Below are 55,513 nucleotides of genomic sequence, written 5' to 3' on the forward strand. Positions count from 1 at the left end.
GGGTCCACGGTGAGCCGGTGCAGGACCAGTCCGTCGCCGAGCGCCATCACGGTCTTGGTCGCGGTCGTCGGATGGGGCATGCCGATGCCGACCAGCAACGCCTCCGTCCAGCGCTCGAATTCGAGTCGCTGCCGCCGCAGCGGTGCGCCGAGCTCGGGGTCGCCGCCCAGTTCGAGCCACAGCGAGTACCTCGCCCGGGTTCGCGCGGCGTACGGGCCGGTCTCGAGCTCCAGGACGCGGCAGAGACCCTCGACGAACTCGCCGGGCGTGCTCGGGGCCGCCGCGGCCGAGTTCGACGCGTCGAACTCGGCGCGCTCCTGCTCGGCGAGGTGGTCGACGCACCCCGCGAGGAGCGCCCTGCGGGTGCGGAACCAGTTCGAGGTGCTGCCCGGCGGCAGCCCGGCCGCGGAATCGACCCGGGCGTGGGTGAGCGCGCGCACCCCCTCGGTGCCGAGCAGTTCGAGCGCCGCATCGAGCGCGCGATCTCGGGTCGTGGGCATGGTCACCTCGCTCGATCGGGTCTACTATGAACATAGTCCTACTACGAACGTAGTATCGCCCGACGAAGGAGTCGTCATGGACACACGCACAGACCTCGGGCTCGCACTCCGGCGCGAGCTTCCCGGCACCCCCGAGGAGGTGTTCGACGCGTACACGAGCGCCGAGGCGCAGCGGCGCTGGCTCTCGGCCCTCGGCCCCGACGACGGCGCCGTGCAGACCACGGTCGACCTCCGGGTCGGCGGCCGGTGGGAGGCATGGTTCCGCCCGAACCCGCAGCTCCTCGTGCACGACGTGCAGACCTACCGCGAGATCGAGCGTCCGCACCGCCTGGTCACCGACCTCGTGAGCGAGTCGAGCATGGGCGGTGAGCCCATGCCGACCCTCGAGTCGCACGTCGTGGTGACCTTCGCACCGACCGGCACGGGCACGCTCGTGTCGGTGGAGCAGACCGGGTTCCCGACGACCGAGCTGCGCGACTTCTTCGAGTCCACCGCCTGGCCCGCCGGGCTCGACCGCCTCGCCGCGTCCCTCGCGAACGACTGAGCCCGGCACCCCGGGCGGGCCGCGGAGGAGTGCAGAGGGAGCCGCGCTCCCCGCGGCCCACCGGAGGCGGCACGACGTCACATCGCGCGCGTACCGTCGCTCATCATCGGCGAGATGAGCCCGAAGAGGTTGCCGTCGGGGTCGGTGAGCGCCCCGGTGCGCCCGACGCCCTCGGTGTCTTCGAGCGGCACCGCCTCGGTCGCGCCGAGCTCGAGCGCACGCGCGAACGTCGCGTCGACGTCGTCGACGCCGACCACGATGTTGCACCCGTTGACCGGCGCCCCGCCGGCCGGCGGCGGCCCCTGGCGCTGCGTCAGCCCGCCGTTGATGCCGAGCCCGGGCGACGCCTCGGTGTTGCCGATCGACCCCTCGCCCGTCTGGATCATCCAGTAGGGATAGTCGCCGAACTGGGTGAACTGCCACCCGAGGAGTTGGGTGTAGAAATCGACGAGCCGCTGCGGCTCGCTCGCGTGGATCTCGAAGTGCACGACCAGGTTCGCCATCTCGGCTCCGTTCGCTCGTCGCCGGTTCGCCGCATCGCGACCGGTCACGCGGCACAGGCTACGCCGGGCCGACGACATCCTCCACCGGTTCGCCCGCACGGCGGCGGTGGTAGTGCCGATACGCCTTGTCGCGGTTGCCGCACATCTCCATCGAGCACCAGCGCCGGGCGTGGTTGCGGCTCGTGTCGACGAAGAGCCAGCCGCAGCTCGGGCACTCCTTCACACGCCCGAGGCGGTCGCCCGTGAGCTCCTCGACGGCCGACTCGGCGAACCGCGCCTCGAGGGCCGGCACGCTCCAGCGACCGGGCCAGTCGCGGCGCACGGATGCCGCGTCGACGACGTACCCGTATCGCTCGAGTCCGCGCGCGTGCGCCCCGGTGACGACTCGCACGGCCGCGGGGTCGGCCGGAGCGCCGGCCGCGATCGAGCCGAAGACCGCGGCGATCGCCGAGCGGAGCACGGCGAGGCGGGCGCGCCCGGTCTCGTCGAGCGGTTCGTCGAGCGGCATGCCGAGCGAGTCGGCCCACGCCGAGGCGACCTCGGGATCGGCGAGCCAATCGGTGGTCGAGTCGCGACCCGGGATCGAGTTCACGAGCTCGAGGGCGAGCGCATTGGCGACGTGTTCGAACTCCACCCACCCATTGTCTCACCGGTGAACAGGGATTGACAGGTTATATTTCGACGACGTAGCCTCACCGGTATCAAGGGTTTTACCGGTGAGGTGGCGATGGGCAGGACATTCGGATGGCTCTGGTTCGGCGCAGGGGCCGCCAACCTGGGCGACGGCGTCATGCTCACCGCGCTCCCGCTCATCGCACTCGCCGCAGGGGCATCGCCCGGCGAGATCGCGCTCGTCGCGACCGTCGCGACCGTCGCGTGGCCCCTGTTCGGCCTGCACGCGGGCTCGATCGTCGACCGCGTGCCCGCGCCGCGCGTGCTCCTCGCCGTGAACGCCGCGCGCGTCGTCGCGTTCACCGGTCTGGCCGCCCTCGCCGCGATCGACGGGCCGGTCGTCGCCGCGGTGACCGCGGCCGCCCTCGTGTACGGGCTCGCCGAGACGCTCGTCGACACCGCGCTCGTGGCCGCCGTGCCGAAGGTCGTTCCGGCCGCCGCGCTCACCCCGGCGAACGCCCGGCTCGAGGCCACGGTGAACATCGCCAACCAGCTCGTCGGTCCGCCCCTGGCCGGCTGGCTCGTCGCCGTCTCGTCGACCGCGTCGGCCGCGACGGGCAGCGCCCTCTACGCACTCGCCGGCCTCGCCGCCGTCGGGCTCTCGTCGGGGTGGCGACGACGCCATGCCGCCGGAGCGGCGTCGCGGGCATCGGCGGCATCGCCGCCGCCGTCGGCCTCACCCGGCGGGTCGGGCGCGCCGGAGACGGCGACGGCCGGCCGGGTGCGCGAGGGCCTCGCCTTCCTCTGGCGGCATCCGCTGCAGCGCTCGCTCACCGTGCTCACGGCGGTCATGAACCTCGTCTGGGGCATGTGGCTCGCCGTGTTCGTCGTGCACGCCGTCACCCCTGGTCCGCTCGGGCTCTCCCCCGCCGGCTACGGATGGCTGCTCACGGCGATGGCCGCCGGCGGCATCGGGGCGTCGCTCGTGACGAGCGCACTGCAACGCCGTCTCGGCAGCGGCGCCGTGCTCTTCATCGACTGCCTCGGCACGATCGCGCTCGTCGCGCCGTCGGCATTCGGCGCACCGCTCTGGGTCGTCGCCGCGGGCGCGGTGCTCGCCGGCGCCGGGTCGAGCGTGTGGCGCATCATCGTGGCCGTGATCCGCCAGCAGACGACCCCGGCGGGCCTGATCGGCCGGGTCTACGCGGCGTCGCGCGTGATCAGCTGGGGCGCGCTGCCGCTCGGCTCGGCCGTCGCGGGCGTCGGCGCGGGCCTCGTGGGCGTGCAGGGCGTGCTGCTGGGGGCGTCCACAGTCGCCGTCGTCGCCGCGATCGGGTTCGCGGTGGTCTGGCGCGTCCGACTCGGCGAGGCGTTCGGCACGGCGGCCGACCGACCGTGACCGCGGGGGGGGGTTCCATTCGTCGGTGCGAAGGCGAACAATGGGGCACGGTGCAGACGCGCCCGCGCCCGCACCGTCCGACGAGTCGCGGCGGCCCCGTCGCCCGGCCGAGGGAGCGAAGGAGCGAACCCATGGGCATCATCGCCGCAGACCTGTTCGTCACCCTCGACGGGGTCTACCAGGCCCCCGGCGGGCCCGAGGAGGACGAGGAGCACGGGTTCCCGTACGGCGGCTGGCAGGCGCCCTACCTCGACGACGAGAACGGCGCCGACATCATGGCCGGCATCGACCGGCTCGACGCGCTGCTGCTCGGGCGCAAGACCTACGACATCTTCGCCGCGTACTGGCCGCAGCAGTCGGGCCCGATCGCCGAGAAGTTCAACGCGGTGCCGAAGTTCGTCGTCTCGCGCACGCTCGGCGACGCCGGCTGGGCCGGCACCACCGTGCTGCGCGACGCCGCGGCCGAGCTGCCCGCCGTGAAGGAGCGATTCGACGAGATCCACATGATCGGCAGCGGCGACCTGCTGCAGACGCTGCTCGACGACGACCTGGTCGACCGGCTGACCCTGTTCGTCTACCCGATCGCCTTCGGCACCGGCAAGCGGATGTTCCGCGACGGCGTGAAGCCGGCGTCGTTCGCGCTCGTCCAGCCCGCCCGCTCGTACTCGAGCGGGGCGATCGGGCTCGTCTACGACCGGGTCGGGGTGCCGGTGACCGGCATCTCGATGGAGTGACGGGGTCGGGAGCGCCGGCGCGGAGGGAGGCAGGACGTGAGCACCCGTGACGACGGCTTCGCACTCCTCGGTGAGTTCGCGCCCGAGCTGCTCGCCGAGCCCGGCGTGGCGTTCGGCCGGATGTTCGGCTCGGAGGGACTCTCGGTCCGCGGCAAGTTCTTCGCCTTCGTCTCCTCGCACGGCGACCTCGTCGTGAAGCTCGACGCCGACCGCATCGCGGCGTCCGAGCTCGACAACATGGTCATGCGCGGTCGCCCGATGCGGGAATGGGCGGTCGTCCCCGCAGCCGAGGGCGTCGACCGCTGGCGCGAGGTCGCCCGGGAGGCGTACGCGTTCGTCGACTCGATCACGCCGCGCTGACCCGGCGCTACGCCGTCAGCCGCCCGGGTGGAGCGGCAGCAGCCAGGGCACGAGCGTGATCGCCACGACCATCACGATGAGCGCGAACGGCGCGCCGATCCGCAGGAAGTCCGCGAAGCGGTACCGCCCCGGCCCGAGCACGAGCGTGTTGACGGGTGACGACACCGGGGTCATGAACGCGGCCGAGGCCGCGAGCATGACGACCATCGCGAACGGGTAGGGCGAGGCATCCAGCACGTCGGCGGTCGCGATCGCGACCGGGCCCATCAGCACGGCCGTCGCCGTGTTCGACACGAACAGCCCGATCACCGCCGTCGTGACGAACAGGCCGGCGAGCAGCAGGGTCGGGCTCCCCTGCCCCAACGTCGAGGTCAGCGCCGTCACCGCGAGGTCGATGCCGCCCGTGCGCTCGAGCGCGAGCGCGAAGGGGAGCATGCCGACGATCAGCAGCAGCGTCGGCCAGTGGATCGAGCGGTACGCGCTCGGCATGTCGATGCAGCCGAACAGTCCCATCATCAGGCACGCGATGAGGGCGGCGATCACGTTCGGCACGATGCCGGTGACCATGAGCACGACCATGACGACGACGCTCAGCAGGGCGAACGGCGCGCGGTTCGCGGCGGGCGCCTGCTCGCGCACCTCGGCGGGGAGCTCGAGGGCGACGAAGTCGGCGCTCCGCGCCGTCAGTCGCTGGACGTCGTCCCACGCTCCGACGACGAGCAGGGTGTCGCCGAGGCGCACGCGCTCCGCAGCGAGCGACCCGGCCAGGGCTTCGCCGCCGCGGCGAAGGCCGATCACGTCGACCCGGTACAGCTCGCGGGTGCGGAGCCCGCCGATCGTGCGACCGAGTGCAGCCGAGTCCGGCGGCGGCATCACCTCGCCGAGCCCCACCTCGCGGGATCGCTCGGCGAGGAAGCCCTCACCGTCGGGCAGCAGGCGGAGGCGCAGGCGTCGCAGTCGCTCGGCGAGATCGCCGCGCCGTTCGAAGACGTCGACGAGCAGCACGTCGCCCTTGGCGAGCTGCGTCGCCGGCGCACCGGCCGTGACCTCGAGGGTGCGCTGAAGCCATCGCGTGCGCTCGACCGCGATGATGCGCATGCCGTGCGGGAGCAGCTCGACCTCGCCGAGGCGCTGCCCGACGAGGGGCGAGCCACGGCCGACCTTCACGCGCCGATCGCGGTCGGCGAGCAGGTAGTCGCCGATGAGGTGACCGTAGGTGCGGTCGGCCCGCCCGCCGTCGTCGGCGGGGTCGGCGCCGAGGAAGCGGCGCGCGACGAGCATGTAGCCGATGCCGAGCGCGAGCACCACGAGCCCGAACGGGGTGATCGAGAAGAACTCGAACCCCGCCTCGCCCGCGCGCACGAGCTCGGCATCGATCACGAGGTTGGGCGCGGTCGCGATCAGGGTCAGCATGCCGCTGATCAGCGCGGCGAAGCTCAGCGGCATCATGAGCTGGCGCGGCGAGACGCCGAGTCGTGCCGCGATGCTCAGCACGACGGGGATGAAGATCGCGACGACCCCGGTCGAGCTCATGAACGCGCCGAGCAGCGCGACGGTGAGCATGAGCAGCACGATGAGCCGGGCGCTGCTCGTGCCGGCCCTCGCCGACAGCCAGTCGCCGAGTCGGTACGTGAGCCCGGTCCGCGAGAGTCCCTCGCCGATCACGAAGAGCGCGGCGATGAGCACGACGTTCGGGTCGGAGAACCCCGACAGCGTCTCGGGCACGGTCAGCACGCCGGTGAGCGGGAGGGCCACCAGGAGTCCCACCGCGACGACGTCCATGCGCGGGCGATTGATCGCGAACATCACGATCGATGCGACGAGCAGGAGGAGCACGACCAGCAGCTGCCAGCTCACGGTGCCACAGTATCGGGCGACGCGCTTCACGGGCAGGTGCCGAGGCCGCGGGCCGGGGCGATCGCCCCGCCCTCACTCGCGCAGGAGCCCCCGCAGCGTCTGGATCGTGTCGGCCTCGCCCGGGCCCTTGTCGTCGCGATACCGCTTGACGCGCGCGAAGCGCAGGGCGATGCCGCCGGGGTACCGGCTCGACCGCTGCACCCCGTCGATCGCGATCTCGACGACGGTGATCGGCTCGACGAAGACGGTGTTCGCGGTGCGGCGCACCTCGATCTCGGGGAAGCGCTCGGTCTGCCAGCGCAGCAGCTCGTCAGTGAGCCCCTTGAAGGTCTTGCCGACCATGACGAAGCCGCCGGGCTCGCCGAACTCGCCCAGCGGGTCGAGGGCGCCGAGGTGCAGGTTCGAGAGCAGGCCGGTGCGCCGGCCCGAGCCCCACTCGCAGGCGAGCACGACGAGGTCGTAGGTGAGCACCGGCTTCACCTTGACCCAGCTCGCGCCGCGCCGGCCCGCCGCGTAGGGCGACTCGATCGCCTTCACGACCACCCCCTCGTGCCCCGCGGCGAGCGCCTCGCGCGAGACCCGCTCGGCGGCGTCGGCGTCGGCCGTCACCACGCCGGGGATGCGATGGCCGGGGGCGATGCGCTCGAGCACGGCGAGCCGCTCCGCGAGGGGCTCGTCGATCAGGTCTCGCCCGTCGACGTGCAGCACGTCGAAGAACCAGGGGTGCAGCACGGCCTCCCGCGCGGTCTCGGCGCCGAAGCGCGACATCGTCTCCTGGAACGGGCGCGGTGCGCCGTCCTCACCGAGCGACAGCGTCTCGCCGTCGAGGATGACCCGCTCGACGGGCAGCGCGCGCACGAGCTCGACGACCTCGGGCACCCGGTGCGTGATGTCGGCGAGGTTGCGCGTGAAGACCCGCACCTCGTCGCCGGCGCGGTGCACCTGGATGCGTGCCCCGTCGAGCTTGTACTCGACGGAGGCCTCGCCGGTCTGCTCGAGCGCCGCGGTCGGCGTTCCGGCGGTCGCGGCGAGCATGGGCTGCACGGGGCGGCCGACGACGAGGCCGACGGCGTCGAGCTCGCCCTCGGCGCCGGTGAGTGCGACGCGGGCGGTCTGGCCGAGGTCGCCCGAGAGCATCGCGGCGCGGCGCACCACGGCGGCGGGGCGATCGGCCGCGCGGGCGATCGCGTCGGCGAGCACGCCCTCGAGGGCGCCCGTGCGCACCTCGCCGAGCAGCACCCCCGCGATCAGGTGCTGCTCGCCGTCGGTCGCGCGGGCGAGGAGCTCGCGCAGTTCGCTCGCCCGCTCGCCCGAGGAACCGGTGCCCGCCGCGGCGGCGAGCCGGTCGAGCGTCGTGTCGAGCTCGGCGACGGTGATCGAGGGCGTCTCGGCCGCGGCGGTGGCCTCGATCGCGGCCGACAGGCCGCGCCACCCCACGCCCACGCGCCCCTGCCGCGGCTTGCCGACGAGGAACCCGACGGCCGGCGCGATCTCGTCGGGCTCGAGCCGGCGCAGCAGCTCGGCCAGCGCCTCCACCTTCGCGAGGCGGGAGCGGGTGGCGGCCACGGCCGCGGAGGTGGTGACGAGCTCGTCGATCAGCACCCGCCCAGTCTCGCACCGACCTCGGACATGGAGGAGCCGCCGAACCCGGCGAGCGGGCGACCGCCCAGCGGACGAACGTACCCTTGAGGGATGACCACGCACCTCGCCGCCGACGACTGGCGCGCCCGCGCCGAGGCGCACGCCGAACGGGCCGACGCCCTCACGGCCGGTCATCGCGCGCGCACGGCCGCGCGCGAGAAGCATCCCATCGAGGACTTCCTCTTCACGTACTACTCGTACTCGCCGAGCCTGCTGCGCCGCTGGCACCCCGGCGCCGGCGTCGAGCTCGAGGACGCCGCGGCGACCCCGCGCGCCGAGTGGCGCTGGTACGCACCCGGCGAGGAGCGCGGATCGCTCGTCGTCGATCGCGCCGCCATGACCGCCGAGAAGGGTGCGATGCTCGCCCTCGTCGAGCGCATGCTCCGCCGCACGGCGTCGCGACCCGGCGCGTTCGGATGCTTCGGGCTGCACGAGTGGGCGATGGTCTACCGCCAGGGCGAGCACCGCCATCCGGTGCCGCTGCGGCTCGGTCAGGCGGCGACCGACGAGGTGGTCGAGGCGCACGAGCTGCGCTGCACCCACATCGACGCGTTCCGGTTCTTCACGCCCGAGGCGACGCCGCGCAACCGCTTCGCGCCGACCCGCGAGTCGCAGCCCGAGCTCGAGCAGCCCGGCTGCCTGCACGCCGGCATGGACGTCTACAAGTGGGCGGTCAAGCTGGGCCCGCTCGCCCCGGGCGAGCTGCTGCTCGACGCCTTCGAGCTCGCCCGGGACATCCGCTACCTCGACATGCAGGCCTCGCCGTACGACATGGAGCCGTGGGGCGGCGAGCCCGTGCGCATCGAGACGGCCGAGGGCAAGGCCGAGTACGTGCGCCGGCAGCGCGGTTTCGCCGAGCGCGCGAACGGGCTCCGGCGCGAGCTGCTCGACGCGGCGTTCCCTGGGGTGCCGTCGGCAGCATCTCGGCCCTCGCCGCTCCCGACGGTCTGACGGGCGCTCACGTCAGGTCGAGCGCCGCGCAGACGTCGAGGAGCAGTCCGGTCTGGAGCGCGTTCCACTCCGCGGTGTCGGGGTCGGGCCAGGTCGAGAACTTCACGATCACCGAATCGGTCGCGGGGTCGAGCCAGAGGTTCTGACCGTGGATGCCGATGCCGCTCACGTTGCCGCGCGCGTTCCCCATGCACCACCATTGCGCGGTGTAGGAGCCGTCGGGGAACGCGCCCGTGAATCCCTCGTACGTCATCGCGTCGCGGTCGCCCCCGGCGAGGATGCCTCGCGCCCACGCTTCGGAGACGACCCGGCCGCCGGGCGCCACGCCGCCGTCGAGCACGAGCCGGCCGACGCGTGCGAGGTCGCGCGCCGTGCACGAGATGCCGCCGTTGGCGAAGCCGAAGCCCGAGCGGTCGACCGTGATCGTCGCATCGCGGTCGGCCCCGAGCTTCGACCACACGAGGTCCGAGACGACGTCGTGGTAGCGGCTGCCGGTGACGCGCTCGACGACCCAGGCGAGCACGTCGGTGTTGGCCGAGCAGTACTGGAACTCGCCCACTGCGCCGCTGCCGCGGAGCGTGGTGAGGAAGGCGTAGGTGTCGACGGGGTCGTCGGGCCTGCGCACCCGCCAGCCGGCCGAACGGTCGTGGGTCTGCACCTCCGCGGCCGGATCGACGTAGTTCTCGTCGTAGTCGATCGCGATCTGCATGTCGAGCACGTGGCGCACGGTCGGCCCGTCGTAGACCGAGCCCGCGAGCTCGGGCACGTAGTCGGTGACGGGCCTCGCCGGATCGATGCGGCCGGCGTCGACGAGTGCGCCGACGGTGAGACCGCAGATCGACTTGGAGACGCTCATGAGGAGGTGCCGCTGTTCGGGTGCGAAGCCGGGCCTGCAGTACTGGGCGACGACCTCGTCGCCTCGGAGCACGAGGAACGCGTCGGTGTACGTGGACTCGAGGCGGCGCTCGAGGTCGGGCATCGCGGCGGCGAACGCGTCGAGCCGCAGGGTCGCCGTGGCGCCCGCGCGGGCGCCGGGCGGGGTGCGCGAGATCGTCGCGGTCGGCACGAGTTCGCCGAGCTCGCCGAACGCCCACCGGTTGCCCGGCGCCTCCTGCCACGTGTCGAGCGTCGGCACACCTGCCGGTGCGCCCGGTGAGCGCGGCGGGTGGGGGCCGGTCGCGGCGGGGTCGTGCGGATCGATCGGCAGGGACGCGTCGCTCATGGCGGCCATCATGCCGCGGGCTCGGTGGTCGGAGCGGCGGGGCTCGCCGCCGGAGGCGCCGGAGCCGCCGTAGCCGCGGGAGCAACCCTGCCGGCACGCGTGCCGGGCTCGGCGGGCGTCTCGTCGAACCGGCCGAGAACGGTCCTCGAGAGGCCGAGGTAGACGAGGGCGGAGACGATGATGCCGGCCGGCACCGAGAGGTCGATCCAGCCCATCGCCTCGGAGATCGGTCCGGTCCAGACATCCGTCGAGAGGCAGACGGCGGCCGCCACGCCGCCGACGAGGACCGCGGCCATGCCGGGGATGCTCCATCCCGCCGTGTACCAGTACCTGCCGCCGCGCGCCTCGTCGAACAAGTCGATCGCGTCGTAGCGGTTGCGGCGCAGGACGATGTCGGTCGCGAAGACCGCGATGGCCGGGCCCGAGACGACCACGAGGAACTGCAGCATGAGGTTGACCGCGTCGAGGAGGCTCGTCGACATCACGAGGTAGAGCGTGAGCGCGGTGCCGATGACGCCGACGACGATCGCCGACGGGATGCGCCGGATCGGCACCCCGACCGACTGCAGCGCCATGCTCGAGGTGTAGGTGGTCATGCCGTTGAGGGCGACCGTGTTCACCATGACGCCGAGCACGAGCAGCGGTCCGAGCCAGCTCGGCAGCAGTCCGAGGATCGCCGACTCGATGCCCGCGTCGACGGCCGCGCCGTCGAGCCCGGTGACGATGAGGGCGCCGACGACGGTGAAGAAGATGCTCGGCAGCGCGCCGCCGAGTGCCGTCGCCGCGATGATGTGCGAGGGCTTCGTCTCGCGCGGAAGGTAGCGGGCGATGTCGGGGCTGTTGATGTACGAGAGCGGCGTCGAGGCGATGATCGTGAAGCCGATCGTGACGGCCGACCAGAGCGGCACGCCCGAGAGCGCCTCGGGCGCCCGGTACCCCCAGTCGACGGTCGGGAGCGCGAACGCCGTCACGGCGAGGAAGATCACGAGCAGGCCGATCGAGATCGCCGTGTAGCTCCTGATGATGAGCGCGTGGCCGTAGACCGCGACGAGCACGGTGATCGCCGAGACGACGAGCGTCACGACGACGGGACCGAGCACCGGGTCGGCGAATCCCCATCGGGCGAGCAGGTCGGCACCCATGAACGACGAGGCGAGCCAGTTGAGCGCGAGGAAGACGGCCGAGATGAACCACCCCGTGAAGGCGACGACGACCTTGTTGCCGATGACGCCGTAGAGGGCGCGGCTGATGACCGAGCCCGAGGTTCCGGCGGCGGGGCCGGCGATCGCGATCAGGCCCGGGAGGACCCACAGGAGGTTCGCCGCGACGATGACGGCGACGGCCTGCCAGATCTCGAGGCCCAGCAGGATCATGGTCGCCCCGATCGTGAGATTCAGCACGCTCACATTGGGCGCCGCCCACACGCCGAAGAGGTCGCGGGCGCGGCCGTGTCGCTCACTCGGGGCGACGTGTTCGATGCCGCGGGTCTCGGGGTGGGTGGGGGCATCGACGAAGTCCTGCGACGCTGCGGGAGTCTGGGATGACACGGGGATCCTCTCGGCGGACGGGGGGCGTCGTCGCGGAGGTGCCGATCGCGACGCTGCTATTGGTCACCTGACCAATGGGCTATTGGTCGCTCATCCAATAACATGATGGGCATGATGTCAAGCGCGCCCGACTCCCGAGCCCGCAAGCCGCCCGCCGAGCGGCGCGCCGAGATCGTGCGCACCGCCGCAGACATCGCCCTGGAGGGCGGCCTCGAGGGAATCACCCTGCGCGCGGTCGCCGACCGGCTCCACGTCCGGCCCGGCCTGATCAGCCACTACTTCCCCGTCGCCGACGATCTCGTGATCGCGGCGTTCGTGCACGCCGTCTCCGACGAGCGCGAGGCGCTCGTTCCCGAGGGCGGCGAGCCGCTCGAGCGTATGGCCCGCCTCGTCGCACGTGTCGAGAGCGACGATGCGCGGCCGATCTCCCGCCTCTGGCTCAATGCACGGCACCTCAGCAGGTTCCGCCCGGCGCTCGACGACGCGCTCGAGGAGCAGGAGTCGATCGACCGCGACCGACTCACCGCGCTCATCGACGACGGCATCGCCGCCGGTGCGTTCGCCCCCGACGACGCGTTCAGCGCGTGCGTGCGGATCTTCATCGCGATCGACGGCTTCGGCGCCTACGCGAACAACACCGGCGCATTCGCCTCCGACGCGTACTGGCGTTTCGTCACCGACACGAGCGAGTGGGCGCTGGGCCTCGAGCCCGGCCGCCTCCGCGCGGCGATCGACGCGCTCGGAACGGCCGACGCGCTCGGGCAGGTCGACGCGCTCGAGGGCTGAGTCCGACGGCACGGGGCGGCCGCAGCACGGTCGGCGAGCCTCGGCGGCCGACCGTGCGAACGGGCGCTCAGGGCACCTGGTAGCCGGCCGCGCGGAAGAGCTCGTACCACTCGGGACGCGTGAGGGGCACCGCCGAACCCAGCGCCGCCCCGGCGACGCGCTCGGCGTTCGTCGTGCCGAGCACGACCTGCATGTTCGCGGGATGCCGCGTGATCCACGCGGTGGCGATCGCGATCGGCGGCACGTCGTACTGCGCCGCGAGGCGGTCGACGACCGCGTTCAGCTCGGGGTACTCGGGCGAGCCGAGGAAGACGCCGTTGAAGAAGCCCGCCTGGAGCGGCGACCAGGCCTGGATCGTGATGCCGTGCAGGCGGCAGTAGTCGACGACGCCCCCGTCGAGCATGGTCGACTGCGAGAGCCCCTGCATGTTCGCCGCGACGCCCTGGGCGATGATCGGCGCGTGCGTGATCGAGAGCTGCAGCTGGTTGGCGACGATCGGCTGGCGCACCGACGACTTCAGCAGCTCGATCTGCCCCGGCGTGTGGTTCGAGACGCCGAAGGCGCGCACCTTGCCCGCGGCCTCGAGCTCGTCGAACGCGCGGGCGACCTCGTCGGGCTCGACGAGCGCATCGGGGCGGTGCAGCAGCAGGATGTCGAGGTAGTCGGTCTGCAGTGCGCGCAGCGAGCCCTCGACCGACTCGATGAGGTGCTCGTACGAGAAGTCGAAGTACGGCCCGTCCTTCACGATGCCGGCCTTCGACTGCAGGGTGACCTGCTCGCGCTCGGAGGGCGTGAGCTGCATCGCCTCGGCGAAGCGCCGCTCGCAGGCGTGCAGCGTCTCGCCGTAGATGTCGGCGTGGTCGAAGAAGTCGATGCCCGAGTCGCGCGCCGTGGCGATGAGCCCGCGCACCTCCTCGTCGCTCATCTGCTCGATGCGCATGAGTCCGAGCACGACGTTGGGCGCCGCGTTGCCGGCGAGGTCGATGGTCTTCACGAGGCTCCTTCGGGCGCCCGACGCCTTCGGGCGCGCCCACCCACCCTAGCGAGGGCGGGTGACGCGTCAGCTCGCGCGCGCCACGAGCCACTCGTCGAAGCTCTGCCGGCCGATCACCGCCCCGGGGCCGGGCAGCACCGCGCCGCGCCGCATCTCGGCCATGCCGCGCATCGGCAGCGAGACGGGCAGCACGGGCCCGCGCCGTCCCTCGGTCCGCACGAGGCGGCGGACCATCTCTGCGAGCTGCTCCTCGCGCGGGCCCGCGAGCTCCCCGGCGCGCCCCGCGGCGGGGCCTTCGGCGAGCGCCACGAGGTGTTCTCCCACCTCGCGGGCCGCGATCGGCTGCGTCCGCATCCGCGGCGCGAGCTGCACCCCCGCGATGCGCAGGCGCCCGGCCATCTGGCCCGCGAACTCGTGGAACTGGGTCGCCCGCAGGATGGTCCACGGCACCGGGCCCTGCTCGACGACGCGCTCCTGCGCGAGCTTCGCCTCGTAGTAGCCGTACGGCACGTCGTCGATGCCGACGATGGAGAGCAGCACGTGGTGCCGCACGCCGGCCCGCTCCTCGGCCGCGAGCAGCGTGCGCGACGTGGTGGTGAAGAACCGCTCGGCGACCTCGCGGTCGATCGACGCGACGTTGGCCGTGTCGATGACCGCGTCGACCCCCGCGAGCGCCGCGTCGAGCCCGTCGCCCGACACCAGGTCGACCCCGGCCGACCGGGCCAGGACGACGACCTCGTGTCCGCGTTCGCGGGCGACGTCCACGACGTGGCGTCCGACGGTGCCGGTTCCTCCGGCGACGGCGATCCTCACGGTGCTGCTCCTCTCCCGGGTGCGGCCCGGTGCCGCCGGCGAGTCATCCGCTCGCCCCCTCACCGTGACGACGACGCAGCCCGCCCGAATGTGACGCGAGATCGGGAGACTGCCGGACGGAACGCGAACGCCCGGCTGCGATCAGCAGCCGGGCGTCCGTCGTCTCCGAAGGGACGAGGAGGTCAGTCGAGGGTGTCGACCGCCTTCGCGCGCCGCGAGCGGCGCACCGCGATCACGGCCGCGCCGCCCGCGAGGAGCACGAGGCCGATGACGAGCGGAGCGGTGATCTGGGCACCGGTGCTCGCGAGCGACGAGCCCTCGCCGGCACCCGCCTCGCCGGCGCCGCCCTGCCCGTCACCGGGCTGCTCGCCCGGCTCGCCGCCCGGCTCGCCGGCGGCCACGACCTCGACCGGCGCCCAGCCGATGAGGCTGCCGTCGGCCGCCTGGACGACGAGCCTGTGCTCGCCCTCGGCGATGTCGGCGGGGGCGACGAGCTCGAGCTCGCCCGCCTCGTCGGCGGTCGCCTCGCCGAGCAGCGTCGGCTCGGAGTGCAGCCACGCGCGCACCTCGGTGCCCGCGCGCTCGGCGCCGATGCCCGCGGTGAACGGCTCGCCCGCGACGATCGTCGCCGGCACGGTGATGCCGCCCCGGTTGGCCTCGGTCAGCTCGGCGTCGTCGGTCGGCTGGGGCTCGATGACCGGCAGCTCGGCACCGGCCTCCGTGACCCACTTGCGACCGTCGTCGGCCTTGCTGACCGTGAACTCGTCGTAGACCGCGCCGACCGGGAGGTCGGTCGTCGCGTTCGCCGTCTTCTCCGCGAGGTAGGAGCGGTAGACGAGGCGGTCCTTCGAGACGTCGATCACCTGGTAGGTCGTGACGCCGGCGCCGCGGAGCACCTGGGTGGCGTCGTTGTTCGTCCAGACGTTCTTCTCGTCGCTCTCGAGGTCGTAGTGCTTGGCTCCCGAGTTCGAGACGATGTACACGGGCCCGACGGTGACGCCGGGCGTCTCGGTGACGTCGTCGTTGTTGTATCCGCGGGCGTAGGTGTGGTCGTGGCCCATCATGACGAGGTCGATGTCGTGCTCCTGGAACACCGGCACCCAGTACTTGCGGAGCACGGGCTCGTCACGACCGGCGGACGTCGAGTACACCGGCTGGTGGAACGTGACGACGTTCCACTTCGACGGGCTCTCCTCGAGCACGTGGTCGAGCCATGCGGCCTGGAACTGCGTCCACAGCTCGGCGACCTTCGCCTGCGGGCACTCGGTGCCCGAGCAGGCCGGCAGCACGTCGGGCGTCAGGAACGTGGTGTCCCTGGTGGCGTTGACCGTGATGAACCGGACGTCCTGGTAGTCCGTGAAGTACACCGTCTCGGTCGCGAAGGCGGCCCAGTGGGCGAAGTACGCCGCGTACTGCTTCGCCACGTCGCCGTCGCCGACGGCGAGGTCGGCGAGCGCGCCGACCGTCTCGACCGTGGGGTTGTTGTGCGGGTACTCGAAGTTCGCCTTCCACGACTTCATGAGCTTGTCGCCCGAGTACTCGTGGTTGCCGGGAGCGGCCATGACGTTCTTCGTCGCGGCCGACGCGCCCATGCCCGCGAACCAGTTGACCCACTCGGTCTCGTTGCTCGCGGTGTTGATGAGGTCGCCGGCGTGCACCGAGCCGATGGCGTCGGGGGCGGTGGCCTCGGCCTGCCGCACGACCGACGGCCAGGTGGAGTCGAGGCCGATCTGCGCGTCGCCGTAGTACACGAACTGGAAGTCGCGGTCGGACGGGTCGGCGGTCGAGAACTCGAACCACCCGCTCCACGCGCCCTCGAGGCCCACCCGGTAGGCGTAGCGGGTCGCCGGGGCGAGGCCGTCGACGGTCGCCGAGAAGTGCTGCTTGGGGTTCGCGTTCACCACGCCGGCCGCGTACGCGTCGACGGTGCGCACCTCGCCCCCGGCGGCGGTGCGGATCTGCACCTGGCCGCTCGCGTGGGTGGCGTCGCCCGCGAGCCACGAGAACGACTGCGAGGTCGTCGGCGTGGCCGTCGGGGTGAGGATGACCCGCGACGGCGGCGCAGGCACGGTCTCACCCGGGTCGACGATCGGCATGAGCCGGATCGATCGCACGTCGAGGTAGATGTCCGAGCTCGTCTCGCGGTCCTGGTAGAGCGCGATCGCCACCGTGTTGGTGCCGTCGACGAGCACCTCGGGCCCGGCGGTGAAGCTGCTCGCGACGGGGTCGCCGTTGCTGTCGCCGGCGTACTCGACGTTCTTCGTGCCGGAGACCCGGCCGTCGACGAACCCGCCGACCTTGGTGCCGTTGATCCACACCTGGGCGGCGTCGTCGTGCACGAGGTCGCCGACGACCGAGCCGACCTCGGTCGCGCCGCCCGCGGGCAGCTCGAAGGTCGTGCGGAAGAAGTACGTCGGCACCGTCGGCGCCGCCGTGCCGTCGAGGTAGTGCGCGAGCAGCGTCTTCGGGGTGTACGGGCCGACGGCGGCGAGCTTGCCGTTCTTCGCGCCGAAGCTGCCGGTCGCGCCCTTCCAGCCGGCGTCGTCGAACCCGCCGGCCGTCCAGGCGCGGAGCGGCTCCCCCTCGGCGACGGGGTCGCTGCCGTCGTCGAGGTAGTGCCACTGCGTGTCGGGGCCGACCACCTGGGTGGGCTCGGCGTCCTGCGCCGCGGCGGCCTGTGCGGGCAGCGCGAACGCCGCGGCGACGAGGGCCAGCAGCACCGCTCCGGCGGCCGCTCGCCTCCCCCGTCGTCCGGTCGGTGTCGTCTCGGTCGTCATCTCGTTCCTTCGTGCCGGGGCGTGCGCGCCGATCACCCCTTCCGGGGCGGTGCGCTGGGGTCGCCGCCATCGAATCGAGCGGGGATGTCGCAGGGCTTGCGTGCCGGCGACGCCCGGGTGAACCCGGGGTGGACGGGGGCACTCCGATCGCCCGTCGCCGCGCCCCGGGGATGAGAGGCTTGGCGCATGACCCGCGACGACACGCCGGAGGCCGCGACGCTCGAGGCCGAGCGCCCGAGGCTGCTCGGGCTCGGCTACCGCCTGCTCGGCTCGGTCGCCGATGCGGAGGACGCCGTCCAGGAGGGCTACGCGCGCTGGTATCGGATGCCGCCGGCCGAGCGCCGGGAGATCGAGAACCCCGGGGCGTGGCTGATGCGGGTCACGAGCCGGATCTGCCTCGACCTGCTCGGTTCCGCGCGGTCCCGGCGCGAGTCGTACGTCGGCGAGTGGCTGCCCGAACCGCTGCCGACCGCCGACGTCGCGCGCTTCGCCGTGCGGGCGGCCGACGATCCGCTCGATCGCGCGATGCTCGACGAGTCGGTGTCGACGGCGCTCCTCGTCGTGCTCGAGGCCCTCACCCCGGCCGAGCGCGTCGCGTTCGTGCTGCACGAGGTGTTCGCCGTGCCGTTCGCCGAGATCGCCGAGGTCGTGGGGCGCACGCCCGACGCCTGCCGCCGGCTCGCCTCCTCGGCGCGGCGCCATGTGCGCGAGGGGCGCGCGGGCACGGTGAGCCGGGAACGCCACGACGAGGTCGTGCGCGCCTTCGTCGCCGCCGCCGGAAGCGGACGGCTCGACGCGCTCGTGGCCCTGCTCGACCCCGACGTCGTGCTGGTCGCCGACGGCGGCGGCCTCGCCTCGGCGGCGCGTCGCCCGGTGCTCGGGCCCGATCACGTGGCGCGCTACGTCGCGGGGATCCTCGAGCGCCGGGGCCCTGCGCTCGAGTGGTCGGTGCACGAGACCGCCGACGGCCTCGTGCTCGTGTTCGGGGAGGGCGGCGAGATCGACTCCGTCGCGTCGGTCGCCGTGCGCGGCGACCGCATCTCGCAGGTTTGGATCATGCGCAACCCCGAGAAGCTCCGGCGCTGGAACGCGCCGGCGACCGGTCGCGCCTGAATCGCGCCGACCGACCCGGCCCGCCGTATCCTGAGCCGATGGAACTCGCATTCGCCGGTGAGCTGTGGTTCTGGCGGGGGCCGGCGCCGTGGCACTTCGTCTCCGTGCCCGAAGCGGAGTGCGAGGTCATCGCCGAGGTCGCGCCGCTCGTCAGCTACGGCTGGGGCATGGTGCCCGCGACGGTGCGGATCGGGCGCAGCGAGTGGCCGACCGCCCTGTGGCCGAAGGACGGCGGCTACATCGTGCCGGTGAAGAGCTGGGTGCGGAGGGCGGAATCGCTCGACCTCGGCGACACCGTCGAGCTGCGCCTCGACCTCGGGACGATCTGACGCGGGGCGCTCGGCCCGCTCAGTCGGCGCGGAAGGCGAGACCCCTGGCCGCGAGCTCCTCGCCGAGGATGCGCGTCGCCTTCGGCCCGACGCCGTGGATGGCGAGCAGCTCGCGCTCGCTGGACCGGGCGAGCTGCGCGAGAGTGCGGTAGCCGTGGGCCGCGAGTTCGCGCGTCGCCACCCGGCCGATGGTGCGCGGGAACTCGGTCGCCTCGGCCGGGGTCTCGCTCATGCCACCAGTGTGCCCTGCGGCGCGGGCCGATCGGGACCGGCGCCCCGGTCGCCCGCGTCGTCAGCCGCCGCCGCGTTGTCAGCCGCCGCCGCGTCGTCCGCCGCCGCAGGTGCGCTCGGCATCTCCTCGCGCACGAGCTCGACGAGACGGCCGAGGTAGTCGCCGACCGCGCGCAGCTCGTCGTCGTCCGCGACCCAGAACATCGCGCGGGCCACATCGTCGACGATCGACTCGGGGTCGTCCTCGTGCTCGGCGACGAGGCTCCGCGAGCTGTGGCGTTCGGCATCGAGCAGGCATCGGGCGGCCCGGAGCCGGGCCCAACGCTCGCGCCGCGCGCGCCGCGCGGACGCCTCGGCGTCGTCGCCCTCGCCGGTGAAGTCGAGTTCGGCCTCGAGCGCCGCACGCAGGATGCGGGCGGCGTCCGCGAGGGCGGCGACCTCCGACTCGTCGAGGCCCGAGCGCTGCACGACGCGATGCTGCACGGCCGGCGCGGCCAGTTCTTCGGGGCGGCGCACGCCCGCCCATTCGAGCGGCAGGCGCGGCGTCCTGAAGCGGTCGATCTGCCAGCCGTCCTGCATGTCGAACAGCACCGCGTCGCGCATCGCCGGCTCACGCCCGAGCGGGATGAGCTCGGGGTCGGTGATCGCGAGGTCGCGGTACTCCTCGACCCAGCAGACGCCGCTCAGCCGTTCGACGATGTCGGCGAGCTCGGCGTCGAGCTCGGCCCGCCCCGCGGCGATCCGGCGACTCTGATAGCAGGCGACCGAGTACTTCACCTCGACCTCCGGCGAGTCCATCGCCGCCCTCCGCCACGCCTCCGCCGTCGCGCGGCGGTCGCGGAACCGCTCGTCCGGCTCGCCTCCGCGAAGCCCCTCGAGGTCGTCGAGCAGCAGCAGCAGCCCCAGTCCCGCCCGCTGCTCCATCCGCTCGAGCACCTCCTCCGCGGCGGCCCGCTCGCGCGCGGGGATCTCGTCGAGGACCGCCACGAACTCCGCCACGATGCCGACCGCCCGTTCGGTGCACGCGAGCCGCTCGCTGTCGCTCGCGAGCGCCGCGTCGCCCGACATGAGCCAGTTGCGCACCGTCATCGTGTAGTACGTGAGCAGTCGCAGCAGGAGCAGCTGCGGCTGGGGATGCGTGCTGACCCGCCGCCAGCGGCGGCGCGCCTCGTCGGTGTCGCGCTTCGGCTCCCAGTCGAGCACGTGCCAGGGGCGGACCCTCGCGTCGTGGACCGCGTCGACCGTGCGCCCCGCGAGCACGGCGGCGACGTGGATCATCGGCTCGAGGCGGTCGAGCAGGTCGTGGAGGCTCTGCGGGTCGGTGGCGGTGCGATAGCGCTCGTACACGTCCTCGAACTCGACGAGGATGCTCCGCGGATCGGCCTGGATGGCCCGGGCGATGTACTGCTCGCGCAGGTCGTCGTCCGCGGTGCGGCGGGCGATGCCGATGAGCCCGAGGCCGAGCCACTCGCGCGTGTTGTAGAAGCCGATGATGTCGGGGTAGCACTCGGCCACGGTCGTCGCGGCGAACGCCGCGGAGAGCACCAGCAGCTCGCCCGGATGCTCGCGGTCCGCCGGCTCGGCGGGCAGGTCGAGCGGGGCGTCCTCGACGATGCGCCCGTTGCGGCGCAGCCGCGCGACGCCCGATACGGCGTCGAAGACGGTGACCTCGAGGCGCCAGGGCGTGAGGTTCAGCAGCATCGACATCGCGCCGCCGACGAGGGCGACGGCCCAGTTCTCGGTGCGGTCGGCGATCGTGACGAGTTCGTTGAGGTCGGAGCCGTCGGGCCGCTCGACGCGGCCGCTCGGGTTGTCGGCGTTGAGCTCGCGCATGCGCACCGCGACCTCGGTGGCCCAGGCGTCGTTCGTCGACCCGCCCGAGCCGACCACGACGATCTTCAGCCACGGCGTGGTCGCCATGCCGAAGGCGAGCACGAGCACGCCGGCGACGGCGAGGAGCCCGACCCCGAGCCAGACGAGCGGCAGCCACGGTCCGGCCGCGCTCGTCGCGGCGCCGGCCGCCACGAACCCGGCGGCGGCGATCGCGGTGATGAGGCCGCCGATCCACTTCGCGTTCATGCTCGAGCGGCGTGTGACCGAGGAGCGCGTCCACTGCGGCAGGGCGGAGAGCAGGCGCGCGGCGACGATGCAGACGAGCCAGGCGACCGCCCAGACGACGCCGAAGTCGACGAAGGGGGCGAGGATCCCCGATTGGAATGCGCCCCAGTCGGAGGTGTCGGCCACCTCGGCGAGCGCGCCGCCGTCGATCGCGTTCACGGTCCCTCCCGACGGGCCGTGCAGCCGGGGACGGCGCAGTCGACCCGCCGGAATGATAGAACCTCAGCTTCCCCCGCGTCCTCAGGGGTGGCACCGATGCGCGATCGCGACGGCTATTCGGCGGCGTCCCGCCCGAGCTCTCGCCTGCGCCGCTCGAGTTCGGCCCGCTTCTCGTAGTACTCGATCTCGCGGTCGAGGTCGGCGAGCTGCTCCTCGGTCGTGCGGCCGTCGGGCGAGCGCGGCGGCACGAGCGCCTGCGAGTCGGCGGGCGCGGCCTGCGCACCGGCGGCCCCGGCGAACCGGGGTCGGGGGCGGGGTGCCGACGAGTGGTCGCGGCCGAGCGTGAACCACAGCACGGTGCCGATGAGCGGCAGCAGCACGACGAGCAGGATCCAGCCGAACTTCGGCAGGTGCTTCACCTCGGACTCGTCGCGCATGATGATGTCGACGAGCGCGTACACCAGGGCGGCGAGCGTCAGGATGGTGAACACGAACGGCATGCGCGCCAGCCTATGGCCCCGCCCGCGCATGGGTCGAGCGCCTTCGGCGAGCGATCAGCGGGTCGCCCGGAGGTGCACCCGCTCGCCCTGCGCGCTGAGGAGGTTCAGGATCTCGGCGGGCTCGAGCGAGGCGCTCGCCGTGCCGTGGGGCATGCGGGTGTCGAACTCCGCGGCCTCGCCCGGCTCGAGCACGATCTCCTCGTCGCCGAGGGCGAGCCGCACCCGGCCGCTCAGCACGTAGATCCAGTCGTAGCCCTCGTGCACCCGCTGCTCGACCGGCGCGTCAGGTGCGTGCCCGGGCAGCACCATCTTGAAGGCGTGCAGGTCGGGGTTGCTGCGGGTGAGCGGGATGATCGCCGTGCCGTCGCGGTAGAACGGCTTCGGCTGCACTCGCGGGTCGGCGATCTGCGGTGCGCCGACGAGGTCGTCGAGACTCGCCCGGTACACCGCGGCGAGCCGGATGAGCAGGTCGAGCGTCGGGCGCCGGCCGCCCGACTCGAGCCGGGACAGGGTGCTCGCCGAGATGCCGGTCTCCTCCGACAGTTCGGCGAGCGTCAGCCCCCGGCGGGTGCGGAGTTCGCGCAGCCGCGCGGCGACGCCGTCGAGCATGCGGTCGATGGGCGGCACGGGAGCGTCGTCGGACACGGGGACTCCTTGCTGTTTCAGCAAACTTGATTGCCATTCCATCATGAACGATCGAAGATCGGAACATGCAGCAGACCACCTGGGACGTCATCATCGTCGGCGGCGGCAGCGCCGGCCTCAGCGCCGCGCTCATGCTCGGACGCTCCCGCCGCCGGGTCCTCGTGCTCGACGAGGGCCGGCCGCGCAACCGCTTCGCGGGCCACATGCACGGCGTGCTCGGCCGCGATCACAGCTCACCGCTCGCCCTCCTCGACGACGGGCGCGCCGAGCTCGGCCGCTACGACGGCGTGACGGTGCGGTCGGGCGTCGCGGTCGGCGCCCGGGCGGCCGACGACGTCCCGTCCGACGCGCACGCCCCCGCCTTCACGCTCGATCTCGCCGACGGCGAGCGGCTGCACGCCAGGCGGCTCCTCGTCGCGAGCGGCCTGACCGACGTCCTGCCGGACGTTCCCGGCCTCGCCGAGCAGTGGGGCCGAGGGGCGTTCGTCTGCCCGTACTGCGACGGCTGGGAGGCGCGCGACCGGCGCGTCGCCCTGCTCGCCACGAGTGCCGCGCAGGTGCACCAGGCCCAGCTCATGCGGCAGCTCTCCGACCGGGTCACGGTCTTCGCGCACGGCGCGGGGCTGCCCGAGGAGGCGCGCGCCGGCCTCCTCGCGCGCGGCATCGGCATCGAGGACCGCGCCGTGGCCGCGGTGGTCTCCGACGAGGCGGGAGCGCTCCGCGGCATCCGCCTCGATGACGGCACGGAGGTCGCGACCGACGCGATCTTCGCGGGCCCGGCGCCCGAACCGAACGACCCGGTGCTGCGCTCGCTCGCGGCCGACCGGGCCGCGCACCCGATGGGCGGCGAGTTCGCCGTCGTCGACGCGATGGGCCGCACGAGCGTGCCGGGCGTGTGGGCGGCGGGCAACGTCACCGACCCGCGATCCTCGGTGCCCTACGCGATGGCGGCGGGCAGCATGGCGGGTGCGGCGATCAACGCCGATCTCGTCGAGGAGGAGGTGCGCGCGGCGCTCGCGGCGCCGTCGGGACGCGGGGTGTGACCCGTCGCGTCATCCACGGCGGGCGTTCACCTTCAGCACCTAGGCTGAGGTGATGCTGGTCATCAGCTACAACCTCCGCAAGCACCGCGCGATCTCCGAACTCGCGGCGCTCGATGAGCGCTACTCCCCCGACGTGTTCTGCCTCCAGGAGTGCGACACGACCGACCTCGCCGAAGAGGTCGGGCGGCTGCGGCTCGCGCACTCGACGACGGGCAACCGGCTCGGTCTCGCGCTCTACTACCGGCCCGACCGGTTCACGCCGCGCGACATCCGCGCGTTCGCGCTCAAGAAGTCGCTGCACGACCGCGTGCTGCGCCCGGCGCACGAGCGCCTGCTCGGTGCCCGGCTCGTCGACCTCCAGCACGACCGCGAGGTGATCGTCGCATCGTTCCATGCGGCGCCGCTGACCGCGCTCAACTCGCTGCGACGGCACCAGATCCACTCGGCGCTCGGCTCGCTGCAGCTCATGGGCCCCCACCTGCCGACCCTCATGGTCGGCGACTACAACTACCCCGTCTTCAAGGACAACCTGGCCGAGAAGGTCCGCAACGCGGGCTACGAGCTCACCCTCAGCGACAGCCGCACGTACACGCGGTACAAGTACTTCCGCGGGCACTTCGACTTCGCGACGTCGGCCGACTTCGAGATCCGCCGCGTCGAGACGCTTCCCCGCGGGTCGAGCGACCACCTGCCGATCATCATCGACGCGCAGTACGTCGGCACGCACGCCGACGACGAGATCGACGTCGTCATCTGAGGAGGCGGTTTCAGGCGCCCGCGTCGCCGCCGCCGTTCCCGCCGCCGCCGTCACCGATCGCGCCGGCGGGCTCGGGGCGACCGGCCCGCTGGATCAGCTCGGGGTCGCCGGGCGAGCACGCCGCGCGCACCCGGTTGCGGCTGCGCGCCGCACGCGGACCGTCGACGAGCGAGACCATGATCGCGGCGACGAGCAGCCCGCCCGCAGCGAGGACGCAGGCGTCCACGTCGATCCACGGGACCGAGTGGTCGACGCCGAAGAGCGGGATGCCGGTGAACGCGAGCATGAGGGGCGGGGCGGCGAACGCCGCGAGCAGCCGCGCGAACCCGACCGCAGCGGGGTCGCCGAGGAGCAGCCGCTCGAGGCGCTCCACCGGCGTGCGGCGCGGCGCTCCGTCGGCGACCCAGCGGGCGGCGGCGCCGCGACGCCGTGCGGCGAGCACGAGCCAGGCGAGCCCGCATGCGGCGAGCGTTGCCGTCGTCACCAGCACTCCGATGCCGCTCGCGAGGCTGAGCCCGTCGATCGACTGCTCGACGGGCTGCTCGTAGCTCACCGGATCGCACGTGCGGCACTGCTGCCGGGCGTAGACCGAGAGCATCCAGGCCGCGCACGCGACGGCGAACGGGATCGCCGCGAACCCGGTCAGCCGCCGGAGGCGCCGGTCGACCGCGGGATCGAGGATCGCCGGTCCGTCGTCGGGCCGGGCGCGCTCGCGCCGTGCCCGTTCGGCGTCGAGGGCGCGCGACACGTCGCCCTGCGGGCCCCGCGCGGCGGCGAGGCGCTCGTTCCAGCGCCGGTCGACGGCCTTCCACGCCGGCCGGGCGAGCAGCCAGACGGCCGTCGCGACGAGGCCGCCGAGCAGCACGAACCACGTCACCGGATCGCCGGCGCCGCCCGAGTCGGTCGTCGCGACGCCGAGCATCAGGAGCGAGGCGCAGAGGCCGACGATGCCGAGTGCGAGCCCGACCCGTCCGAACAGCACGCCCGGCGAGGTGCGCACGCGCCGGCGGATGAGCGACGGCGGCACCGCCTCGGGGTCGTCACGGCGCTGTCGTGCGAGCGCACGCGGCCAGAGCAGCCGCTCGACGCCGCCGGCGATGCCGAGCAGCGCGGCCGCCGCCGGGACGACGACGAAGACCGAGCCGAAAGAGCCGCGCATCGCGGCATCCAGCTCGAGCTCGCGGCTCAGCGCGCCGAGCGCCTCCTCGCCGACGATGCCGATCACCAGCCCGAGCAGGAACACCGCGACGACGCCGAGGAGCAGGCCGATGCACGCGTCGCCGACCGCGCGCGGCAGGCCCGCGAGGCCGGGCAGCGGGTCGGCGAAGTGGAGCGCGGTCCTGGGCACGGCCGGCCGGCCGGTCGACGGGGCGCCGCCGCGATGCCAGGCGGGTTCGGACACGTGGGGGCCTCCGGGATCGCACGGTGTTGGGCGGGCGGATGCCCGGCGCGTGCCCTGCCGACTCTAGTGCGAGCCCGCCACCCGTCCGTGCGGTCATCCGTCGCCGCTCCGCGCTCGACCCCCGCCCCGATCCGGGGGTTCACCCGATAACCGCCGTGCGGGGCGGCTCGTAGCGTGCGGCCATGCCCTCCATCACCGATCCCGTCGCCGCTCCGGCCGGCTCCCCCGCCAGTGCCTCCGCCGCCACCGCCATCGTCACGCCGCCCGCGCCGGCCCGCCGCCGCCTCGCCGCCCGCCGCATCGGGTGGACCTGGGTGCTCCTCTCCTCCCTCGGGATCGCCGCATTCGCCGTCGTGCCGTACCTGACCGCCTCGCTGCGCGAGCTCGCCGAGACGCCGTCGGGCGGCCTGGCCGGCAACTACGCCGAGCAGCCGTGGCCCGTGCAGCTCGCGTTCTACGCGCACATCGTCGCGGGCGGGTTCGCGCTGGTCGTCGGCCCGTTGCAGTTCTGGCAGGGCCTCCGCACGAGGCATCCGCGCGTGCATCGCTGGACCGGTCGCGGCTACCTCCTCGCCGTGGGCCTCGCCGGCGTCGCCGGACTCGTGATCGCCCCGGTGAACGACGCCGGGCTCGTCGGCCTGGTCGGCTTCGGCTCGCTCGGCGTGCTGTGGCTCGTCACCGGCTGGCTCGGCTACCGCGCGATCCGCCGGCGGGATGTCGCGAGCCACCGCGCCTGGATGATGCGCAACTTCGCCCTCACCTACGCGGCCGTCGCGCTCCGCATCTGGCTGCCGCTGCTCATCGTCGCGCAACTGCCCTTCGCGACCGGCGAGTTCGACTTCGACGCCGTCTTCGCGAACGCGTACGCCCTGGTGCCGTTCCTCTGCTGGCTGCCGAACCTCGTCGTCGCCGAGTGGCTCATCGCCCGTCGCGGCCTGCCGACGTTCTGGCGGGCGACGGCCGCCGCCCGGTGAGCGCGGAAGGCCGCGAGCTCGCGAGCCCACGCTCGCCCCACGGCCCGCACCCTCAGCTCCGGTGCACGACCTTCCCCGCGACGACCGTGACCGCCGTTCGCAGCGAGGCGATCGCCTCGGCGGGCAATTCGAACGGGTCCGCGGTGGCGACCGCGAGGTCGGCGCGCTCCCCGACCCGCAGCCGACCCGGGCGACCGAGCACGAGCTCGGTCGATCCCGAGGTGTAGGCGCCGAAGGCCTGCTCGAGCGTGAGGGCCTGGTGCGGGGCGTCGAGCGTCGGCGGTGCGACCCCCTCGGGCAGCGGCGGCACCTCGACCCCGGGCGGCGGGGGCGCCCAGCGGTTCACCGTCACGTGGATCGCGAGCCAGGGGTCGGGCTGCGACACCGGCCAGTCGGAGCCCATGGCGAGCTCGGCGCCGCCGTCGGCCATGGTGCGGAACGGGTAGCCCTGCTGCATCCGCTCCTCGCCGATCATCGGCACGACGTACGGGTCGGGCGCGGCCCACAGCCCCTGGATGTTCGCGGTGATGCCGAGCGGGCCGAACCGCGCGGCATCCTCGGGCTGCACCATCGACAGGTGCGCGATGTGATGGCGCGGTCCCTCCCGGCGCCCCGCGCCGTTCGCCGCGCGCGCCGCCTCGATCGCGTCGAGCGCGACGCGGATGCCGCGGTCGCCCATGACGTGCAGGTGCAGCGCGAACCCCTCGGCGTCGAGGGCGCGCACGAGTGCCGCGATGGTCGGCTCATCGAAGTGCAGTTCGCCCATGAACCCGTCGCCGTGGTTGCAGTACGGCTCGAGCAGTGCCGCCGTCTCGCCGTGCGGCACGCCGTCGATCATCGCCTTCGCCGTCGACGTGGCGAAGCCTGCGGCCGCGTTGCGCGCGCGCAGCTCGACGAAGCGGGCGACCAGCGCGGGCACCTCGTCGAGCTCGAGGCCGGGTGCGACCCAGAGGGCTCCCGAGGCCTCGCTGCGCAGCTCGCCGGAGGCGATCGCCCGCAGGTACGCCGGCGTGCAGTCGGCCTTGCCGTTGTACTCGCCGAGGATCGCCTCGTGCCACCCGGTGACGCCGAGCGACCAGAGGTGCTCCTGCGCGTTCAGCAGCCCCGCGAGCACCTCGTCGTCGGTCGCCGGCGGGATCACGCGGCCGACCAGTTCGGCGGCGGTCTCGTTGAGGTAGCCGGTCGGGTCGCCGTGCTCGTCGAGGTGGATCCGTCCGTTGTGCGGCTGCGGCGTGTCGCGGTCGACGCCCGCGAGCTGGAGCGCCCTCGAGTTCACCCACAGCGTGTGGTGCCCCGCATCGCTCAGCGCGACCGGGCGATCGCGCACGATCGCGTCGAGCTCGTGGCGCGTCGGGGCGGGGAAGAGCTCGTGGCTCCACCCGCCGCCGGTGATCCACTCGGCGTCGCTGCGCTCGGCTGCGTCGCGGATGAGCGCGAGCGTCGCCTCGACGCTCGTCGCCGGGGTGAGGTCGAGGCTCAGGCGCTCGACGCCGGCGAACGCCGCGTGCGCATGGGCGTCGACGAAGCCCGGGTGGATGACTCCGCCTCCGGCGTCGACGACGTCCGTCGCGTCGCCGCGCAGCTCGAGCACCCGCGCGTCGGAGCCCACCCGCACGATGCGGTCGCCGGCGACGGCGACGGCGGTGTGCCCGGTGCGCACTCGGCCGTCGAAGACGCGGCCGTTCACGATGACGAGGTCGGCGGGTTCGGTCATGGGTCGGCTCGATTCTGTCGTGGAGGTCGGTGCGGAGCGCTGCGTCACACGAGACGGAAGACGCGGATGATCACGAAGCCCGGCTCGGCCCGGGCGTAGCCGACGAACTGCGACTCGGTGAGCCATTGCAGTTCGGGGTGGTCGGTGCGGAACTGGAACGCGGTGCGGTAGTAGAGGTCCTGCTCGGCGACGTCCTCGCCGGCCTCGATGCGCGCCCAGGTCGCCTCGTCGGTGCGCCAGATGCCGCGGTTGACGACCTCGACCGCGGCCGGGCCCGAGTCGAGCGAGGCCTCGATGACGTAGCGGGCGTCGAGCTCGACCGTGAGGCCGCGGCCGACCCACCAGTCGCCGCCGCTGTTCAGCACGACACCGCTGAGCCTCGGCCCGTCGAAGGTGCCGCCCGAGACCCGGGCGAAGTGCCGGCCTTCGCCCGGCGTCGAGCCGCCGAGGGGCAACTCGTCGTCGACCTGGCAGCGCAGCTCGAAGCAGTACTCGAAGGCGGGTTCCATCAGCGAGGTCGGCATGGGCGGGGCGGCTCCGTTCGTTCGGGGATCAGGCATCGGCGATCATCGCGCTCGACCGGGTGACGGTCGGCAGCGACTGCGTACGACCCAGTCTGCGCCGTCTGGGCGTCCAGCCCTCGCGCGGGATCGAGTCGAGCAGCAGCCGCGTGTACTCGGCCGAGGGCTCGTCGAGGATCTGCGCGGCCGTGCCGCGCTCCTCGATGCGACCCTGCCGCATGACGACCACCTGGTCGCAGAGCCGGCGGATGACCGTGAGGTCGTGCGTGATCATGAGCAGCGCGACGCCCGTCTCGCGACGGATGGCGTCGAGGAGCGTGAGGATCTCGACCTGCGTCGTCACGTCGAGCGCCGAGACGGCCTCGTCGAGCACGAGCAGCACCGGGTCGGCGGCGAGCGCACGGGCGATCGCAACCCGCTGCCGCTGGCCGCCCGAGAGCGCGCGCGGCCGGCTGCCGAGCAGCGCCTCGTCGAGGCGCACCTGCGACACGAGCTCCACGACGCGGGCCTCGACCTCGGCCCTCGCGGCGTGCGGCCGATGCACCCGCACCGCCTCGACGAGGCACTGCCGCACGGTCTGCCGCCGATCGAGCGACTGGTACGGATCCTGGAAGACCATCTGCGCGATCTTCGCGCGCCGCCGCCGTTCGCGTCCGCTGCGGGCGGGCGTGCTCCAGTCCTGCCCGTCGACGGTGATGGTGCCCGTGTCGGCGCGCTCGAGCCCCAGCAGCAGCCGGGCGGTCGTCGACTTGCCCGAGCCCGACTCGCCGACGACGCCGAGCGAGCCGCCGGGCGCGAGCTCCATCGACACGTCGTCGACGGCGACGAGCGTCTCCTTCCCGCCGCTCGCGCCGCGCACGCGGTACGCCTTGCGGAGGTGCGAGAGCGCCATGATCGGGCGTGCTGCCGAGGCATCCGCCTCGATCGCCGGCGCCTCGTCGAGCGACGCCGACATCAGCACCTTCGTGTACTCGTCGCGCGCGTCGTGCCGCATGGTCGCCGCTCGCAGCGTCTCGACGATGCGGCCGTGCTGCATCACGTTCACCCGGTCGCAGACCGCCCCGGCGAGCGCGAGGTCGTGCGTGATGAAGAGCAGCGACAGCTCGCGGTGGGCACGGAGGTCGGCGATCACCGCCATCACCTCCTCCTGCGTCGTCACGTCGAGCGCCGTGGTGATCTCGTCGGCGAGCAGGAGGTCGGGGTCCATCGCGAGCGTCGCCGCGATCATGACGCGCTGCAGCAGGCCGCCCGAGAGCTCGGCCGGATGCTGCCGCAGGCGCCGGCCCGGGTCGGTGATGCCGACCTCGTCGAGGAGGTCCATGGCGCGCTTCGCGGCGGCATCCGGCTTCTCGCCCTTGACGTGCACGAGCGCCTCGGTCATGAAGTCGCCGATGGTGCGCAGCGGGTTGAGGTGCGCCCGCGGCGTCTGGAAGACCATGCCGATGCGGCGTGCCCGCAGCGCGCGGAGCTCGCGCGGGCGCATCGCGCCGAGCTCCTGCCCGTCGATGCGGATCGCACCGCTCGTCGTGAACCCCTCGGGCAGGAGGCCCGCGACGGCGCGCACCGTGAGGGTCTTGCCCGAGCCGGATTCGCCCACGAGTCCGACGGCCTCGCCGCGAGCCACCGACAGGGTGCTGTCGAAGACGAGCTGGCGGGGGCCGGCCGGGCCGGGCGCGAAGATGTCGAGACCCGCGAGCTCGAGCACGGGCGTCGTGGGCGCGAGCGCCTCGGGAATGGGCTGGTTCATCGTTCCTTCTCCTCGGCCCAGACGGTGACGCGGGCGCCGATGATGCCGACGGCCAGCACGGTGATGACGACCAGGATCGCGGGGAACACCGACTGCTCGGGCGCACCCGCGAGGATGCTCGCCTGGCCGCTCGAGATCATCGAGCCCCAGTCGGGCGCGGGCGGCTGCTGCCCGAGCCCGAGGAACGAGATCGCGGCGAGGTCGAGCATCGCGTAGCCGAACCCCACGGCCATCTGCGCCGCGACGATCGGGATCATCGCAGGCACCAGGTGCCGGAAGCAGATGGCGAGGCTCGACACCCCCTGCACCCTGAGGGCGGCGATGTACGGCTTGCCGAGCTCGCGCGACGCGGCCGTGCGCGTCAGCCGCGCGACGACGGGGATGTACGCGATCGAGAGCGCGACGACCGGCGCCACGAGCCCCTTGCCGAACAGCGTCACCGCGAGCACGGCGATCACGAGGCCCGGGATGGCGAAGATCACGTCGACAAGCCGGGCGATCCCGCCCGACACCCAGCCGCCGAACCACGCCGCGGTCAGCGCCAGCGCGACGCCCAGCAGGGTCGAGAGCAGCACGACCACGATGGGGGCGAAGACGCTCGCGCCGGCGCCGACGAGCACCCGCGAGAGGATGTCGCGGCCGACGTCGTCGGTGCCGAAGAGGTGCTCGGGGCTCGGCGCCCCGTTGACCGGTCCGACGTAGAGCTGGTCGGCCGGATAGGGCGCGAGCCACGGGCCGAGCAGCGCCGCGACGGCGATGACGCCGAACACGGCGAGCGCGACGACGAAGGTCCAGTCGCGCTTCGCCGCGCGGCGCGCGGCGGCCGGCACGGCCCCCTGTGCGAGCTGCGCGACGCTCATGCGACGGCACCCCCCTCGACGCTCGACGGGTCGATCAGGGCGCTGACCAGGTCGGCGACGGCGTTGAGCACGACGAAGACCGTCACCAGCAGGAGCGACACGATCTGCACGACCGGCAGGTCGGCCCGCGCCGCCGCCTGCACGAGCAGCGAGCCGATGCCGCCGAGGCCGAACGCCACCTCGGCGATCGCCGAGGCCGCGAAGAGGCCCGCGATCGTCGTGCCGGCGATCGCGAGGATCTGCGGCGAGGCGTTGCGGAACACGTGCGCGCCGAAGACGCGCCCCCGCGGGATGCCGCGCACGCGGGCCGTGTCGACGTGCTCGGAGTGCAGCTGGGCGACGAGCGAGCTGCGGGTGACCCGGCTGATGTAGGCGATGAAGAGCACCGCGAGCGAGATCGCCGGAAGGATCAGGTGCCACAGGCGGTCCCAGAGGCCCTCGCCCTCGCCGTACACGGGGAACCAGCCGAGGCTCTTCGCGAAGATCCAGATGAGCAGGATCGCGACGACGAACGTCGGCAGCGCCATCCCGAGTGACGTGGCCGTCGCGACCGCGCGGTCGACCCTGCGGCCCCGAGTGGCGGCCAGGATGCCCGAGCCGACGCCGAAGACCAGGATCAGCAGCACCGTCAGCAGCACGAGCTGCAGGGTGATGGCGAATCGCGGCGCGACGAGCGTCGTGACCGCCGTCTTGTACACGAACGAGCGGCCGAAGTCGCCCTGGACGGCGCCGGAGAGCCACTCCCAGTAGCGCTGCCACACCGGGTCGTCGAGGTGGTACTCGGCCCGGATCTCGGCCACGAGCTCGGGCGTCGGCTTGGCGCCGCCGGCGAGCGCGGCGATCGGGTCGCCGGTCAGCAGCACCGCCGAGTAGATGACGATGCTCGCGAGGAAGAGCGTCAGCAGCAGGCCGCCGAGCCTTCCCAGCAACATCCGGGTCAGGGCATTCACCGTGGCATCCTCTCTTCGCGCTCTTCGCTCTTCCTCGCGGGCCCGACTACTTGCCGCCGAGGTGCAGCGCCCAGGGGCTGCTGTACGCGGCGACCGAGGTCGTGACCCCGGTGAGGTCCGAGTTCAGGTAGGTCAGCTGGTAGGTGCCGGCCAGGGTGACCTGCAGCTGGTCGGGCGCGTAGATCGCCTGCGCGGCGACGAACTCGTCTGCGGCGGTCGCGGCATCGCTCGCGTTGCGCGCCGCCATCATGTGCGTCGTCACGTCGGCGTCGGCGTAGCCGCTCCAGTTGAAGATGCCGCCCTGCTCGGCCGGCAGCACGAACAGCGAGGGGTAGCCGAGCACGCCCGGGGTCTCGAGGTAGCCCTGGGTGGCGACGAAGTCGACGCCCTCGCGCTTCGCCGGGTCGTAGAAGAGCGCGCCGAAGTCGGAGGCCTGCATCGCCTCGATCTCGAGGTCGAGGCCGATCTCGGCGCCGGCCGCCTGCATGATCGTCGCGGTCTGCTCGAACTCCTTGGCACCGGCGGGCACCGCGATGACGAGCGGCTCGCTCAGGTCCTCTCCGCTCTCCTCGACGAGCTGCTTCGCCCGCTCGAGGTCGACTTCGGGCTCGGCGAGCGCGTCGTAGCCCGCCTGGTAGACGCCGGCCTCGTCCATCGCCTGGAACGAGAACTCGGGCACGAGGGTCTTCTGCACGTAGCCGAGCCCGTTGACGACGGTCTGCAGGTACTGGTCGCGGTCGATCGCGAGGCTCAGCGCCTGGCGGATCTTCGGGTTCGCCGCGGGCCCGGTGGCCGTGGTCGGGCCGAAGCTGTACGACGCGGTCGAGTGCCCGATCGTCAGCGTGCCGGCGCCGTCGCCCTCGAACACCGCGCGCGAGCTCGGCGCGACGTTGATCGCGCCGTCGATCTCGCCCTGGGTGAGGGCGGTGGCGAGCGTCGAGCCGTCGTTCACGAAGGTGTACCTCAGGGTCTGCACGAGCGGCGCGCCGTTCCAGTAGTCGGCGTTCGCGGTCGTCACGATCTCGCTGCCCGGCTTCCAGCCGTCGTCGGCGAGCACGTAGGGCCCGGTGCACATGAGGCCGCCGTCGGGCGTGCCGACCGCCTGGCCGTTCGCCTCGCCGTACGCCTTCTGCATGACCGCACCGCCCTGGCCGGCGAGCGCGTCGCGGAAGGTCGAGTCGGGCGCGACGAAGTGCACCGTGACCTCGTTCGGCCCGGTCGCGACGATGCCGGTCGCCGGGTCGGGCACCACGAGCGCGAAGGCGCCGTACCACTGCGACTCGGGGTTCATGCCCTGCTGCAGGCTGTAGACCACATCGTCGGCCGTGACGGGGCTGCCGTCCCAGAAGGTCACGTCGTCGCGGAGCTCGATGACGAAGGTCACGGGGTCGACGAACTCGGCGCTCGTCGCGATGCCGGGCTCGATCGAGAAGTCGGGCTGCAGCGACAGCAGGTTGTCGCAGAGGTTCGGGATGATGAGGTTCGCCGAGGCGGCCGGGTTGAGGGTCGCGGGCTCGCCCTCGGCGATCGCCCAGGTGACCTCGTCGACGGCCTTCGTGCCCGCGGGCAGCGAGTCGACGATCGTGAGCTCGCCGCCGTCGGCATCGACGTCGGCGCTGTCGCGCGGGGTGCACGCGGTGAGGGCGAGCAGTGCGGCGCACGCGACGGCGCCCGCTGCGAGTCGGGTTCGATTCATGGTGTCGGTCCGTTCGATCGGTGGTGCGGGGGTGGGGTGGGACGATCTGCGGCGGCTCGCTCGGAGTCGGCTCGCTCGAAGTTCAGGCGAGGAGGAACACCCGGACGCAGACCTGGCCGTCCTCGTCGCGGGCGAGGCCGACGAACTGGTGCTCGGTCAGCCAGCGGTGCTGGGGGGCGTCGGTCTGGAAGACCGGCGCCGTGCGGAAGTACAGTCCCGGCTCGTCCTCGGGCACGTGCTCGCCGCGGTCCATCCGCTCGAGCACCTCGGGGGTCGCGCGGAAGTAGCCGCGGTTCAGGATGTCGATCACGGCGCCGTCGTCGGCCCTGAGCAGGTAGCGCGCCTCGAGCTGGGCGGTGCCGAAGCGCTCGACCGCCCAGTCCCCGCCGCCGGCGAGCACCTCGCCGGTCAGCCGGGGTCCCGCGACGCTGCCGCCCGAGACCGGCGTGAACGAGAGCTTCTCGTCGGGCCCGCGGCCGATGTGGAAGTCGGGGTCGATCGTGGCGCGGATCTCGAAGACGTACTCGAGGCGGGGCCAGGCGTCGGCGGCAGTGGGGGTCACGGGAGTTCTCCTTCGAGCACGGTGAGGGTGAGGGCGAAGCCGCCGGGGCCGCCGACGACGAGCGACTGGGTGTTGGTGCGGGTGTCGCCCCAGGTCCACGGGTCGGCGCCCGTGCCGGTCTGCGGCAGGAACTCGGGGTAGTCGCTGCTCGAGACGTGCACCCGCAGGCGGTGCCCGGCCCGTAGGCGGTACCCGAGCTGGCCGAGGTCGATCTCGACGTCGGCGTGGCCGGCGGCGTCACCCGCCCCGTCCGCGTCGAGCAGCTGCACCTGTCCGCGCGCGATGCGCAGCGCGGTGCCGTCGGGTGCCACGTCGAGCAGACGAACGAAGCAGTCCATGACCGGGCCGTCCGACGAGATGCGCGCACGGGCCCCGACCGGGCCTGCGAGGTCGACGTCGGCCTCGAGCGGCGCCGAGTCGAAGCGCAGCACGTCGGCGCGGTCGCCGAGGCCCGCCTCGTCGGGGAGGTGGAGCAGGAAGGAGAACGCGTCGGGCACGCTCGACGGCACGAGGTCGGCCGGGTCGTGCGTCCACCTGAGCTCGGCCGCGTCGGCGGTGGGCGTGGCGACCAGGCCTCCGTCGCTCGTCGCATGGCGGGTGATGCGGCGGGTGCCGCCCGGCGGCCAGCTCGCGCTCTCGCGCATGCCCTCGGTGCCCGCGAGGTTCCAGCTGACGCGCGGCAGCCCCGATGCCGAGCCGTTGCCGCGCACGAAGACCTCGAAGAAGGCGAGCGCGGGATCGAGCGTGCGGGGCAGCAGAGCGCGGATCTGCTCGTCGCTGCGGTCTTCGACCCGGTCGCCGTCGGCCTCGAGCAGCTGGAAGCTCTCGTGGTCGATCGACTCGATGCGCAGGTGGTGGTGCGCGTCCCAGTTGGGACGCCGCGCGATCTGCGCGACGTCGGCCCACGAGAGCGGGGCGCAGTTGTCCCACCAGCCGATCGTGTGGAGCACCGGCACCGAGCGCCCGGCGAACGGGTCGCCGTTCGGGAAGCGCCTGAGCAGCACGGGGTTCGGGTACCACTGGTCGTAGCTCAGCCCGCGCGCGCCGACCTGGCTCATGAACTCCTCGGCCTGCGCGGCGAAGTCGCGACGCGACCAGTCGGGCTCCCACTGCAGCATGTCGTTGTCGAAGAACTGGGTGAGCGGGTACATGTAGGTGACGCCCCACTCGACCGGCCGGATGCGCTGGGCCGGGTCGCGCCGCACCGGCTCGCCGAGCGCAGTTCCCGTCACGCGCGGCGCGATCGCCTTGAGTGCAGGATGCCCGCTCGCGGCCGCGGCCCACTGCGTGTAGCCGTAGTAGCTGTCGCCCCACATCGCGACGCGACCGTTCGACCAGGGCTGGCGGGTGATCCAGTCGATCGTGTCGTAGCCGTCGTCGACCTCGTTGACGAAGAGCAGTGCATCGCCCTCCGAGCGGAACTTGCCCCGCACGTCCTGCGCGACCACCCGGTAGCCGTGCCCCATGAGGTATTCGGCGATCTGCGGGATGAAGCAGTAGACGCCCGCCTTGTCGTAGGGCAGCCGGATGAGGATCGTGTCGCCGGGCGTCTCGTCGGCGTCGTCGGGCGCACCGGGCAGGTAGACGTCGCCCGCGAGCAGTACCCCGTCGCGCATTCGGACGCGCACCGGGAACGAGAGCGGGCTCTCGGGCGCCGGGGGGATACGCAGGATGTCGGGCATGTCACTCCTTCGAGACGGTGCGTCTGGCGACGCGGTGACGGTCACGTTACGGAGGCGTTCGTAAATAGTCAAGTCTGACTAGACTAATTTCATCCAGCCGATACACTCGGGCCAGGAGGCCGGACGACAGCGCCCGGCATCGACACGAGAGGAGAGGACCGATGGCACGCCCTTCCGTTGCCACCGAGCGCCGCGAGCAGATCCTCGACGCCACGATGGCGACGATCGCCCAGCACGGCGTGCACGGCACGACCCTCGACCGCATCGCGACGGCGACCGGCATGTCGCGCGGGCACGTGCGGCACTTCGTCGGCAATCGCGACAAGCTGCTGCTCGACACGGCCGTCGCCGTCTTCGCCGGCCCGAGCGGCGAGGTGGGCTCGATACTGCCCGCCGGCATCGACGACCTCGAGAGCGCGCTCGACTACCTCTTCGGCCCGGTGTTCGCCTCACCCGATCGCGAGAACGCGGTCGTGCTCGGCCTCGTCGAACTCTCGCGTTCGACGCCCGACATCGCCGAGGTCCTCACCACCGCGTACACCGCCACCCGGGTCCAGCTGGCCGAGCTCGTCGGCCGCGCTCACCCCGACGCTCCGCGCGACGCCTGCGCGACCGCGGCCTACGGCGTGCTCACCTGCGCCCTCGGCTCGGTGTTCCTCGGCGACTTCGACCTCGACCCGACCCGCATGACGCGCACGCGCGCCGCGGCCGACGCGCTGCTCGCGACGCTCTGAGGCCGGGTCGCCGGGCAGGTCGCGCTCGTCTGCTGCGCCGGTTCGACCGCGTGCGCCCGCCGTGCGCTCAGCCGGCGATCGCGATGCCCACGCAGACGAGCCCGAGGAACAGGTCGAGCCCCATGCACCACAGCGCGAGCGAACGACCGACGACCGCGTTGCGGCGGTAGTGCACGACGTCCCAGCCGGCGTGCGCGGCGAGCGCGAGACCCGCGAGCGCGAGCCCGAGTCGCGGGTCGAGTGCGAGCGCCCCGACGGCGACGCCGAAGAAGCCGAGCATCGCGAGCGCCTGCGGCGTGGTCGCCCGGGGACGTCTGACGAGCCCGACGACGAGGAGCACGAGCCCCGCCACGGCGAGCGCCGCCCACCGCGGCAGGTCGAGCAACTCGGCGCCGAACACCATCAAGGTGCCGACCCCGACGACGAGCCAGGCGACCCAGCGCAGGCCCGTGACGGCCGCCGCGATATAGCAGAGCGTGGCGATGCCGAGCGCGGTCATCGGCACGGTCGGGCCGAGCGCCTCGGGGTAGCCGCTGAACAGCAGCCCGAACCCGCTCGCGACGCCGATGACGAGCGCGAGCACGATGAACGGAATGGATGGCGGTGCCGTCGTGGCGGCCGCGCCGCCGGCGGTCGCGGCCGGGGCTGCATGGTCGGTTCGGTTCATCGCTGCGCCTCCTCGCGAAGCTCCGGAAGTCATTCGGTTGATACCCCCTCCGGGTATAGCACATCGACTCCCCCGCCGCCACCCCCACCGGTCACGACGACCTCGCTCAGCGCCCGAGCAGCTCGTTCAGCCACCCCGGCCCGGCGACGAGCACCCCGTCGGCGAGCCGGGCGCGCAGCCCGCGGTCGGCGGTCACGACGAGCGTCGGGTGATCGGATGCCTCGTCGCCGGCGATCTCGACGATGCTGCCGTCACCGTCGGCCGGAGCGGCGACCACCGTGATGCCCTCGGGCCGCGAGGCCGCCTTCGCGGCTCCCTCGATCACGGCCACGAGCTCGGCGATGCGCAACGCGGCGCCATCGGGGCCGCGCACCTCGCGCCCCACGAGCGGCGGCAGTGCGGCGAGCAGGCGCGTCGCGGCGCCGGCCCGGTCGCGCCACCAGCCGTCGGGCCGCGAGCCCACGACGTTGGCGACATCGACGATCAGTCGAATGCCGACTGCTGATCCGTTCGCGCCTGCCGTCGCGCGCGCGCCGCCTCCGTCGTCCATGCTCCGATCCTCCCCTCATCATCGAGGTCTCGCGAAAGCGAGGTGCCGTGGAGTTGCCGGAGAGGCGTACCTCGAACCGTCAGCGATGCCATCGATCGACGACCCCCTCAGGGGCCTACTGGCCCCGTCTGCGAATAGGCTCACGTCATGGACAGGGCCACACGCGAGGCACTCGGCGACATGACGATGCTCGCCCTGTTACTGATACGCGGGCTGCTGCTCTGGATCCTCATCCCAGTGGGTACCGTGCTTTGGCTGATCGTCTTCGGCTGGACTGCACACGTCAGCCTCGGCACATTACTGGGTTGGCTCGACCTGAATCTCACAGTCGTGCTGCACCGGGTAATGGTCCTGCCAGTACGCGGGAAGAACACACTGCCAAGACCCGAGTTCGTTCCGATGCGCCACATTCACTCCGTGAAGCATCGAGTGCACATCGTCCGCGACCCGTTCTAAATCGGCAGGCGGCCCGCCGGCGGCGGATACGAGACAATGAACCATGTCTTCCTCCGTCGAACGTCAGTCCAATCCGGCTGCCTGGGCCGCCTTCTGGATCGCGCTGGCCGGCCTCGTGCTCATGCCCATCCCGCTGTTCATCGGGCTGATCCTCGGCGGCGGCCTCTCGATCGTCGCCGCGATCCTCGCCGTGATCGCCCTCTTCAAGGGGCTCGCACGCAACGGCAAGGGCATCGCACCCGTCGTGTTCGCGGCGATCTTCATCGCGCTCACGTGGGCCGGCATCTCGGTCGGCGGCGGCACCATCTGGTAGTTCCCTCTCCGCGCGCCACGTGATTGGCTGCAATACATGACGTACGCCGTCGTCTCCGTGCATTCACCGAAGCCCGAACATCGCGGCGCGGTGCTCGACTCGATGCAGCGCTACAGCCGAGTCGCCCGTGAGCAGCCCGGGTTGGAGTGGACCGGCGTCGTGGACGACGGCAGCGGCCGTCTGGTGGGCATCGCACTCTGGGAGTCCGAAGACGCCGCGGCGGCCGCACGCCCCGCACTCATGGCCGAGGTCGGGAACGACCCGTTCGCGAGCTGGGACGAGCGTCCGATCGACGGGCTTCGCGGGAACGTCCGCTGAATCAGCCCTAGCCGGGCGCACGGCGAACAAGGTCGGTCCGCATCCGCGGGTCGTCCGTGAACGTTCTCGACCATCCTCGAAGCTGATCGATGGTCGGAACCACGGTGGTTCGGACGAGAAGGGCATCGTGACCGATACGCAGGCAGGCTGGTACGACGACGGTTCTGGGGCGATGAGATGGTGGGACGGCACCGCCTGGACCGATGCGGTGCAACCTCCTCCACCGAAAGCACCGGGGATCGACGGCATGATCAGCCGGGCACAAGCCGACGCCGTCGCCGGCGCCCAACCACGGCCCGCGCCAGCAGGCATGAGCTACGTCGTGCTTCAGGTCGTGCTCAAGGAGAAGTTCTTCGGGACGGGATCGGGGAATCTCACTGAGCTCGAGAAGGTGATCAACAAACAGGCCGCACTCGGATATCGGCTGCATACGATCTCGACGACTTCTTCGGGCAGCGGCGGTTTCGGAGGCGGCGATCGCATCCAGGCGACGATGGTGTTCGAGCGCATCTGAACACCGGTGGTGTTGCCCGCGTGCCGCCGCCATCGCACTCCGTCACTGAGTCACCGGGCGACTCAGTGACGTAGCGACGCGGCCGGGCGCTCCAGGTGGAGTCGCCCGGCCGCGCCGCGCACTGGGATGGAGCGGTCGTCCTACTCGGCCGCGGGAGCCGCGTGAGTCCCGGCACGGTGGCGCCGGCGCGCCGCGATCAGGAGCGTGATGCCCGCGCCCACGATGAGCACCCCGAGCGGCGCGAGCGCAAGCAGCCCCGAGTCGACGCCGGTCTCGGCGAGGCCGTCGGACACGGCCGGCTGCGAGCCGGTGCCGTCGGTCTGGCCGCCGTCGCCACCGCCCGTGCCACCGTCTCCGCCACCGTCGCCGTCACCGGGTCCGGGCTCGCCACCCGGCTCCCCCGCCGCGGCGGGCAGCGTGCCCGCACGGAGGGCGGCGGGCTGCTCGCCGTCGGCGAACCACCACACGGGCCGCTCGGCCGAGGCATCCGCCGCGACGACGGCCGCGGCCGTGCGCACCGCGGCGCCCGCCTCGATCGACGCCGGCATCGTCGCGAAGCCCTCGTTGTTGAGGTTCGGCATGCTCGCGGGGCGGGCGAAGAAGCTGATCTCGGGCTCGCCGCCGGTGAACGCGATGCGGGCCGAGCGGCCCTCGCAGCCGTCGTCGCAGACGGCCCAGAGCTCGCCGATCACGGTGTCGTAGTCGAGCGCCATGACCCCGCCGAGGCCCGGGTCGATCTCCGCGACCTGCGTGATCGAGCCGTCCGTGCCGAGCGCGTAGGCGTAGACGAAGCCGTTGTCCTCGACGGCGACGAAGAAGAGCCCGTCGCCGTGGCCGGGGTAGTCGGCCGGCTCGTAGGGCTTGCCGGTGTTGCGGTCGACGAGCAGGCCCGCGAGCGAGGCATCCGACACCCATTCGACGGCCTCGATGCCGGTGTTCGCGGCGACCTGCGGAAGTGAGGCGGTGAGGTCCCACTCCTGGGAGGCGACGACGTCGGGACCGGCCGCGTCGGGGTCGACCGCGAGCACGACGTTCTGGTTCACGCCCTTCTTCGAGTTGTCGCGCTCGGAGGCGAGGTAGACGCGCCTGTCGCCGTCGACCGTGATGCCCTCGGTGTCGGGGCCGGCTGCGGCCGGGTTCGCGGCGTCGCGCTGGAACCGTGCGCGCTTGCCCTCGGCCCAACCCTCGGCGAAGGAGGCGTTGCCCGCAGCGTCGACGTCGAGCTTCCAGAAGGTGCCGGTGCCGTTGTCGACCGCCCAGAGCACGGCGCCGTCGGGGGTCGCCTGCGTGTCGAGGCCGGAGGAGTCCTCGAGGAACATCGCGGTCTCGTCGACCACGCGCACCTCGGGCGAGCCGGGCCAGTCGGCCGCGACCGGCTCCTCGGGTCCGCCGGGTTCGCCGCCGCCGTCGCCGCAGTTGGTCGCGCCCTTCGTCGCGGTCTTCGCATCGGCGAAGTCGCCCGTGCCGTCGGGGCAGCGCGCCCACGTGACGGCCGCGTGCTCGGTCCAGGCGTACTCGGCGACGGTGAGGCCGCTCGCGTTGCGCACGGTCGCGACGTCGGCGCCGCCGAGCCCGAAGGTGAAGTGGCTCGCACCGTCGAAGACGAAGAAGGCGCCCGGCGCGAGCGTGGTGCCCGCGGCGACGGGGGTGACATCGGCCGCGTGGCCGGCGGGGTCGCTGTCCATGAGGGTCCAGCCCGAGAGGTCGACCGGCGCGGTGCCGGTGTTCACGACCTCGACCCAGTCGGTCGCGTCGCCGTTCGACTCGACCTCGTTGATCGCGACGGCCGGCAGCACGCAGTCGTTCGCGGCGCCCGGCGTGACGCGGGCGAGCCCGAAGGCGCCCGTCGTGTCGGGGCAGCGCGCGTAGCTCGCGGCCGCCTCGTCGCCGTCGATGGCGGGATGCCCCGTCCACGACGTCTCGTCGAGCAGCGCCCCGTCGGCGCCGAACACGCGGATCGAGTCCGATCCGCCGACGCCGATCGCGGCCTGGAACTGCTGCGGGGCGCCGTTCACGTCGACACCCTCCGTCTCGGCGTCGACGACGAAACGCTCGCCCGCGGCGAGGCTCGCGCCGGCCGCGAAGAACCAGCGGTGGTCGTCGGAGTTGTCGCGGATCTCGACGCCCGCGAGGTCGACGGCCGCGTCGCCCGGGTTGACGAGCTCGATCCAGTCGGCGGGACCCGAGTCGACCTCGTTCAGCACGATGCGGCCGTCGACGGCCGGCGCCTCGCAGGTGTTCGGGGCGCCGAGGGTGAGAGCCGTGCCGTGCGCCCAGTCGCCGCCGTCGGCGCAGCGCGACCAGTCGCCGAGCGGCGCGGTGGCCGCGTAGGCGTACGAGTCGACGTCGGCGCCGGCCGCGTCGACGAGGGTGACCGTGTCACCCTTGCCGAGGCCGAACGGGAACCCGAGTGGCGCGCCGTCCTTCTCGAGCACGAGGAACCCGCCTGCGGCGAGGCTCGTGCCGTCGGGGATCACCCCCGCCTCCTCGCGCTTGTCGTCGAAGACCTTCCAGCCCGAGACATCCACGCTGGATGCGCCGGCGTTGAACAGCTCGATCGCGTCGACCGCCCCGGCGACGACGTCGTCGTAGACGATCTCGTTGACGACGACGCCGGCTTCGGCGGCGGTCGCGAGGCTCGGGCTCGCGGCGACCGCGAGCCCCGAGGCTGCGACGGCGAGCGCGGCGAGCATCGCGGGCACGCGACGACGCCGGATTGCGGGTGGATTCGGGTGCTGCACGGGCATGCGGGCGCTCCTGACGCGGGCGGGTGCGGGGGTCGGGAGCCACTCGACCGGGCCGCGGTGACGCGGAGCCCACGCGCGGGTGAACGGGCGGTGTACGACGGCAGTCGAATCGCGCCGTCGGGCCGTCGCACCGTCGCGCAGCCTCGCCCTCGCGCGAGCGGATCGGCCGATCGGCCGAGGCGGTTCGAGCCCGCCGACCGATGTGCACGCCCCGGGTGCGCACGAGCATCGAGTCATGACCGATTCACCTCGACGCCGCGAGTGGCTCGCTCCGGCCGGACTCATCGCCCTCAGCCTCGTGCCGATCGCCGCGGGCTCGTTCCGGCTGACCCAGCTCAGCGGCGGCGGGCCGGTGACCGCCGAGAACGCCCGGTTCTTCGACTCCCCCGTGCCCGTGATCATCCACATCGTGGGGTCGAGCGTGTTCCTCGTGCTCGGTGCACTGCAGTTCGCGCCGTCGCTCCGGCGTCGCCGCTGGCATCGGATCGCCGGGCGCATCGTGGCGCCCGCGGGCCTCCTCTCGGCGATGTCGGCGCTCTGGATGACCCTCGCCTACCAGATGCCGGCGGTGAACGGCCCGGCGCTGATGGTGATGCGCCTCGGGTTCGGCACGGCGATGGCCGGGGCGATCGTCGTCGCGTTCCTCGCGATCCGCCGGGGCGACGTCGGCACCCACAGCGCGTGGATGACGCGGGCGTACGCGATCGGGCTCGGCGCGGGCACGCAGGTGTTCACGTTCCTGCCGTGGACGCTCGTGTTCGGTGCGCCCGGCGAGGCGATGCACGCGGTGCTCATGGGCGCCGGCTGGGTGATCAACCTCGTGGTGGCCGAGATCGTCATCCGCCGTCGCGCCCGGTCGGCACGAGGAAGCACCGGACGCACCGGACGCCCCGGACGCACCGGACGCACGGAGCGCCCCGGACGCACCGCCGACGCCCCTGCCACCGCACCTGCCCCGGCGGCGGGCGCCGACCTATCATGAGGGCATGACGAGCCCCGTCCGCGCACTGTGGCGCTCGCCGGCCGCGACGCCGCCTCCGCCGCGGCGGGTCTGGCGCGATTGGGTGCTCGTCGGCGTGCTGCCGCCGCTGGTGCTGCTCGAGGCGTCGCTGCGCCCCGAGGTGCCGTGGCGCTGGGGCTGGGCGGTCGTGCTCGTCGCCCTCGTGCCGACCCTGCTGTGGCGCCGCACCCGCCCGTTCACGATGCTCGCGGTCGCGTTCAGCATCGGCACGCTCGTCTCGCTGGTCGTCGGCGGCGACCCGCAGCTGTTCACGACCGCCTACTTCCTCCTGCTCGTGTACGCGGTGCTGCGCTGGGGCAGCGGGCGCGCGATGGTCGGCGGCGCGACGCTCGTGCTCGCCGGCGCACTCGCCCCGCTGCTGCTCGAGCCGACCACGCCGGTCGACCTCGTCGGCGGGCTCGCGGTCGTCGTCACGACGGGGTCGCTCGGTCTCGCGTTCCGCTGGCGCGCGGGCGCCCGGGCCCGCGAGCTCGAGCGCATGCGGCTGCTCGAGCGCGAGCAGCTCGCCCGCGAGCTCCACGACACCGTCGCCCATCACGTCTCGGCGATCGCGATCCAGGCGCAGGCGGGCGCCGCCGTCGCGGCGCAGCGCCCCGACGCCGCGACCGAGGCGCTCAGGGTGATCGAGGGCGAGGCCTCGCGCACTCTCGACGAGATGCGGGCGATGGTCCGGGTGCTCCGTCGATCGGATGCCCCCGAGCTGGCCCCGGTGCCCGGCCTCGACGATCTCGGGCGGCTCACGAGCTCGTCGCCCGGTGGGCCCGCCGTGACGGTCGCGGTCGACGGCGACGCCGACTCGGTGCCGCCGGCGATCGGCGCCGCCGTGTTCCGCATCGCGCAGGAGGCGGTGACGAACGCGCGCCGCCACGCGCACGGCGCGACCCGCGTCGACGTGCGGGTCGGCGTCGACGGCGACGGCGTGCGGCTCGAGGTCCGCGACGACGGCGAGGCCGTGGCATCCGCCCGACCCGGCTTCGGGCTCACCGGCATGGCCGAACGCGCCGCCCTGCTCGGCGGCCGCTGCGAGGCCGGGCCCGGCGACGGGGGCGACCCCGGCGGCGGCCGAGCCGGCTGGACCGTGACCGCAGTGCTCCCGCGCGCGGGGTGGCCGACGTGAGCGTGCGCGTGCTGATCGCCGACGACCAGCACCTCGTGCGCACCGGCCTGCGGATGATCCTCGACGCCCAGCCCGGCATCGAGGTCGTCGCCGAGGCGGCCGACGGCGCCGAGGCGGTGCGTCTCGCCCGCAGCAGCAGGCCCGACGTCTGCCTGCTCGACATCAGGATGCCCGTGCTCGACGGGCTCGAGGCGACCCGCCTGCTCGCGGGGCCCGACGTCGCCGACCCGATCCCGGTCGTCGTGATCACGACCTTCGACCTCGACGAGTACGTCTACGGCGCGCTGCGGGCGGGGGCGCGCGGGTTCCTGCTGAAGAACGCCGGAGCGGTGCTGCTCGCCGAGGCGGTGCACGCGGCCGCCCGCGGCGACGCGCTCATCGATCCGAACGTCACGGTGCGCCTCATCGCCGCCTTCGCGGGCGAGGCTCCGGCACCGCCGGCCGCCCCTGCGACGCCCCTCACCGAGCGGGAGACCGAGGTGCTCGACGCGGTCGCGCGCGGCCTCGGCAACGCCGAGATCGGCCGCGAGCTGCACATCTCGCTGAGCACCGTGAAGACGCACGTCGAGAGCCTCATGACGAAGCTCGGCGTGCGCAACCGGGTCGAACTGGCGATCTGGCGGCACGAGCAGCGCCGCGCGCACTGACGCCGGCGCGACGCGCGACGCAACACCCGTCGCCCGCGAGGGAGGATGGAGGGATGCAGATCATCGTCATCGGCGCCGGCGCGTGGGGGCTGCCCGCGGCGGCCGAGCTCGCCGAACGCGGCCACCGGGTGACCCTCGTCGACCGGTACGGGCCCGCGAACCCGCTGTCGTCGTCGCACGGGCCGACCCGCATCTGGCGGCTCGCCGACCCCGACCCGGCGAAGATCCGGATGACCCGGCAGAGCCTCGCGGCGATGGAACGGCTCTCCGAGATCGCCGGCGAACCCGTGTTCCTGCGCCGGGGGCTCGTGTGGCGCGACTCCCCCGCGGCGCTCGACGCCTTCGAGTGGACCCTCGCGATGGAGGGGATACCCCACCTGCGCCTCGACGCCGACGCGGTCGGCCGCCGCTTCCCCGGGCTCGTGCCCGACGGACGCGGCGCGATCTACACCTCCGAGGCGGGCCCCGTGCTCGCCGAGGTGTCGCTGCGGGCGCAGCTGCGGCGCTTCGAGCAGGCGGGCGGCACGCTGCGCATCGCGCACGTCGTCGACCTCGAGGCGGATGCTTCGGGCGACGCCCCGCGCCGGGTGCACCTCGCCGGGGGCGAGACGCTCGAGGCCGACGCGCTCGTCGTCGCGGCCGGCCCCGGGGCATCCGCCCTGCTCGAGCGCCTGGGGCTCGACGTGCCCCTTCGGCCGCACTTCGAGCAGGTCGTGCACGTCGCCGACCCGGCGCTGCCGTTCGACGAGCTGCCCGACCTCATCGACATCGCGAGCGGCGAACGCCCGACGCTGTACGCCATGACGACGCCGGGGGTCGGCTACAAGCTGGGGCTCGACGCGCCCCTGCGCGATGCCGACTGGGGCGTCGACGACGACCGCACGCCCGACGCGGCCCGCACGGCCGCGCTGCTCGAGTACGCGCGCACCGAGCTCGGCATGCGCGACGCCGAGGTCGTCGACGCCAAGGTGTGCACCTGGACCGACTCCCCCGACGGCCGATTCGTCATCGGCACGCCCCTGCCCGGGGTCACGGTCGCGTGCGGCGACTCGGGCGAGGGCTTCAAGTTCTCGGCGCTCATGGGCCTCGTGCTCGCCGACCTCGCCGAGGGCGTCGAGCCGGCGGTCGACCTCGAGCCGTTCCGCTTCGACCGCTTCGCCAGCGACGGAGCAGGGAGTGCAGCGGGCGGCGGCGGAGCGACCGCGGCACGGGCGGGGCTCGCCTCGCCGACATCGCTCGGCGGGGCGCCCGCCGGCCGCGCCGGCGGAGCGCCCGAGCCCTCCGCCTGACGCGGCCGCAACCGCACCCGCCGCCTATTCGGTTTCGGCGGTGTCGGCGGCCTCCGCACTCGCCGGGGCTCGGCGCGCCAGCACCACGCCCATGACTGCCGCGACGACGAGCGTCGCCATGAGCGCCCAGTTGACCCAGTCGGTGCGGCCGGTGAGCAGGTCGAGGTTCGTGAGCATGAGCACGAGTCCCGCGACGAGTCCGGCCGCGCCGAGCAGCGGCGCGATCACGACCCGGAACACGCCGTGCCCCCGCCGGTCTCGGCTGAAGAACCGAACGACGCTGATCATGCAGAGCAACTGGAGGGCGACGACGCCGATGATGCCGACGCCGTTCGTCCAGAGCAGCAACTGCAGGTACGGGTCGCCGTTCAGCACGAGGGTGAGCGAGATCAGCATGAGCGACGAGATCGTCGTCACGAGGCTCGCGACCGCCGGCGAGCGGTGCTTCGCATGCGTGCGTGCGAGGCGGGCGGGCAGCAGCCCGTCGCGGCCGAGCGAGAACAGGTAGCGCGACGTCGCGTTGTGGAACGCGATCGTCGCCGCGAGGATGCTCGTGACGATGAGCAGGCCCATCACCGTGCTCGCCCAGGCCCCGAGGTACGACTCGGCGAGCATGAAGTAGAGCCCCTGGAACACGCCGAAGAGGCTGTACTCGACGAGCCCGTCGACGCCGAGGGCGGCGACCGCGATCCACGCGATGAACCCGTAGAACAGTGCCAGGAACCCGACGGCGAGGTAGGTCGCGCGCGGCACGGTGCGCTCGGGGCGGCGCGCCTCCTCGGCGTAGATGGCCGTGCTCTCGAAGCCGATGAACGCGCCGAGGGCGAGCACGAACATGCCGCCGCTCGCGAGGTTGAACACGTTGCCGGGGGCGAAGGGCTCGACCGAGAAGTTCGCGGTGCCCTCGGTCGCCAGCACCGCGACCGCGATGACGACGAGGATCGCGACCTCGAGGATCATGAGCACGGCGAGCACGCGTGCCCCGATGTCGACCTGCCGGTACCCGAGCAGGGCGACCACGGCGAGCGCGACGAGCGCGTAGACCGACCAGTGCACCTCGAGGCCGAGCATCGGGTTGAACGTCGCCGCGGCGTAGAAGCCGAAGAAGCCGTAGAACCCGCCGCAGATGAGCGCGTACGAGAGCAGCGCCACGATGGCCGCACCCCCGCCGGCCGACCGGCCGAGCCCTCGCCCGATGAAGGCGTAGAAGGCACCGGCGTTGCGCACGTATCTCGCGAACGCGGTGAAGCCGGCCGCGCAGAGGAGGTAGACGACCCCGCTGAACACGTAGGCGCCGGGCGCCCCGATGCCCCCGAGGCGGAACGCGAGCGGGGCCGCCCCCGCCATGACGGCGAGCGGCGCGGCCGCGGCGACGACGAAGAAGAAGATGTCGAAGGTGCCGAGCCGGCCGCGGGCCAGCCCGCGCGCGTCGTCGGACGACGGCGTACGGGTTGGCGCGGGAGTCGGGGCGGGGGGCGGGGTCGAGCTCATCGGGTTGCTCCTTGTCAGCGACGGTGATGACGGCAGGGGGTGGGATGGGGGTCGCGGCGGGCGCGACGGACCGGGTCGGCGCGCTACACGGCGGGCCACCAGGCGGCGTCGGTCCAGAGGGCGAGCTCCTGCTCGAGCGCAGCGCCCACGCGGAAGACCGCGGCGTCGTCGTACGTGCGACCGACGATCTGCACGCCCGTCGGCACGCCGTTCGGCGCGAGGCCCGACGGCACGGCGAGCACCGGAACCCGGCCGATCACGTTGAACGGCAGCGTCATGAGCTGCGAGAAGATCGCGGTGCTGTCGGTGGCTGGCTCGTCGGCGGCGAGGCCGGTGGTCGCGACGGTCGGGCAGACGAGCACGTCGTACCCGGTCATCAGCTCGGCGAACGGCCGGTAGAAGGATGACTCGGCCACCAACCCGCCGACGTAGTCGCCGCCGGCCGCGGCCTGCGCCGCGAACGCCCGGGTGTACGGCATGAGCTGCTCGGCGCGAGCCGCATCGCCTTCGACGATGCTCTCGATGAACGGACCCATGACGGCGCCGAAGTGCGGCCACGCCGTCTCGAGGGTGCGCTGGGGGCCCCAGGGAAGTTCGACGAGGTCGACCGTCGCGCCGGCAGCGACGAGGGCGGCGCCGACGGCCCGCGTGTTCGCCTCGACGGCGGGATCGACCTCGTAGCCGCCGAGGTCGAGGCAGAGCGCGACGCGCACGCCGTCGAGCGAGCCGGCCTCGCCCGAGACCGCGGCGATCTCGCGGAGCGAGGCGGCGTCGCCGACCCACGGCCCCGAGATCACGTTCTGGAGCATCGCGACATCGGCGACGCTCCGGCCCATCGGCCCGTCGGCGCAGTAGGTGTCGGAGTTGAAGGGGGCCATGCCCGGCACGCGCGCGAACGGCGGCTTGAACCCGACGACGCCGCAGAACGAGGCGGGAATGCGGATGGAGCCGCCGATGTCGGAGCCCGTCGCGAGCAGCGTCGAGCCCGCCGCGAGCACCGCGCCCGAGCCGCCCGACGAGCCGCCGGGGGTGAAGTCGGGGTTCCACGGGTTGCGGGTGACGCCCCAGAGCTTCGAGTGCGTGACCGGGGCACAGCAGTACTCGGGGGTCGTGGTGCGCGCGTGCACGACGGCGCCCGCGGCCTGGATGCGCTCGACGATCGGGTGGGTCTCGTCCGCGATGTTGCCGCGTTCGAGAAGGCATCCGTCTTCGAGGAGGCGGCCCGCGATCGGCTGCTCGTCCTTCAGCATCAGCGGAATGCCCTCGAGGGGGCGCAGCGCCTCGCCGCCGGCGAAGCGCGCCTCCGACGCGACGGCCGCCGCGCGGGCCTCGTCGATCCACTGCTCGGTGACCGCGTTGATCACGGGCTCGGTCGCCTCGGTGCGGGCGATGACCGATTCGAGCAGGTCGACGGGCGAGAGTTCGCGACGTCGCATGAGCTCGGATGCCTCGGTGGCGGTGAGCCGGAACAGTTCCATGTGGTGGTGCCTTTCGCGCTTCCGTACGCCGTACGGATCCGTACACTGTACGGACGATACTCTTGCACCCATGGCGTCCCGTCAAGAGGCATCCCGCAAGAAGACCGCACCGCGCCGCACGGTGAGCCGCGACGACCTCATCGAGGCCGCGATCGCACTCGTCGAGCGCGACGGGCTCGACGCCCTGACCATGCGCCGACTGGCCGCCGAGCTCGACCGCGCGCCGATGAGCCTCTACACGCACGTGCGCAACCGCGACGACCTCGTCGACGCGATCGTGGCCCGGCTCATCGAGCGGCTCGAGCTCCGCGAGGTGCCCGGCGAACCGTGGCAGGAGACGGTGCGACGCACCCTGCGCTCGTACCGCGACCTCGCGGTGCGGCTGCCGCACAGCTTCGAGCTGCTGGCGCTCGCGCCGTACGACGCCTCCCCCGTCGCGACGCACCTCGTCGCCGTCGTCGCGAGCCTCGAACGCGCCGGGCTCGACGCAGCCGAGGCGCGCCAGATCCTCGGCATCGTCGACGCCTACGCGACGGGATTCCTCGTGGTGTGGGCCCGAAGCCGCGCCGCCGAACGCCCGGGCGCCGGGGGCACCGCCCCGCCCGAGGTCTCCGGCATGCGCGACCTCGACACCTTCGACCAGGGCCTCGAGGCACTCATCGCGGGGCTCGACGCGACGCTCGTGCGCGGCGCCGCGACATCCGGCGCCTGACCTCGACGCCGGAGCCCTCCCCGAGAACCGCGCGGCGCCACGGGTTCGGCGATCGCCACAACGTCGGGGCGCTCGCGCCGAGTCATCCGAAACTGCGGCGATCGCCGAGACGGTTGCGGCGGCACCCCGCCTCCGGACGTCTCCGCTCCGTGCAGATCTCCGTGCGCTGCACGGATGCGGCACGCACCGCCCAGGGCGACACTCGCTCCAACGTCATCACGACCGAAGGAGCACGACATGACCACCAGCGCGATCACGGCGAGCGACGCCGACCGCGAACTCAAGGCCCGGCACCGCAGCATGTGGGCGTCCGGCGACTACCCGAGACTCGCCTCCGACCTCATCTGGAGCCTCGGGCCGCGACTCGTCGCCGCCACCGGGGTCCACGACGGAGACCGGGTGCTCGACATCGCCGCCGGCAGCGGCAACGCCGCGATCCCGGCCGCCCAGCGCGGCGCCGCGGTCGTCGCGAGCGATCTCGCCCCCGAGCTGTTCGCCGTCGGGCGCCGCAACGCGGCCGAGGCGGGCGTCTCGCTCGAATGGCGCGAGGCCGACGCCGAGGACCTCCCGTTCGAGGACTCCGCGTTCGACGCGGCGATCTCGTGCGTCGGCATCATGTTCGCGCCGCACCACGAGGCCGCGGCGAGCGAGCTGCTGCGGGTCGTGCGGCCCGGCGGCCGGATCGGCCTGCTGAGCTGGACGCCCGAGGGCTTCATCGGCCGCATGTTCGGCGTGATGAAGCCGTTCGCCCCGCCGCTGCCCGAGGGCGCGACTCCGGCACCGCGCTGGGGCGACGAGGCGCACGTGCGCGGGCTGCTCGGCGACGAGGTCGAGGATTTCGTCGCCGTCCGCGAGACCGTCGCGATCACGCAGTTCGCGAGCGGCGCCGAGTTCCGCGACTACTTCAAGTCGCACTACGGTCCGACGATCGCCGTCTACCGTCGCATCGCCGACGACGCCGACGCCGTGCGTGCGCTCGACGACGCCCTCGCCGTGCTCGGCGACGAGCAGCTGGCGAGCGACGCGAACGGCGCCCTCGAGTGGGAGTACCTGCTCGTCACCGCGACCCGGCGTTGAGCCGCCGGGCTGCGCACCCGATCCGCATGAAGGAACCACCGTGAATCTCAGCGACCATCACCAGGTCCACACCATCCATCTGGCCCGCGAGGCGCACCTCGCCCGCGTGCTCGAGCAGCGCCGCGCCGCGCTCGAGCGGCTCGCCGACGAGCGAGTCGCGTCGGCCACGAGACGAGGGCGGGATGCCTCCGCGCCCGCGCCGTCCGGCGCGACACCCCACCCGGGCCTGGCCGGCACCGGCACCCTCCGCACCCTGCTCGACCGGCTGGGCCTCGGCCGGCCGCCGACGGGCGGCCCCCGCCCCGCGATCTGAACGGGCGAGGCAACGGCACGCACGACCGGCGGGCGGCATCAGTACAGGGTGAGCACTGATGCCGCCCGCCGGTCGTGCGCCGACCATGTCAACGTGTCGAACCCCCGCCTGACACCGCGCGAACGTGCGGTGCTCGCCGCCATCGAGCGGCGGTTGAGCAACCCCGAGATCGCGAGCGAGATGTTCATCTCGGTGCGCACGGTGGAGAGCCATGTCGCGAGCCTGCGCCGCAAGCTCGACGCCGAGACGCGCGCCGAGCTGGTCGCCGCGTCGATCGGGCTGCGCGAGACCTCGGTGCGGGTGCCCGACGACGTCTTCGTGGGGCGCGACGCCGATCTCGATCGCCTCGGCGAGGCCGTCGAGACGCGGCACTGGGTCACCCTGACCGGGCCGGGCGGGGTCGGCAAGACCCGGCTCGCCCTCGAGTTCGCGCGCACCTTCGCGGGCGTGCCGGTCGTCGTCGAGCTCGAGCACGCCGAGCCGGTCGACGTCGTGGCCCGCATCTCTCGGGCGCTCGACCTCGAGTCGGCTCCCGGCGTCGACGCGCTCGGCGCGGTCGCCACCTCGCTCTCGACGCGCGAGTATCTGCTCGTGCTCGACAACGTCGACCGGGTCGGCGGCGCGGTCGGCGAGGTCGTCGCCCGGGCGACCGCCCTCGCTCCCGGGTTGCGGGTGCTGACGACCTCGCGCACCCCGATCGGCGAGGCGGGCGAGCACGTGGTCGCCCTCGCGCCGCTGCCGTCCGAGGGCGGCGACTCCCCCGCCGTCGCGATGTTCCTCGAACGACTCGGCCCCGGCGCAGTCGCCGACCCGCCGCGCGACGGCGAGCGCGAGCAGGCCGCCCGGATCTGCGCGCGGCTCGACGGACTTCCGCTCGCGATCGAGCTCGCGGCATCCGTGGCCCGCCATCTCTCGCTCGCCGAACTCGCCGAGCGCCTCGAACACGACTTCGCGACCCTCGACCGCGCCGCGCCCGGCGGCCGGCACCGCACCCTCGAGACCGCGTTCGAGTGGAGCTGGGACCTGCTCGACCCCGACGAGCAGGAGGTGCTGCGCCGCCTCGCCGCGCTGCCGCGCACCTTCGACATGGACCTCGCCCGCGCGGTCACCCACCCGGGCGCCGACGGCACGGTCGTGCGACTGCTCGACCAGTCGCTGATCGTCGCGATCGGCGGCTCGCCGCGCAGGTTCCGGCTGCTCGAGGTCCTACGCGACTTCGTGCGTGCCCGCACCGACGAGGATCTCGCCCGCGAGGTGCTCGAGCGGCACGCCACGTTCATCGAGGCGATCGTGGTGCCGTTCGCCCGCCGTGCGCGGCTCGACGACAGCCTCGAGGCGATGCACGCCTCCGAGATCCTCTGCCCCGAGGTGAATGCCGCCGTGCGCTGGGCACGCGCGACGCGGCATCCGATCACCCTCAGCCTGGCGTCGTCCCTCGGCGTCGGCATCGAGCAGTACGGTTCGGACGTCGACAGCGTGCGCACGCTCGCGGCGGTCGCGCACGACGCCGAGGTCATCGGGGAGGCCACGCCGCAGCAACTCCTGGATCTCGGCACCGCCTTGACGTTCCTCGATCTCGACGCGGTGGCCGAGCTCGCCGAACGCGCCCTCGCGATCGCGGGCGACGACCGCGAACGGCTCGCGGCGCTGCACCTCGCCGGCATGGCCGCGGCGTACCTCGACCAGGAGGCGATCGCCCTCGCGCGGCTCGGCGAGGCGGAGGAGCTCGCCCTCGCGCTCCAGGACCGCTGGGAGCTCGCAGCGACGCGGCAGATGCGCGGAGTCGCCCTGCGGCGCAGTTCGCCCGAGTGGGCGATGGCCGACTTCGCGGCGGCGATGCACGACTACGGGCGTGCGGGCGACGCGATGCACGTGAACAACGCGCGGTACATGATCGCGCTCACCGCGGCCGAGGCCGGGCTCGATCTCGATCGGGCCGCCGAGCTCGCCGCCGAGTGCGTCGACTACGCTCGCGCCTCGCACAACGACCACGAGCTCGCGCACGCGGCGATGGTGCAGCAGATCATCGGCGGGGCGGGCGCCGCGCTCGAACTCGACGAGCTCTCGCACGAGTTCCGGCGTTTCGGCGACGCCCGCTGCTGGATCCGCACGCTCCTGATGCAGGCCGAGCGCGGGCCCGAGTCCGAGCGCCGCGACCTCCTTCGCGAGGCGCTCGAGCTCGCCAGGGCGGTCCACGACGAGCGTCGCGAGTCGGTGATCCTCGAGAAGCTCGCGGTCGCGGGGTGAGGCGGCCGGCCGCGGGCATCACCTCCCGTGCACGCCGGCCCCGATGAGCGGCACCCCCGCTGCGGCGAGTTCGCCCAGCGCCTGCCCGCCCCGGTCGCCGTCGGTGATGACGCCGGCGACCGCGTCGAGCGGCACGACGGCGTAGCGCGAGGCGGTGCCGATCTTCTCGGCGCTGGCGAGCACGTACGTCTCGGCGGCGCGCGAGGCGAGGGTGCGCTTCATGGCCGCCTCCTCGGCGTCGCCGGTCGTCAGCCCCGCTGTCGGGTGCACCCCGGTGACGCCGAGGAAGAACAGGTCGGCGCTGACCAGGCCGGCGGCCTCGACCGCGGCCGCACCGCACGCCACGGCGGAGTGCTTGAAGAGCCGGCCGCCGATCAGGAACACCTCGGCCGCGTGGTGCAGGAGGCCGGCTGCGACCGTCGGGCTGTGCGTGATGACCGTGCACTCGAGGGTCGTCGGCAGCGCGTCGACCATGGCGAGGGCCGTGGTGCCGCCGTCGATGATCACCGTGGCGCCCGGCTCGATGAGGGCGACGGCGGCCGCGGCGACGAGGCGCTTGCTCTCGGGGGCCACCTCGGTGCGGCTCGCGTAGTCGGCGACGGCGGGCGAGGCGGGCAGTGCGCCGCCGTACACGCGCACGGCGAGGCCGGCGGCGTCGAGCTCGCGCAGGTCGCGGCGGATGCTGTCCTCCGACAGCCCGAGCTCGATCGCGATCTCCTTGGCGACGATGCGCCCGTCGCGGCGGAGTCGTTCGAGGAGCAGGTCCTTGCGCGCGGCGGCGAGCATTCGAGGTCCTTCCTGTTCTTTCACGTTTGTGCACTATTGTGCCAGATATGAGCAAGCCCATGATGATCCTGATCGCCGGCCCCTACGCCTCGGGCACCGGCGGCGACCCCGAACTGATGGCGCAGAACCTGCAGCGGCTCGAGGAGGCAGCCTGGCCGATCTTCCGCGCCGGCCACGTGCCGATGATCGGCGAGTGGGTGGCGCTGCCGGTGCTCTCGAGCGCCGGAGCGACCGGCCCGAGTGACCCGCTCGCCGCCGAGGTCATGTACCCCACGGCCGAGCGGCTGCTGCAGCACTGCGATGCGGTGCTCCGCCTGCCGGGCGAGTCGCGCGGCGCCGACCAGGACGTCGCGATCGCGCGCGGACGCGGCATCCCGGTGTACCACTCGCTCGACGAGGTTCCCGCCGCGGCGTGAGCCGATGACACCGGAGGGGGCGGCCCGCCCCGCCCCTTCCCTGATCCGCCCCGAACTGCTACCGTCGTCGCGATGGGTACGCTGATTTACTCCTGAGTGGTGAGCCGTGTCGAGCCTTGCTCCACGGCTTCCGCATCGACCGCAGCCGGCGCCGAGCGCTGAGCTCCGCTGATCGACGCGCAACCGACCACTGAACATCCGGCCCGCAGCCGTCGACGCTCGCGCGCACCGTTTCCACGGTGTTCGCCGACGAGCCCGACCGGCATCCGCGCCTTCGCGGACGGGCTGCGGAAGGAGCATCCGTGTACCCCACCAGCCAACTCTCACTGCACGCCGTGACCAAGCGCTTCGGCGAGCGCGTCGTGCTCGACCGCGTC

Annotated in this window: 55 protein-coding genes (2 of these 55 running past the window's edge); 26 read left to right on the forward strand and 29 right to left on the reverse strand. The window is 73.1% G+C overall.

Translation table 11 applies throughout. From position 1 onward, the window contains the following. On the reverse strand, window positions 1-500 hold the 5' portion of the coding sequence (locus ACFVSL_RS01950) for a TetR/AcrR family transcriptional regulator (RefSeq protein WP_386938009.1). 61 nt of this gene lie to the left of the window's left edge; the window shows 500 of its 561 coding nt (coding positions 1-500); its start codon is at window positions 498-500; its stop codon lies off the left edge, out of view. 76 nt (window positions 501-576) lie between these two features. On the opposite strand from ACFVSL_RS01950, the gene ACFVSL_RS01955 reads away from it, so the two are divergent. Continuing rightward, window positions 577-1,044 carry an SRPBCC domain-containing protein gene (locus tag ACFVSL_RS01955; RefSeq protein WP_386938011.1) on the forward strand — a complete coding sequence of 156 codons (468 nt, stop codon included), beginning with the start codon at window positions 577-579 and terminating at the stop codon, window positions 1,042-1,044. Between the two features lie 77 nt (window positions 1,045-1,121). Here the strand turns inward: ACFVSL_RS01955 and ACFVSL_RS01960 are convergent, their stop codons facing one another. Together ACFVSL_RS01960 and ACFVSL_RS01965 are read right to left on the reverse strand one after the other, a co-directional pair. After that, entirely contained in the window at window positions 1,122-1,595 is a 474-nt protein-coding gene (locus tag ACFVSL_RS01960) for a VOC family protein (protein WP_386938012.1), read from the reverse strand. Between the two features lie 10 nt (window positions 1,596-1,605). Beyond that, window positions 1,606-2,181 carry a CGNR zinc finger domain-containing protein gene (locus tag ACFVSL_RS01965; protein WP_386938014.1) on the reverse strand — a complete coding sequence of 192 codons (576 nt, stop codon included), beginning with the start codon at window positions 2,179-2,181 and terminating at the stop codon, window positions 1,606-1,608. Window positions 2,182-2,274: 93 nt separating this feature from the next. Here ACFVSL_RS01965 and ACFVSL_RS01970 point away from each other — a divergent pair, with 93 nt between their 5' ends. The 3 genes from ACFVSL_RS01970 (at window position 2,275) to ACFVSL_RS01980 (ending at window position 4,652) form a co-directional block, all read left to right on the forward strand. Continuing rightward, a complete protein-coding gene (locus ACFVSL_RS01970) occupies window positions 2,275-3,558 on the forward strand; it encodes an MFS transporter (protein ID WP_386938016.1) in 1,284 nt (427 codons plus the stop codon). 131 nt (window positions 3,559-3,689) lie between these two features. Then, window positions 3,690-4,292: a dihydrofolate reductase family protein gene (locus ACFVSL_RS01975; protein ID WP_386938018.1), complete on the forward strand. Its 603-nt coding sequence runs from the start codon at window positions 3,690-3,692 to the stop codon at window positions 4,290-4,292. Window positions 4,293-4,328: 36 nt separating this feature from the next. After that, window positions 4,329-4,652, forward strand: a complete 324-nt coding sequence (locus ACFVSL_RS01980) for a hypothetical protein (protein ID WP_386938019.1) — start codon at window positions 4,329-4,331, stop codon at window positions 4,650-4,652. A gap of 15 nt (window positions 4,653-4,667) precedes the next feature. Here the strand turns inward: ACFVSL_RS01980 and ACFVSL_RS01985 are convergent, their stop codons facing one another. Together ACFVSL_RS01985 and ACFVSL_RS01990 are read right to left on the reverse strand one after the other, a co-directional pair. Next, window positions 4,668-6,509 (reverse strand): SLC13 family permease, encoded by a 1,842-nt coding sequence (locus ACFVSL_RS01985; protein WP_386938021.1) that lies wholly within the window; start codon window positions 6,507-6,509, stop codon window positions 4,668-4,670. Between the two features lie 72 nt (window positions 6,510-6,581). Next, window positions 6,582-8,111, reverse strand: a complete 1,530-nt coding sequence (locus ACFVSL_RS01990) for an ATP-dependent DNA ligase (protein ID WP_386938023.1) — start codon at window positions 8,109-8,111, stop codon at window positions 6,582-6,584. A gap of 90 nt (window positions 8,112-8,201) precedes the next feature. Here ACFVSL_RS01990 and ACFVSL_RS01995 point away from each other — a divergent pair, with 90 nt between their 5' ends. After that, entirely contained in the window at window positions 8,202-9,101 is a 900-nt protein-coding gene (locus ACFVSL_RS01995; RefSeq protein WP_386938024.1) for a 3-methyladenine DNA glycosylase, read from the forward strand. A gap of 7 nt (window positions 9,102-9,108) precedes the next feature. Here the strand turns inward: ACFVSL_RS01995 and ACFVSL_RS02000 are convergent, their stop codons facing one another. Both ACFVSL_RS02000 and ACFVSL_RS02005 read right to left on the reverse strand, forming a co-directional pair. Beyond that, window positions 9,109-10,323: a serine hydrolase domain-containing protein gene (locus ACFVSL_RS02000; RefSeq protein WP_386938025.1), complete on the reverse strand. Its 1,215-nt coding sequence runs from the start codon at window positions 10,321-10,323 to the stop codon at window positions 9,109-9,111. 8 nt (window positions 10,324-10,331) lie between these two features. Beyond that, window positions 10,332-11,870 carry a purine-cytosine permease family protein gene (locus tag ACFVSL_RS02005; RefSeq protein WP_386938026.1) on the reverse strand — a complete coding sequence of 513 codons (1,539 nt, stop codon included), beginning with the start codon at window positions 11,868-11,870 and terminating at the stop codon, window positions 10,332-10,334. A gap of 114 nt (window positions 11,871-11,984) precedes the next feature. Between ACFVSL_RS02005 and ACFVSL_RS02010 the strand changes: the two genes are divergently transcribed. Then, a complete protein-coding gene (locus tag ACFVSL_RS02010) occupies window positions 11,985-12,656 on the forward strand; it encodes a TetR/AcrR family transcriptional regulator (protein WP_386938027.1) in 672 nt (223 codons plus the stop codon). Between the two features lie 67 nt (window positions 12,657-12,723). Here ACFVSL_RS02010 and ACFVSL_RS02015 read toward each other — a convergent pair whose 3' ends face one another. The 3 genes from ACFVSL_RS02015 to ACFVSL_RS02025 all read right to left on the reverse strand — a co-directional run bounded on the left by ACFVSL_RS02015 (window position 12,724) and on the right by ACFVSL_RS02025 (window position 17,240). Next, window positions 12,724-13,650, reverse strand: coding sequence for an aldo/keto reductase family oxidoreductase (locus ACFVSL_RS02015; protein WP_386938029.1), 927 nt, complete (start codon window positions 13,648-13,650; stop codon window positions 12,724-12,726). A gap of 66 nt (window positions 13,651-13,716) precedes the next feature. Beyond that, a complete protein-coding gene (locus ACFVSL_RS02020) occupies window positions 13,717-14,463 on the reverse strand; it encodes an SDR family oxidoreductase (RefSeq protein ID WP_386938031.1) in 747 nt (248 codons plus the stop codon). A 182-nt stretch (window positions 14,464-14,645) separates the two neighbouring features. Continuing rightward, window positions 14,646-17,240 carry a fibronectin type III domain-containing protein gene (locus tag ACFVSL_RS02025; protein ID WP_386938032.1) on the reverse strand — a complete coding sequence of 865 codons (2,595 nt, stop codon included), beginning with the start codon at window positions 17,238-17,240 and terminating at the stop codon, window positions 14,646-14,648. A gap of 186 nt (window positions 17,241-17,426) precedes the next feature. Here ACFVSL_RS02025 and sigJ point away from each other — a divergent pair, with 186 nt between their 5' ends. Beyond that, window positions 17,427-18,353: an RNA polymerase sigma factor SigJ gene (sigJ, locus tag ACFVSL_RS02030; protein WP_386938034.1), complete on the forward strand. Its 927-nt coding sequence runs from the start codon at window positions 17,427-17,429 to the stop codon at window positions 18,351-18,353. A 38-nt stretch (window positions 18,354-18,391) separates the two neighbouring features. Further along, window positions 18,392-18,682, forward strand: a complete 291-nt coding sequence (locus ACFVSL_RS02035) for a DUF1905 domain-containing protein (RefSeq protein ID WP_386938035.1) — start codon at window positions 18,392-18,394, stop codon at window positions 18,680-18,682. A 19-nt stretch (window positions 18,683-18,701) separates the two neighbouring features. On the opposite strand, the gene ACFVSL_RS02040 is transcribed toward ACFVSL_RS02035, so the two are convergent. The 4 genes from ACFVSL_RS02040 to ACFVSL_RS02055 form a co-directional block, all read right to left on the reverse strand. Further along, complete coding sequence (locus ACFVSL_RS02040; RefSeq protein WP_386938037.1) at window positions 18,702-18,914, reverse strand: hypothetical protein; 213 nt, start codon at window positions 18,912-18,914, stop codon at window positions 18,702-18,704. Then, window positions 18,911-21,190, reverse strand: a complete 2,280-nt coding sequence (locus ACFVSL_RS02045) for a hypothetical protein (protein WP_386938039.1) — start codon at window positions 21,188-21,190, stop codon at window positions 18,911-18,913. Before ACFVSL_RS02045 ends, ACFVSL_RS02040 begins: the two co-directional genes overlap by 4 nt. Window positions 21,191-21,303: 113 nt before the next feature. After that, on the reverse strand, window positions 21,304-21,690 hold the full coding sequence (locus tag ACFVSL_RS02050) for a PLDc N-terminal domain-containing protein (protein ID WP_386938040.1): 387 nt from the start codon (window positions 21,688-21,690) through the stop codon (window positions 21,304-21,306). 54 nt (window positions 21,691-21,744) lie between these two features. Next, window positions 21,745-22,335, reverse strand: a complete 591-nt coding sequence (locus tag ACFVSL_RS02055; protein ID WP_386938042.1) for a helix-turn-helix domain-containing protein — start codon at window positions 22,333-22,335, stop codon at window positions 21,745-21,747. 65 nt (window positions 22,336-22,400) lie between these two features. On the opposite strand from ACFVSL_RS02055, the gene ACFVSL_RS02060 reads away from it, so the two are divergent. Then, window positions 22,401-23,378 carry an NAD(P)/FAD-dependent oxidoreductase gene (locus ACFVSL_RS02060; RefSeq protein WP_386938044.1) on the forward strand — a complete coding sequence of 326 codons (978 nt, stop codon included), beginning with the start codon at window positions 22,401-22,403 and terminating at the stop codon, window positions 23,376-23,378. Window positions 23,379-23,430: 52 nt separating this feature from the next. Further along, window positions 23,431-24,135 carry an endonuclease/exonuclease/phosphatase family protein gene (locus ACFVSL_RS02065; RefSeq protein WP_386938045.1) on the forward strand — a complete coding sequence of 235 codons (705 nt, stop codon included), beginning with the start codon at window positions 23,431-23,433 and terminating at the stop codon, window positions 24,133-24,135. Between the two features lie 10 nt (window positions 24,136-24,145). On the opposite strand, the gene ACFVSL_RS02070 is transcribed toward ACFVSL_RS02065, so the two are convergent. Next, on the reverse strand, window positions 24,146-25,537 hold the full coding sequence (locus tag ACFVSL_RS02070; protein ID WP_386938047.1) for a hypothetical protein: 1,392 nt from the start codon (window positions 25,535-25,537) through the stop codon (window positions 24,146-24,148). A 182-nt stretch (window positions 25,538-25,719) separates the two neighbouring features. Between ACFVSL_RS02070 and ACFVSL_RS02075 the strand changes: the two genes are divergently transcribed. Continuing rightward, complete coding sequence (locus tag ACFVSL_RS02075) at window positions 25,720-26,511, forward strand: DUF2306 domain-containing protein (RefSeq protein ID WP_386938048.1); 792 nt, start codon at window positions 25,720-25,722, stop codon at window positions 26,509-26,511. 52 nt (window positions 26,512-26,563) lie between these two features. On the opposite strand, the gene ACFVSL_RS02080 is transcribed toward ACFVSL_RS02075, so the two are convergent. From ACFVSL_RS02080 to ACFVSL_RS02115, 8 genes are all read right to left on the reverse strand, one after another. Next, window positions 26,564-28,225, reverse strand: a complete 1,662-nt coding sequence (locus ACFVSL_RS02080) for an amidohydrolase (protein ID WP_386938050.1) — start codon at window positions 28,223-28,225, stop codon at window positions 26,564-26,566. Between the two features lie 44 nt (window positions 28,226-28,269). Then, on the reverse strand, window positions 28,270-28,785 hold the full coding sequence (locus ACFVSL_RS02085; protein ID WP_386938052.1) for a DUF3237 domain-containing protein: 516 nt from the start codon (window positions 28,783-28,785) through the stop codon (window positions 28,270-28,272). Next, entirely contained in the window at window positions 28,778-30,493 is a 1,716-nt protein-coding gene (gene nikE, locus ACFVSL_RS02090) for a nickel ABC transporter ATP-binding protein NikE (protein ID WP_386938054.1), read from the reverse strand. Before nikE ends, ACFVSL_RS02085 begins: the two co-directional genes overlap by 8 nt. Beyond that, complete coding sequence (locus tag ACFVSL_RS02095) at window positions 30,490-31,353, reverse strand: ABC transporter permease (RefSeq protein WP_386938056.1); 864 nt, start codon at window positions 31,351-31,353, stop codon at window positions 30,490-30,492. The genes nikE and ACFVSL_RS02095 overlap by 4 nt, the downstream gene beginning before the upstream one ends. Next, on the reverse strand, window positions 31,350-32,303 hold the full coding sequence (locus ACFVSL_RS02100; RefSeq protein ID WP_386938058.1) for an ABC transporter permease: 954 nt from the start codon (window positions 32,301-32,303) through the stop codon (window positions 31,350-31,352). Before ACFVSL_RS02100 ends, ACFVSL_RS02095 begins: the two co-directional genes overlap by 4 nt. Before the next feature lie 46 nt (window positions 32,304-32,349). Further along, entirely contained in the window at window positions 32,350-33,999 is a 1,650-nt protein-coding gene (locus ACFVSL_RS02105) for an ABC transporter substrate-binding protein (RefSeq protein ID WP_386938060.1), read from the reverse strand. 82 nt (window positions 34,000-34,081) lie between these two features. Beyond that, window positions 34,082-34,561 carry a DUF3237 domain-containing protein gene (locus ACFVSL_RS02110; RefSeq protein ID WP_386938062.1) on the reverse strand — a complete coding sequence of 160 codons (480 nt, stop codon included), beginning with the start codon at window positions 34,559-34,561 and terminating at the stop codon, window positions 34,082-34,084. Further along, window positions 34,558-36,243, reverse strand: a complete 1,686-nt coding sequence (locus ACFVSL_RS02115) for a CocE/NonD family hydrolase (protein WP_386938063.1) — start codon at window positions 36,241-36,243, stop codon at window positions 34,558-34,560. Before ACFVSL_RS02115 ends, ACFVSL_RS02110 begins: the two co-directional genes overlap by 4 nt. A gap of 161 nt (window positions 36,244-36,404) precedes the next feature. On the opposite strand from ACFVSL_RS02115, the gene ACFVSL_RS02120 reads away from it, so the two are divergent. After that, window positions 36,405-36,977, forward strand: a complete 573-nt coding sequence (locus ACFVSL_RS02120) for a TetR/AcrR family transcriptional regulator (protein WP_386938065.1) — start codon at window positions 36,405-36,407, stop codon at window positions 36,975-36,977. A gap of 67 nt (window positions 36,978-37,044) precedes the next feature. On the opposite strand, the gene ACFVSL_RS02125 is transcribed toward ACFVSL_RS02120, so the two are convergent. Both ACFVSL_RS02125 and ACFVSL_RS02130 read right to left on the reverse strand, forming a co-directional pair. Continuing rightward, window positions 37,045-37,644 carry a hypothetical protein gene (locus ACFVSL_RS02125; protein ID WP_386938066.1) on the reverse strand — a complete coding sequence of 200 codons (600 nt, stop codon included), beginning with the start codon at window positions 37,642-37,644 and terminating at the stop codon, window positions 37,045-37,047. A 106-nt stretch (window positions 37,645-37,750) separates the two neighbouring features. Next, the gene (locus ACFVSL_RS02130) at window positions 37,751-38,194 is read right to left on the reverse strand and encodes a hypothetical protein (protein WP_386938068.1); all 444 of its coding nucleotides are present in this window, start codon (window positions 38,192-38,194) and stop codon (window positions 37,751-37,753) included. 147 nt (window positions 38,195-38,341) lie between these two features. Here ACFVSL_RS02130 and ACFVSL_RS02135 point away from each other — a divergent pair, with 147 nt between their 5' ends. The 4 genes from ACFVSL_RS02135 to ACFVSL_RS02150 all read left to right on the forward strand — a co-directional run bounded on the left by ACFVSL_RS02135 (window position 38,342) and on the right by ACFVSL_RS02150 (window position 39,795). Beyond that, complete coding sequence (locus ACFVSL_RS02135) at window positions 38,342-38,650, forward strand: hypothetical protein (RefSeq protein ID WP_386938070.1); 309 nt, start codon at window positions 38,342-38,344, stop codon at window positions 38,648-38,650. 43 nt (window positions 38,651-38,693) lie between these two features. Continuing rightward, window positions 38,694-38,963, forward strand: a complete 270-nt coding sequence (locus ACFVSL_RS02140) for a hypothetical protein (protein ID WP_386938072.1) — start codon at window positions 38,694-38,696, stop codon at window positions 38,961-38,963. 36 nt (window positions 38,964-38,999) lie between these two features. Beyond that, window positions 39,000-39,281, forward strand: a complete 282-nt coding sequence (locus ACFVSL_RS02145; RefSeq protein WP_386938074.1) for an antibiotic biosynthesis monooxygenase — start codon at window positions 39,000-39,002, stop codon at window positions 39,279-39,281. 127 nt (window positions 39,282-39,408) lie between these two features. Continuing rightward, entirely contained in the window at window positions 39,409-39,795 is a 387-nt protein-coding gene (locus ACFVSL_RS02150) for a DUF2510 domain-containing protein (protein ID WP_386938076.1), read from the forward strand. A 140-nt stretch (window positions 39,796-39,935) separates the two neighbouring features. Here ACFVSL_RS02150 and ACFVSL_RS02155 read toward each other — a convergent pair whose 3' ends face one another. After that, complete coding sequence (locus ACFVSL_RS02155; RefSeq protein ID WP_386938078.1) at window positions 39,936-42,542, reverse strand: lamin tail domain-containing protein; 2,607 nt, start codon at window positions 42,540-42,542, stop codon at window positions 39,936-39,938. A 235-nt stretch (window positions 42,543-42,777) separates the two neighbouring features. Here ACFVSL_RS02155 and ACFVSL_RS02160 point away from each other — a divergent pair, with 235 nt between their 5' ends. From ACFVSL_RS02160 to ACFVSL_RS02175, 4 genes are read left to right on the forward strand one after another with little or no spacing between them, the layout of a single operon-like run. Continuing rightward, window positions 42,778-43,524, forward strand: a complete 747-nt coding sequence (locus ACFVSL_RS02160; protein WP_386938080.1) for a DUF2306 domain-containing protein — start codon at window positions 42,778-42,780, stop codon at window positions 43,522-43,524. A 4-nt stretch (window positions 43,525-43,528) separates the two neighbouring features. After that, complete coding sequence (locus tag ACFVSL_RS02165; RefSeq protein ID WP_386938082.1) at window positions 43,529-44,680, forward strand: sensor histidine kinase; 1,152 nt, start codon at window positions 43,529-43,531, stop codon at window positions 44,678-44,680. Then, on the forward strand, window positions 44,677-45,327 hold the full coding sequence (locus ACFVSL_RS02170; protein ID WP_386938084.1) for a response regulator: 651 nt from the start codon (window positions 44,677-44,679) through the stop codon (window positions 45,325-45,327). The genes ACFVSL_RS02165 and ACFVSL_RS02170 overlap by 4 nt, the downstream gene beginning before the upstream one ends. A 53-nt stretch (window positions 45,328-45,380) precedes the next feature. Then, window positions 45,381-46,616 (forward strand): FAD-dependent oxidoreductase, encoded by a 1,236-nt coding sequence (locus ACFVSL_RS02175; protein WP_386938086.1) that lies wholly within the window; start codon window positions 45,381-45,383, stop codon window positions 46,614-46,616. 24 nt (window positions 46,617-46,640) lie between these two features. Here the strand turns inward: ACFVSL_RS02175 and ACFVSL_RS02180 are convergent, their stop codons facing one another. Both ACFVSL_RS02180 and ACFVSL_RS02185 read right to left on the reverse strand, forming a co-directional pair. Next, window positions 46,641-48,107 carry an APC family permease gene (locus tag ACFVSL_RS02180; RefSeq protein WP_386938087.1) on the reverse strand — a complete coding sequence of 489 codons (1,467 nt, stop codon included), beginning with the start codon at window positions 48,105-48,107 and terminating at the stop codon, window positions 46,641-46,643. An 83-nt stretch (window positions 48,108-48,190) separates the two neighbouring features. Further along, window positions 48,191-49,585: an amidase gene (locus ACFVSL_RS02185; RefSeq protein ID WP_386938089.1), complete on the reverse strand. Its 1,395-nt coding sequence runs from the start codon at window positions 49,583-49,585 to the stop codon at window positions 48,191-48,193. A gap of 70 nt (window positions 49,586-49,655) precedes the next feature. Between ACFVSL_RS02185 and ACFVSL_RS02190 the strand changes: the two genes are divergently transcribed. The 4 genes from ACFVSL_RS02190 (at window position 49,656) to ACFVSL_RS02205 (ending at window position 53,934) form a co-directional block, all read left to right on the forward strand. Continuing rightward, window positions 49,656-50,297, forward strand: a complete 642-nt coding sequence (locus ACFVSL_RS02190; protein ID WP_386938091.1) for a TetR/AcrR family transcriptional regulator — start codon at window positions 49,656-49,658, stop codon at window positions 50,295-50,297. Between the two features lie 237 nt (window positions 50,298-50,534). After that, window positions 50,535-51,374, forward strand: coding sequence for a class I SAM-dependent methyltransferase (locus ACFVSL_RS02195; RefSeq protein WP_386938093.1), 840 nt, complete (start codon window positions 50,535-50,537; stop codon window positions 51,372-51,374). 40 nt (window positions 51,375-51,414) lie between these two features. Continuing rightward, complete coding sequence (locus tag ACFVSL_RS02200) at window positions 51,415-51,687, forward strand: hypothetical protein (protein ID WP_386938094.1); 273 nt, start codon at window positions 51,415-51,417, stop codon at window positions 51,685-51,687. 93 nt (window positions 51,688-51,780) lie between these two features. Beyond that, the gene (locus tag ACFVSL_RS02205; protein ID WP_386938096.1) at window positions 51,781-53,934 is read left to right on the forward strand and encodes an ATP-binding protein; all 2,154 of its coding nucleotides are present in this window, start codon (window positions 51,781-51,783) and stop codon (window positions 53,932-53,934) included. 18 nt (window positions 53,935-53,952) lie between these two features. On the opposite strand, the gene ACFVSL_RS02210 is transcribed toward ACFVSL_RS02205, so the two are convergent. Continuing rightward, window positions 53,953-54,720: a DeoR/GlpR family DNA-binding transcription regulator gene (locus ACFVSL_RS02210; RefSeq protein WP_386938098.1), complete on the reverse strand. Its 768-nt coding sequence runs from the start codon at window positions 54,718-54,720 to the stop codon at window positions 53,953-53,955. A gap of 47 nt (window positions 54,721-54,767) precedes the next feature. On the opposite strand from ACFVSL_RS02210, the gene ACFVSL_RS02215 reads away from it, so the two are divergent. Both ACFVSL_RS02215 and ACFVSL_RS02220 read left to right on the forward strand, forming a co-directional pair. After that, the gene (locus ACFVSL_RS02215) at window positions 54,768-55,136 is read left to right on the forward strand and encodes a DUF4406 domain-containing protein (RefSeq protein WP_386938099.1); all 369 of its coding nucleotides are present in this window, start codon (window positions 54,768-54,770) and stop codon (window positions 55,134-55,136) included. Window positions 55,137-55,438: 302 nt separating this feature from the next. Beyond that, on the forward strand, window positions 55,439-55,513 hold the start of the coding sequence (locus tag ACFVSL_RS02220; RefSeq protein ID WP_386938101.1) for an ABC-F family ATP-binding cassette domain-containing protein. Its footprint extends 1,569 nt past the window's final position; only the first 75 of its 1,644 coding nucleotides appear in the window; its start codon is at window positions 55,439-55,441; its stop codon lies off the right edge, out of view.

Origin of the sequence: Agromyces sp. NPDC058064 (assembly GCF_042885275.1) — a bacterium.
GTDB lineage: Bacteria > Actinomycetota > Actinomycetes > Actinomycetales > Microbacteriaceae > Agromyces.

Coding starts and splice junctions, on each gene's coding strand:
- ACFVSL_RS02125 (WP_386938066.1), bottom strand. CDS start 37,644: ATGAACCGAACCGACCATGCAGCCCCGGCCGCGACCGCCGGCGGCGCG.
- ACFVSL_RS02105 (WP_386938060.1), bottom strand. CDS start 33,999: ATGAATCGAACCCGACTCGCAGCGGGCGCCGTCGCGTGCGCCGCACTG.
- ACFVSL_RS02040 (WP_386938037.1), bottom strand. CDS start 18,914: ATGAGCGAGACCCCGGCCGAGGCGACCGAGTTCCCGCGCACCATCGGC.
- ACFVSL_RS02165 (WP_386938082.1), top strand. CDS start 43,529: ATGACGAGCCCCGTCCGCGCACTGTGGCGCTCGCCGGCCGCGACGCCG.
- ACFVSL_RS02025 (WP_386938032.1), bottom strand. CDS start 17,240: ATGACGACCGAGACGACACCGACCGGACGACGGGGGAGGCGAGCGGCC.
- ACFVSL_RS02130 (WP_386938068.1), bottom strand. CDS start 38,194: ATGGACGACGGAGGCGGCGCGCGCGCGACGGCAGGCGCGAACGGATCA.
- ACFVSL_RS02195 (WP_386938093.1), top strand. CDS start 50,535: ATGACCACCAGCGCGATCACGGCGAGCGACGCCGACCGCGAACTCAAG.
- ACFVSL_RS02180 (WP_386938087.1), bottom strand. CDS start 48,107: ATGAGCTCGACCCCGCCCCCCGCCCCGACTCCCGCGCCAACCCGTACG.
- ACFVSL_RS02010 (WP_386938027.1), top strand. CDS start 11,985: ATGTCAAGCGCGCCCGACTCCCGAGCCCGCAAGCCGCCCGCCGAGCGG.
- ACFVSL_RS02120 (WP_386938065.1), top strand. CDS start 36,405: ATGGCACGCCCTTCCGTTGCCACCGAGCGCCGCGAGCAGATCCTCGAC.
- ACFVSL_RS02075 (WP_386938048.1), top strand. CDS start 25,720: ATGCCCTCCATCACCGATCCCGTCGCCGCTCCGGCCGGCTCCCCCGCC.
- ACFVSL_RS02115 (WP_386938063.1), bottom strand. CDS start 36,243: ATGCCCGACATCCTGCGTATCCCCCCGGCGCCCGAGAGCCCGCTCTCG.
- ACFVSL_RS02190 (WP_386938091.1), top strand. CDS start 49,656: ATGGCGTCCCGTCAAGAGGCATCCCGCAAGAAGACCGCACCGCGCCGC.
- ACFVSL_RS01970 (WP_386938016.1), top strand. CDS start 2,275: ATGGGCAGGACATTCGGATGGCTCTGGTTCGGCGCAGGGGCCGCCAAC.
- ACFVSL_RS02095 (WP_386938056.1), bottom strand. CDS start 31,353: ATGAGCGTCGCGCAGCTCGCACAGGGGGCCGTGCCGGCCGCCGCGCGC.
- ACFVSL_RS02000 (WP_386938025.1), bottom strand. CDS start 10,323: ATGAGCGACGCGTCCCTGCCGATCGATCCGCACGACCCCGCCGCGACC.
- ACFVSL_RS02210 (WP_386938098.1), bottom strand. CDS start 54,720: ATGCTCGCCGCCGCGCGCAAGGACCTGCTCCTCGAACGACTCCGCCGC.
- ACFVSL_RS02060 (WP_386938044.1), top strand. CDS start 22,401: ATGCAGCAGACCACCTGGGACGTCATCATCGTCGGCGGCGGCAGCGCC.
- ACFVSL_RS02050 (WP_386938040.1), bottom strand. CDS start 21,690: ATGCCGTTCGTGTTCACCATCCTGACGCTCGCCGCCCTGGTGTACGCG.
- ACFVSL_RS02035 (WP_386938035.1), top strand. CDS start 18,392: ATGGAACTCGCATTCGCCGGTGAGCTGTGGTTCTGGCGGGGGCCGGCG.
- ACFVSL_RS02155 (WP_386938078.1), bottom strand. CDS start 42,542: ATGCCCGTGCAGCACCCGAATCCACCCGCAATCCGGCGTCGTCGCGTG.
- ACFVSL_RS01995 (WP_386938024.1), top strand. CDS start 8,202: ATGACCACGCACCTCGCCGCCGACGACTGGCGCGCCCGCGCCGAGGCG.
- sigJ (WP_386938034.1), top strand. CDS start 17,427: ATGACCCGCGACGACACGCCGGAGGCCGCGACGCTCGAGGCCGAGCGC.
- nikE (WP_386938054.1), bottom strand. CDS start 30,493: ATGAACCAGCCCATTCCCGAGGCGCTCGCGCCCACGACGCCCGTGCTC.
- ACFVSL_RS02185 (WP_386938089.1), bottom strand. CDS start 49,585: ATGGAACTGTTCCGGCTCACCGCCACCGAGGCATCCGAGCTCATGCGA.
- ACFVSL_RS02175 (WP_386938086.1), top strand. CDS start 45,381: ATGCAGATCATCGTCATCGGCGCCGGCGCGTGGGGGCTGCCCGCGGCG.
- ACFVSL_RS01975 (WP_386938018.1), top strand. CDS start 3,690: ATGGGCATCATCGCCGCAGACCTGTTCGTCACCCTCGACGGGGTCTAC.
- ACFVSL_RS02080 (WP_386938050.1), bottom strand. CDS start 28,225: ATGACCGAACCCGCCGACCTCGTCATCGTGAACGGCCGCGTCTTCGAC.
- ACFVSL_RS02215 (WP_386938099.1), top strand. CDS start 54,768: ATGAGCAAGCCCATGATGATCCTGATCGCCGGCCCCTACGCCTCGGGC.
- ACFVSL_RS02160 (WP_386938080.1), top strand. CDS start 42,778: ATGACCGATTCACCTCGACGCCGCGAGTGGCTCGCTCCGGCCGGACTC.
- ACFVSL_RS02135 (WP_386938070.1), top strand. CDS start 38,342: ATGGACAGGGCCACACGCGAGGCACTCGGCGACATGACGATGCTCGCC.
- ACFVSL_RS02065 (WP_386938045.1), top strand. CDS start 23,431: ATGCTGGTCATCAGCTACAACCTCCGCAAGCACCGCGCGATCTCCGAA.
- ACFVSL_RS02145 (WP_386938074.1), top strand. CDS start 39,000: ATGACGTACGCCGTCGTCTCCGTGCATTCACCGAAGCCCGAACATCGC.
- ACFVSL_RS02085 (WP_386938052.1), bottom strand. CDS start 28,785: ATGCCTGATCCCCGAACGAACGGAGCCGCCCCGCCCATGCCGACCTCG.
- ACFVSL_RS02140 (WP_386938072.1), top strand. CDS start 38,694: ATGTCTTCCTCCGTCGAACGTCAGTCCAATCCGGCTGCCTGGGCCGCC.
- ACFVSL_RS01955 (WP_386938011.1), top strand. CDS start 577: ATGGACACACGCACAGACCTCGGGCTCGCACTCCGGCGCGAGCTTCCC.